The organism is Rathayibacter sp. AY1F3 (genome assembly GCF_002931975.1).
Taxonomy (GTDB): domain Bacteria; phylum Actinomycetota; class Actinomycetes; order Actinomycetales; family Microbacteriaceae; genus Rathayibacter.
On sequence record NZ_PSVF01000008.1, the window covers coordinates 57,169 to 111,472 of the forward strand.

Sequence of the window (54,304 nt, forward strand, 5' to 3'; positions counted from 1 at the left end):
TCGAAGTGGTTGTAGGCGGTCCTGAGCTCGTACTGAAGCTGGTCACCCAGGTTGTGGTGGTCGTTGGTCGCCAGCTCGCCGTAGTAGATCGCTGCCACGCGGTTGCTCGCCTGGAGGAACACGTCGTCCTGCGCGTAGCGGCTGAACGTCCGGCCGATCGGGGTACCTAAGTCGAGCGCTTCGAAGCAGTTGAGCAGGAGGTTGTAGACGAAGCATCTGGTGGTCGCTGCCGCTCCCTGCGGCCCGTGGAAGATGTAGAGGCGGTTGCGGTACAGCTCCAACTGGATGGTGCTCTTGTTTGGGATCGCCAGGTAGTCCTCCAGGAACGACTCCGCCAGGTTGCGGCTCTCGGTCCCGTTGAACATGTGCACGCCCTCCTCGTCAGCGTGGAAGATGTAGTTCGCGTCGAAGACCACCGACTCCTGCGAGAAGGTCCCACGTTGGTCGGGCGCCTCGTCGAGGTTGAACGTGTCGTTGTCGGACCCGTTGAGCTGGAACTTGTTGCGCTTCGCGAACAGGTAGAGCACGCCGTTCAGCTTGGCGAAGGCGGTCAGGCCGTCGTAGCTCTTCGGAGCGGGAACATAGATGAAGTCAGTGCTGGTGTAGCGGTCGTACTCCGCGAAGTTGGAGTAGAAGATCCTCGTACGGTCCTCGACGTCGTTGAAGAAGAGCAGTCCCTTGTGCTCGATGATGAGGTCTGGCGTGTAGGGCGCAGCAGTGATCTGCGTCCACTCGTTGAAGTCGTACTTCCAAGGCTTCTCGAGGCCATTCACCCAGTACGTTGCGTCCTGGACCATCTGGGTCCGGACGTGGGTCGCAGGCTGGCTGAAACCCGACCTCACGACCGCCGTAGAGCCCGTTGTGTCGTTGACGGAGTAGACCGAGCCGCCGGCCGAGAACAGGGTGACCTTCTGGCCGTTCGATCGGTAGGCACGCGGGAGCCCCTTCACTCCCCCAGCGGGCGATGAGTGCACCGCGACGTTGGCGGCGACGGAAGTGGTCGACCAGGCTTCACCGGCGGTCGCGCTCGACAGTGCCGTTGCAGCTGAGCCGGTGGTGCTGACCTCGTACTCCCCTACGTTCGCTGACTGACCGCGGATGGTCACCCAGAAGACGGTCGAGTTACTGATGTCGGGAGCAGCCGCGAAGCGGACCGTTCGGTAGGACCACGAGCTGGACACGTCGGCAGCTCGGATCGAGCTACGGGCGAGCACAGCCCCTGGGACTCCCCCTGCGTCGGCACACAGCTCGACGAGGACGGTGCCTCGGCTGGTTGCCGTCGAGCGGATGCGAACGTCAGCGCGGGTGATGCGCTCGGTCTTGGTGCTTGTGAGCTTCTGAGACAGCGCCTGCGAGCCGCTGACCGTCAGGACGGATGCTGAAGCAGTCGACGAGACGTACGCGTTCAGCGCCTCTCCTACGGGCACCGAGTAGTGATCCAGACCACGGCGGGTCTGGTAGCGACCGATCTTGACGAAGCGGGCGTCGTAGGCAGCGGCCAACTCGGTGACCTTCATGTCGTCGTTGTCCTTGTACGTGTTCACGCCGTCCTTGAAGCTGATCGCCCTCGTCTGCCCCTTCGCGGATGAGAGCGGTGGGATCGCAGTGCGGTAGCCGAAGCGCGATTTAACCACGTCGTCCTCGTAGCGATGCCTTGCCGACACGTAGCTGACGGAGCCCGTACCGCTGAAGCATGTCCTCCGCGAGGTCCTCGACCCTGCGGTCGTGCAGAGCAGCCACGTCGAAGTTCTCCCGGTAGCGCTCAACGCCGGCCAGCCCGCCCTCGACGAGGAGGTTGCCGAACTCCTCGGGGATGAGGGGCGCGCTGTCGTCACTGAGACGAGGAGCGGCGACGCGGTAGCGCAGCCAGATCGTGTAGTCAGTGTCGAGTGGTCGGTCCCAGTACAGCTCGCCGCCGTAGTCGGTGTAGGTCGAGGGGCGGCCGACTGGGTTCGTGTCAGGGACTGGGTTTCGCTCGAAGAACTCGGTTGGCTCGATGAACTCAGGGTGACTCAGGCTGGCAGCTTGGTCAGCACGGCTCAGGACGAGCTGCAGGATCTCCTGGTGGCCGCTGTCGTACGCGAAGGTGGTTGAGTCGGCGTAGAGCGTCTCGACAAGCCGGGCCTCGGTGAACGGGAAGCGGTGGCGGTTCAGCACCTCGTCCTGCGTGTCCTGGAGATACCCACGCACGAGGTCACGACTGAACGACGAGTCTTTCGCTCGAGCGATTACTTTGTCGATGAGTGAGGACACGTTGTAGTCGGTCATGTTGTACCCGCGACTCGTCCTAGTTGCACCTAGAATAACAAATTGCCGTGCGACTGCCTAGGTGTCGTGTACGATGCGCTCATGCCTGAGACGTCAGAACCGGTCCGGAGATGGCTCCCTCCAATTGTGGTAAGCGTCGTCGTCGGAGCCGTTGTTGGCCTCGGCGTGAATCTCGTGCAGACCGGTATCGAGAACGACAACGTCCGACAGAACGAGGTCGACAACTTCCTGCGCGCCGAGCGGATTCGAGCGTACTCCGACTTCGGCAAGGCGTTAGAGGCGCAATCAACTCTCGTAAACGACGTCCTCTTTGACGTATATGGCGACGATGAGTACTTGCCCGGTGAGGCCGTGAGAGACCAGCTACGCATCGAAGACGGAACCAAAGGTGTCGCGTCCGCAATAGCGTCCGTTCAAATTCTTGGATCGAACCGTGCCGTCATCGCCGCTGAAGACGCTCTAAAAGCGCAGAAAGAAGCGTTCTACTCGATGAACGCGGCGCTGCTTGACGCCATCGGCCCAGAGCCGAGTATCAAGATTGGTGAAGACAGCTGGGTCGTCGGCTATGCCGCGGCTCTCGGATGTCGAACTGGTCGTTCAACGGCCGAGTTCACCCGACTAGTGCGGCTGGACCTGGGTGCAGAGCCAGCCCCGTCTTCGACAGATACGGTTCAGTGCACAGAGATTAGCTACTACGCAAAAGACATTGGGCAAGTGGTTCCTTAAATAAAAGAGCGACCTGCTACGGTCGCTCTCTTTGAGGAGTGGTGTGTCCTACTTCTTCGTGGATGCTTTCTTCGCAGTAGGGTCTGTCTCACCCGTTCCGTGCGTTGCTCCGATCAGTTCCGCCTCAGGCGTGTCCTGGTACTTCAGCTCGGCCGCGTTGATCGCGTCCTCCTTCGCACGGTGCGCGTCAAAGCGCTCGTCGTCGTTCAGACGTCGAAGCGTCAGCTCTTCAGCTTCTTTCTTGATCTGATCAAGGTAAGAGTTCTCTTTAGCCATGGTTGATCCTCTCAGCTACTAAGCCGCAACGCGGTGAGTAGCGATCGCGTTAATTTTGGTAGTGAGTACGAATGCGTCGTAAACGATGCGTCCTTCAAGCAACCAGCCGTTGTAGCCGGGTGCGTTCTTGTGAGTGATGTAGTCCGTGAGGACCATCGGGCTCACCATCGCGTCGGGGTGGGTGATGATGAGGTCCGTGTTCGTCGGCATGTAAGTGCCTGGAACGACCACAACGTCCACGCCGTCAACCTGGCCCAGAGAGCCGGTCTTGCGGTCTTTGTAGGCGTCGTCGCTCGCGAGAACGAAGTTGCCTTGCTTCAAAAAGTTGTAGTACGTAGCAGTCATGAACGCGACACGTCCGGTCGTTGGCACGATGTCATCAGTGATGTCAGCGTTCAGCGTCAGGAAGTTGTTGTACGCGTTCGCAGCAGTCGTCGCACCAGGGGTGACGAGCGTGCTCTTGCCGTTCGCTACGGCAGCGGCGCTCAGCGCAGCGAGGCGGTACGTATCGATCTCAGGCACGACCACTTCGCGGATCTGGCGCGCGAGCCACTGGCCGCTGGCCATCACACCTTGAGACTCGTCGTTGTTGCGGCGGTCGATGACGGTGCTGAATGCACGGTCACGGGCGAGTGTGAGCGCTTGCTTGGTAGTTCCAGCGTCGGTTGGTGTTCCGTATCGGTTCGCGCCTGTGCGGGCGTAGTTGCCGAGAGCGGTTGTGTCGACTGAGTAGATATTGACGGTTGTGACGCCGTCAAAGTCATAGTCTTGGTTTACAGCGCGTTCGGTCAGGTTGGTCTGACTAAACCGTTCAGCCACCTTCGGGCTGTATTTAATTGCGAGGTTTTGAGCCATTCATGTAGGTCCTGCTTAGGGTTTTTCGAATCCAGCGAGGAACGGGTCTCCTTTCGGTGGGGTTGCGGCCGTGGCTGCGCTGCCAGTAGGTGAAGTCGCTCGCTGCTTGTTCGCAAGCGTTTCGAGTGCCTCTTGACCACCTTGTCGCTTGATCGCGCCCGTATCGACGGGCTTCGCCGGTACTGCTAACGCGCGGAACTGATCGAGTGTCAGCCGGCCCTCGTTGAGGAGCGCTGCTGTCTCGGGGTTCGCTTCGGCGTACTTGCCCATGGCGGTGTCCTCTTCAGCGGTGACATTGGCTTCGACCTTCCATTGGTTGATCGTTGCCGCGTTCTGGAGCTGAATGGCTATCGCGTAGGCTTTCTGTGCCTCGGTAGCGTCGGGATCGACTGCTGCGGTGGTGTTGACTTGCTTGGCAAGCTCTGAGGCTTGCTGGGTAGACGAGTGCATCTTCTTCTCGATCTCGCGCCAGGACTTGGCGATTGCCTCTTGTCCCTCGGGAGTGCTCGGGTCGATGCCCTTCTTCTCTAGCCACGCCTTGTAGTCGAAGTCATCAGCGGGAGCCTCGGGCTCTTCGGCTGGTGTCTCTGGCTCGGGCGCTTCCGGCTCGTCGGTGTCATTTGGTGTTGGTTCTACGGGCGTCGTATCCGCCGCTGCTGGCTGCTCAACAGGTTGTGCCTCTGGGGCGCCTGGTTCCTGAGGAGTAGCAAGGGTTATGGGTTCATCCATGTAACCGTCTCCATGCTTACTTCACCCCTCTCTATTGGTGGAGAGGTGCTGCGGGAGCACGAGCTAAGTAACCAGGACGAATTGCTTACTTTGTATTGGGCTCGTACTGCCCCAGCACACCTACACGATCGGCTCGGGTGTCTCCCTCCCCCGCACGGCAGCCTTCAGCCGCTCCAGGAGCGTTGGGTCGGCCAGCACGTTGCGGCTGGTCGTGAAGTAGTCGATCTCGGACTGCACGGTCGCCGCCTTCGTGGCCGCGTGCGCGCGGTACGAGTCATTCAGCTCCGTGTTCATGGCGATCTCGATGTGCCGCTTGCGTGACGCCTCCAGGCGAGCCAGGTAGTGCTGGCCAAAGCGGGAGCTAGCGAACGCCGTTGCGTCCGTTGCCAGGTCAAGACCGCTGTACTCAGACACCGGGGACTCCTACGGGCGCAGGAGCGCCGCCGAGGGCAGCGGGATCAGTGGGTAGGCCGGCCAGCGCTGGGTCCGGCGCGATGATGGCTTCGATGTCTTCCTTGTCCATTTTGAACATCTTCGGGTAGAAGCGCTTCTTCGCCTCGACGAGGTTGTTCGTCGGGTCCTCGATGACGGCCTGGTAGGTCTCGCGAGCCTCCTTGCGGCTCTCGGCCTGCTTGGACTCAGCGTCCACTTCGAGCGTAATCCGTGGCTTCCAGTCGCCTGCGATGTCGGCGGGGTCGAACACGGCGACGCCCTCCATGAGGTCGGGGTCGATGGCGGTCACGTCGAAGCCGTACTCGATGAGCACGTCAGCGCCGGTCTTCTTCGCCTCGGGTGCAGAGACGACCAGGGGCTCGGTGACGTACAGCTGGATCATCTTGAGGAGGATCCAGTACTTCCAGTACAGCGCGTCGCCGGTGAAGATGCGCGCCTTGCTCTCGATGCGTGCGCCGGTCTGCTGGAGCGCGGAGCCGACCTCGAACTTGGTGCGGTCCTTCTCGCTGAGCGTGCCGTTCGCAGCCTCCGAGATGGCTGTGGCCTCACGGATGCCGTTCTTGATGTCCACGCGGTTGTTGAACGAGTTCGGCGGGATGACGCCGGCAGGGATGTTGGCGAGCGAGCCAGGCTTGAACGGGTAGACCGTGCCTGGGTCGTCGTTGATCAGGTCGATGAAGTCGATGTAGTCCGGGTCCAGCTCACGCTGCATGGCGAGCTGCTTGATGATGGCGTCGCCCTCCATGTTGGTCATGTCGTTGAGGCGCTCCACCTCCTTGGCGATGGCGTTCAGCTCGCTGGAGGCGTAGAACAGGCTCTTCTTCCGGTAGTTCCGGTAGAAGTAGAACGGCACGATGCCCTTCGCCTCGGACTTCGCTCGAGCCTGCGCCTTGGCCAGTGCCTCAGGGTCATCGGCGGACGCGGCGTCGAGGTAGCGCTTGAGGAGCATCTGCTCGTGGCGCGCCTTGTACGGGTTCACGACGTCCTCGATGACGTCTCGGCGGTTCTTGATGGTGACCACGCGGTCCACGTCCCAGATCTCCAAGATCTCGTCCTGGTCGTCCTTGGCTGAGCTCAGCGTCGAGCCAGCGAACATCTCCTTGAGCTGCGCGTCGGACGGCTCGTCGTTCGCGGTCGTCGCGGTGGCCTCGACCGTCTTCTTGAAGCGCGGGACCAACTCGCCGTACGTCTTGCTCTTGGGATCGGTGTCAACGACCTCGTAGTCGTCCAGCGCTCCCTTGCGCACGAAGTAGCGGCGGCCGGCATAGTAGCCGTGCTGCTGGAGTTGCGCCGGGTTCTTCACCGTCGGGTCGACGATGGCGTCGCGCATTGCGAACGTCTCCTCGTGCGGGTGATCGATGTCCCAGATGAGCATGTTGGCGTCCATGCCGACCTTCAGCACCTCGCGGTAGCTGTCCTCCTGGTTGAGGTCCCACTGGTCGTCCTCGGCGTACTCGTCGATGAGCGCGTTGAGCGGCGCGATGTCCGTCTTGCGCATCGGATCGCCGGACGTGTAGTCGATGCGAATCTCAGCGTTGTTGAGCGCGCTGGTCATCGTCTCGATGGTGCTGAACGGGATTGGCACGAAGGTGTCGGTGGTCCCCACGTAGGAGGCGTGAACGCGCTCCTGGTCGTAGAGCTTGTTGTCCCGGTCCCACTTGTCATGCCAGTTGGCCTTCTGGTAGTCGTAGGAGTCTTTGTACCGCTTCAGATTCTTCTGAAGTACGGAGTCGCTAGAAGTGGTGTCGCTGCTATTGGTTTTGCGTTTCGCCATGTAGTGCCTTTATGCCCTTCAATATGAAGCAGCGCACGTCTTTTGTCCATAGCGATTTCACCAACCTCGGGGCCGTTGCTTGGCGCGAGCCACCCAGTCGGCGGTCTTGATGCGCGCTTCGCCGGCCGTGGGCTTCAGCGTCTCGTTGCCGTAGCGCGTGGCGTCCAGGAAGTGGTTCCAGAGGTCGATTGGCGTGTTGAAGATGCGCCCCTCCTTGTCCGTCATCCACATGTAGTTCCGGTACTCCTTGATACCGTTGGTCGAGCGCTTCGTGATGCTCACCCGCTGGTCTTGGAGCTTCTGGATGCCTTGGAGCACACTCCCCTGGCCTTTGTTGGCCGCGAGGACGTTGACGCCGTAGCTCTTCAGCTCGTCGATCGACTTCGGCTCGCTGCTGTCCGCCACGACGAGCGTGCGCGGCTGCGGCAGGTTCAGGAGGATGTCGGCGATCTGCTTGTTGCTGAGGCCCTTCTGGTACGTCTGCTCGTCGAGGATGATCCCGCCGTTGTAGCTGTAGATGTCCACGAGGGCCGTCGGGTCGTTGCTGTACCCGAAGTCCAGGCCGCGTCGCTCGAGGCGCGCTTCGTGTGGTACCTCATCGACGATCTGCCAGTCAGTGAAGACCTTGCCTTCCACCTCACCGAGTTGGCCAAGGCCGTACACTTGCCACCACGCCTTGTTGTTGCGGCGTGCTTCGATGCTCCCCACGATCTGCGGGTCGAGCGCTTCGTTGTCGACGTAGGTCAGCGTGATGAAGTCGTGCTCACGGTTCGGAGCCACCTCGTCGTACCACCAGAACTCGTTCGTCGGGTTCCAGTCGAGCCAGACCTCGCTCTTGGTTCGCACCTCAAGCTGGTCGAAGGCACCGTGGCTGACGTTGTTGGCCTCGTTGACGTAGAGCCGGTCACGACGAGGGCCGCGGACCTTGCTGGGCTGGTCGGCGCTGAAGAACTCGATCTTCGAGCCCGTCTCGTACGTGTAGATCGAGTCGGTCGCGTTCCAGCTCGGGTCCTGCCAGTAGCCGTGCGCCTCCATGATGTTGCGGAAGTCGCGCATCGCCCCACGCTTCAGGTGCGGGTAGGACTCGCTGACGATGGACGTCAGGGTCGGGGTGCTGTCGGACTGCGCCTTGTCGATGAGGATCGTCAGGATCGAGATTGTCTTGCCCGCGGACGTACCGCCGGCCACGCCCTTGATGCGCTGCCTCAAAGCGAGGAGCTTACGAGTCGCGGTGGTCGCTTGGTACATCACCGCCCTCGGGTATCAAAACGTTCTCTAAGCGCTTGATTACCGCGTGTTCCGATTGATCCAAGCCGCCCTCAGTCGCGTATCGCGACTCCGCATAGTACATTGTCTCTGCAAGAAGCAAATGAAGTACCTCGTGAAGCGCAGCCAGATGCAACTCGCGCGAGTTGAGATCACGAATGTCGTCCCATCGCTTCGAGAGGCTTATGGTCGCAATGCGGTCCCCGATCGACCAGGCGCACGATGCGTAGCGGTCCGAGTCATTGAGGTGCCTTATGTATATGCGCCAATCGTTGAGCGCAAGCTTGGACTGCCATTCGAAAACGTACTTCGAGAAGAGCGTCAGGTCAGCTTCAGTAGTCCTAAGCATCACCATCCTCGTGCTGCGTCAAACCGCCTAGGATCGGCGTCGGTAGCTCCCTGCCCTTCGTCGTGAGGTCCGTCTCGCGTTTCTCCACGTAGCCGTGGTTCGCGAGGACCAGCTTGACGATGGTGCTGTTCCACTCGCCCTTGAGGCCCTTGTTGAGCGCCTGGTAGTGCTGAAACGTCTTGATTCGAGCTAACGTCTCCGAGAATCGGCGACCAAGCGCACTGTCGACATCGCGCCACAGGTAGAGGCTGGACTCAGCGACGTCGAGGAAGATCGCGAGGCCGACGTTGCTCGGCAACTCGAAGCGAGCCATCTCACCGATATACTTCCCAGCGCGTTCTACCAGTTCTTTTGTGAGCTTCGTAGGTCTTGCCATATACTATTGGTTATACCATAGTCCCATTGATCGCGACAGAGGGATCTGAGAGCGCGGGGTAATCGCGTATTGCCTGTTTGCCTGATATGAAGCGATTAGCTACAACCTCGCGGTACCAAGATGCGCCCGCAGCATCTTGCATTACCACTAAGTACTCGCCAATCTCAACATCCCTCGGATACGTGAAGGTCGCAACCACGCGAGCCCCAGGAGGTACGGTTGGTTGCCATGTACCGGAACTACCAAATGCGTTGCGTCCAGACGGCGACGGCACGAAGCTGAATAGCTGTAAGTGCACGTTCCCTGCAACGTCTTCTGCTCCAATCACAAAAGCGAATGGAATTGGTGCCGTCCCAGTGTTCACGAGGCTTATGAAAACCGAACGAGTGTCTTCGTCATGCAACGGAGGTCGTATCTCTCGGCGCGTGACGAAGTTGTCTGCGTACTTGTAACGCTTGTCACGCTTTTCTCGCTGGTAAAGAAACAGGGCGAAAAGCACCGCCGCTAGCGTCCCCAGTCCGCTAACCCAGTCAGCAACGCTACCCCAATTCATCAGCCTTCAATCTCCTTCTTCTTCGCCCTCGCTGCCGACCTTGCTGCGATGATTTTGCGCATTCGCCGCTCAGAAAACCACGTCCTCAGAGAGCGAAAACGCTTACCACTGATTTGCCGCTGCGCAAACTGACCTTCGGACAAATAATAATTCCCCCTAATGAGTCGATGCCAGTGAGCACCGTTTGAATCCCAGAAGGAAAGTACTGGATCGTACGTCTCAGGGTCAATGAGAAATTCGATCGACGTCGTCTTACTGACGCCTGGCTTCACCACGTTCTCCATAAGTTGTAGATCGAGTTCACTGACGGTTTCCGTCTGGTAGTTGTTGTGAATATCGAAAAAAGACACGTAAGCCATATAAATGGCCGTATCGCCGGTGTTGTGAACGCGCACCTCGAAGTACACTTCGCCGGTTTCATCATCGCCCACGAGTGCTGTCGCCGCGAAGAACTTGTTCGCAAGTAACCGCTTCTTGCCTCGAATGTCCGAGCGCCACAAGAAGATGCCCCCGCCGAAGGTGAGTGCGGTGGCGATCGAGCCGACCCATTCCGCCCAAGATCCAGGTTCCATGCCCGGAGCCTAGCGGTGACCTCCGACCACGTAGTTCAACAGCTCCTTAGCGTGACACCGCCGGCATCCCCGCACGACGAAGTAGGCAGAGCCGGTGAAGCGATCGTTCTCGACCGTCACGGTCTGCTTGAACGTCTCCCACGTGTGGACGCAGGTCTGCGGACCGACTCGGGCTGCCCGGCGTGCCTCCGTCGCCAGCTTGATGCGAGCGTGGAGCCCAGCCCGCAGGTCATCGAGGCGTCCAGGGTCTACCACCACGTCGTCTCTTTGAGGACAGTGCCGTAGTTGTTGGTGCAGTGACCGGTGCAGGCCCAGTACGCAGCAGCAGCCGCCCACGAACCGTAGCGTCCGCTCATGTAGTTGGTGAACCACTCGTCCTGGCACGCGTAGTCGGACAGCGAGCACGGCAGCTTGCTGCACGGCAGGGCCTGGCCGAGACCACACGCTCCGGACGACGCGTTGATGGCGTCAGTCCGGGTGCCACTCTCATGGTGGTAAATGAACGCCTTCGCCTCGGCCTCCGTATCGACGGCCGGCGTCGGCTCTTCAACGGGCGCTGTGGCCTGCGGAGAGACTGCCAGTGGCTCGAGGAGCGCTTCTGGCGCGTCTTGGGCCGTCTCGCTCTGCGGCGCGGTAGAGACGGCTTCTATCGCGCTTGGTCTTTTGACACGACCTGCATGTCACTGACGACGTTCTGGCGAGCCTGGCTGTGGATCTCGATCCCGGCGAAGTAGCCGAAGATGGTTCCGGCTGTCGCGAAGGCCAGCGCCGTGACAGCGACGGTCAGGATGAACGTTGACAGGCTGAGCCGGGTCGGCGCTTTCGTGAAGATTACGTGAGGTGCTTTGGTGGGTGTTGTACTCATATTCAGTTTTCCTTGTTTAATTATGATTACTTGACTGTGACGAACGTGATCTTGGTCGGCGTACGATAGTCAGTTATTGCTACTAGGTCAGTCATGTTTGTGTTCCTGTTTATTTGACTGCCTTTAGTTAAGCACGAACGTTATGAATAGTCAATACTATTCTTGCAGCGTCCAGATGCCACAGCCCTGTGAACTGAAGGAGAAGTCGCTTGCGTTGACGTAGGCCTCGACTCGTAGGCCGGAGGTCACAAAGTTGTTGGCAATGATATTTCCAGCCGCGTCCAACGTCTCCCAGTAGCAATTCGTCACCTCGCCTTCGAAGACGTAAGTGCCCGGCACCACATCGGTACCAACACGGAAGGTGCCGTTCCCCACGCGCTTCCGCTCAGCCCTGAGGCGAACGTCTTCAGAGTTGGTAGCCACCTTGTCCGCGATGATGGCCTGCACCTGCTCCGCCGCCGGGTTGGTCGGACAAACCATCAGAGCCGCCTGAATTTCCTTGACCTGGCCCTCGGAGTAGGGAAATGTAGGGCTAGTCGCAGAGCCCATCGTCGGAAGCGCGCACCTCTCGTAGAGGTAGACAATTGCTTCGATTTCCGTATAGCCGGAGACCGCGAAGATCTCCTTCTGCTCAGCGGAGTAGGTATTTCCAGCCGGCCAGGCATCACACGTCTCGAACTCCCTGCCTGACGCCCAGACCGCCTCCATAGTCGGGAACTCGGACGTCTTGTCGTCCGCATCGTCGCAGGCGAACCGGTAAGTCTTACCGTCCGGAGTAGGGGTCGGTGTCGGTGTCGGCGTGGGGGTAGGACTCGCAGTCCGCGTGGGACTGGGTGTTGCAGAGGCAGTCTCCGCGACAGACTCCCCGGTCGATGCGCAGCCGGACAACAGCAGTAAGGCCGCCACACCAACAGTGGAGACTAGTACCCGGAACTGACGCGTTGCTTCCATGGATCGAAGCCTAGTCGTGGCGGGTCTGACCCGCCGTACTGTGTTCGTCCACACCCACGCGTCGAGCTCCGAGCCTACCGACACGCTCCACTCCACGTGCAGCGCAGACCTGCCTGCTGGCCTCGACGTGCAACGTGACGCGCGCCAGCGTACGTCGTGGGTCCAGCCCATTAGCCCGCCTTGCCCTACGGTTGGAACGTGCGTCTAGTTACAGTTCTGGCCTTCCTCATCTTTGGCATGGCTCTCTTGATGGCCGCGACCTCCGGAGACGAGTACCCGCCGAATCGAGTCACTGCAGCCATGGTGTGGGTGACCGGAGGCTTTGCGGCTGCCATGGTGATGGGACTCTTTGCACGTCGAAGAAAATGGAGCCCGGACGGAGTACTCTTCAAGAGCACGACGGGTGGCGTCTTCCTTTTATCAATTGTCGTAGCGTCAGTCGTGTACTGGGTGCCGACATGGGCGGACCAAGCGGCTTCGGGCACCGGTATCGTCGCCATTACGCCTCCCAATAAATCTTATGGCAACGGAGAGGCATGGCGGACACTTGGTGTTGCGCGATTTGAATCCTACCCAAATCGAACAACAGGTGCGACGGTGTCGATGACGAAAAGCGGCAACGCCCGACAGGAATTTGAACTGACTGCTGATTTGCCGGACGGCTCCTCAGTCGAGTGCAGTGGAGTTCTTAAAGGTGTGCCTTCAGAAACCTTCGGTGACGTTCTATTCTTCTGCGACAGACATATTGAGCCAGCAGCCCTTCAGCGGTTGAGTAACGGACAGATTAGAAGGGACTAAGAGCATAGAACCCTTCTCCCCTACTACTGAGGAGAGCACCCGCTGAACCAATCACAACCTACTCGTACGTCACGGCCAATGCTCGCGAGGCTTCCCTCGGCTTGACAGTTGGGTTCTGATCCAACCGTGACTTCTTGGTAGTTCGAGCAACCCGTAAGAGAAGCGATTTGACGTTTAGTCACGGCTCGCTACACCTGGGGATGCTCGCTCTTGCTGCCTTGGCTTGTACTTGCACTCCACGAAGGGACAGGGGTTACGGCTAGCGGTGCAGTTATTTGGACGGGGTCTGCGCCTCCGGTGTCATGAAAGTATTTGCCAAAAAGATAGGATGATATATACTAGAAACAGCATTGAAGGTCACCCGCTCTACCCGAGCGGGTTTTCTTTTCTCTATTCTATTTGACGGTTCAGCGGCTTCAGCATTGAAGGTCGTTGAACTGGTCACTATTATGGGCGACTTGCAGCTAAAAGTCAATGATGCCGTCGCGGATCTCGGCCGGCAGTCCATGTGACTAGCGAAGTGCAAGCAATTCTTGAAGGCTAGTTGTGTTGCCAACAACTTTCAGCTCGTAACCCCACATTAGGAGGTCGCGTAGCTCTATTAGGTCGCCGTCTCCGTCGGCATCCAACTTGGTCGCGACCATGAAGACCTCTTCGATCGGCCAGTACTCGACACAACCAACGATTGGCTCTTGATTCCCTAGAGATAGTTGCACCACGTCTCGTTCCCACACGTCGGTGCCCTGCACGTCGTAGACGCCAGTCGGGCGAGTCATTCTTGGTTGTGTTGTAACGTTGCTTGCAGTTTGCATTAGTATATTCCCCGTTTATTTCTACTCTAATTATGCTCCTACCTCGAGCAATAGTCAATACTTTTTAATCTGTACTAGCCGAATATCAGCGGCGCGAACTCATGTGTCGTCGACACCATGAACAGCTTTGACTCTTCCGCCCCGTACTGCTTGATCCAGTACCTCAGCTTGGCCGCCCGCTCGTCGTCTGGTGCTATGAACAGTACGAACGGCACGAACGTCTCAGCGGCCTCCAGAGCGGCCAGGTAGCCCGCGAGCTTGTCGTTGATCTGCGTCTGGCGCTCCGTGCCCATGTCAATTTCGACCCAAAACGCCAGGTTACGGCGCTTCGCGATGTCGGCGATGTCTATGAACAGGTCTGGTCGGACGATGACGTTGCCGACCTTCCGATGGCTGTCGGGTTCCGTCTCGAAGTTGTCGATCCGGAGCCGGCCCTTCTGCTCGTACTCCAGGAGGGCGGTGTAGGCGTCCGCGATCGCCATGGAGTGCAGCTTGACCGCTCTGAAGGGCCAGTAGGCGCCCTCTCGCCCACACAACGCCCAACCTTGCCGCCCGAGCTGGTAGACGTACTGCCCGCTTCCCGCCCCCGTACCGCCGATCATCCTCCGCTCCAGGCGGGCCAGGAACTTCGTCTCCACGAGCCGGTTGAGTGCTCGATACATCGGGGTGTCAGACGCTCCAGTGAAGTGCATTGTTCGGATGTGTCCTGCCGCGAGCTGCCCGAAGCGCGCAACTGACAGGACTATTTGGCGGTCGCGGTCGAGGAGAATCATGGAAGTGACTATGAGACACACCAGTACGCGTGTCAACGAGGCGCGGATCCCTGCCAGCTCGCCGATACTCCGTGGGCCGAAGCGCACGTCTCCCCCACAGCCACTTTCACACCTCGGTTAGCGACGCAAAAGCGACTCCACGGGCCTGTGGATAAGCCCATACCATTCCGTGCGACAAAAGTATTGACTATTCGCAGCATAAGCGCATAATGAGTTGCAGGAAGAAGGCGGGACACTAAGTCGGTCCGACAGTCGATCATCCGAGCTCATCAATAGCAAAGCAAGGGGGACATCATTAGGAAGCGATCACATGGAAGAAGGCACCTGGAAAATCGACCGCGCTAGCTACGGCAGCGGGGCAACGAAAGTCAAAGCAACAGATCAGTGGGATCCACTCATGCGAGCGGCACTCAAGGAGCTGGGCCGGCGAGAGACAGAACGAACCGGACAAAAGATTTCGGTCGTCACACTACTCGCGAACCTCAGCGTCCGGAACGGCTCGTTCGCGATTGAGAAGAGAAAGGAGCTGCGACAGATACTAATACAATTGAAGAAGGAGAACACTCATGGCAGAAGGGACCGAACCAGCAACACCTGATATCGCCAAGATGAACCTGTACCAGAAGATCGCTCGGATCACTGGCGACATCGGAGTCATCAAGAAGGGCGGACGCAACTCGGAGCAGAACTACGCGTTCATTGAGTACGCGGCCGTGGCAGGAGAGCTACGAACGCTCTTCGCAAAGTACGGCGTGGTCATCGTGCCACGCATGCAGCGCCCTGACCGTCAGCACCGCGCAGACATTACCAGCAAGAACGGCAAGGCGGGCTACTACGTCCTCATCGAGTTCCACTTCACTATTGTCAACGCGGACGCGCCGGACGACCGTTTCACGGTCTCTTGGTCCGGCGAAGCGGCTGACTTCGGGGACAAGGCGACGAACAAGGCGGCAACGTCAGCGCTCAAGTACTACCTGATGCGCCAGTTCAACATCAGCGAGAAGGGCGAAGACGCCGACGCTGACAGCCCCGAGATCAGCACGGTCGCTCCAGTGGTGACGCGCACAGCATCTCCGAACAAGCCGGCCAGCGAGAAGCAAATCGGTCTCATCGAGACGTTGGCGAAGCGCAAGGGCAAGGACCAGGAGTGGGTAGTCAACACCCTCGAGCGGGTCAGGAGCAGCGCGGACGCCTCGACGGTGATCGACAAGCTCGGTGAGCTAGAGGACGCGCAGTAATGCAGGTCTTCGAGTACTTCAGCGACCGTGAGCAGGAGATGCGTGCTGAGGGAGAGATCCTGGAGCATGAGGCACAGACGGTGGGCACCTGCCGTGCATGCCTCAACCACAGCACCAGGCTCGACACTGACGGCCTCTGCGCCGCGTGCGAGGACCAGCCAGCACGAGCCAAGTTGCTCGCCCTGCTGGCACCAAGACAACTAATGGGCACAGCCCAAGGAACCACAAAGTGAGTAAAAGGCTAACCAAGATCAAGTTAGACTCGATCGCACGAGACATCAAGGACGGGCGCAGGAGCGTCGCTGAGATGGCAGAGTTCCATCACGTGTCAGGCCAGACGATCCGCGCAGTAAAGCGCACAAGGACGTGGCCGGCGTTCGTCCTGGCGAAGCAGCAGCGCATGTCCTACATCGCCAACGCGAAAGACCAGAAGTTCCACGACGCGCAGAAGGCTGGTCTCAACCCCGTTAGGCGTGCGGCCGCTCCAAAGCTGACGCCTAACGAACAGCGCCTTCAAGACGGGCTAGACCAGCTCGGTTGTTTCATCACCCGCGAGGAGTTCGATCTGAGGATCAATGAGGTGTACGCGCGCCTCGACTGGCACATCGCCAATCTCGTCAGCGAGAAGAAGAGGCGCACCTGGCCATGGGGCCGCCGCTGATGGCAGGGACCGTCGAGGGCGGGAGGAAGGCCGCTGCGAAGAACCTTGCCAACGATCCGAACTTCTACAGGAAGATCGGTCGCATTGGAGGTCGCAACGGCACTACCGGCGGCTTCGCGGCCAACCCCGAGCTGGCGAGCGTGGCAGGGAAGATCGGCGGAGGAAAGTCTCGACGCCGGAAGATCGCCGCTACCTAGACGTCGCTCGCCACCGAGCAGTGCCGGCACACGAAGACCAGGACGTCGAGGGACCGGTCCGCGTTCAGCGCACGGATGAAGCCAGGCTCCAGCCGGCGCCGCTCACACACAGAGCAGTAGTGCCGATCGAGTCCCTGCGACTCCATGTAGGCGAGCACGCGGTCACGGAGCGAGTCCGGACGCTGGATCGCCTGACGCGTCGGTCGTCGACCCAGACGGGACGCGACCAGACGCTGCACTTGACGCTCCGAGATCGAGAGACCCAGCTCCTCCTTGATGAAGCGAGCTGACATGCCCTTCTGGGCGTAGTAGATGATCTCCTCGATGTCGTAGCGGTCGTGCATAGATAGAACCATTTAAACACAAGGATAAGAAGATGCTATACCCAATTGACACTAAAGTGCTCGCCAGATGGTGGGTCATCACGAACGCAAAGCGTATCCCCCGGGAGTTGCAACCGTTGAGTCCACTGTCCAAGGATGCCTTGGATGGTTTCACGATGGGAGTCTGGCTCGTGGTCAATCAGCAACTCATGCCGGACGACAGTGGAAAAGTCAAGTCACCGCACGTGGCAACCGAGTTGACGAACTACGATGCCGACCCGCTGAAGTATTTGAAGACTTACGCGTTGTCGGAATAGCGTCGAGTCGTGAAAGGTATCTTCTGCGACGTTCCCACCAGGGGTCGCAGAAGCGACAGTAGTCAGAGCACGGAATCGCACTTTGTCAATTAGTTGAAAAGTTGGACAGCAGCCCCCGTTCGTGGCCTCGTATGCATCCCACACCACGACTGGCCGCGACTGTCAAAACTGACGGCGTCGACGACTTTTCCACACGTCGCGGCTCGGACCGAGCGGCGGTACACAGTACGTGTCGTACACCCGCCGTTCGCATCGAGTCGCGATCAAGACGTTTCGCCTCGCAAGTAGTAGCCGTCGAGAGTCTCCTCCCGCCGTGCCCACGCTTCAAGGAAGTGAACCAGCACTGGTGCCACATATGAAAGATGCGGTTCGTCGAGTAACTTATCGATGTCCCTCTGGAACTTTTCCGCGAATTCCTTCGCGCCGGGCTCTCTCTGTAGACGAAACAGAGCGCCAGTGGTCATGGCCCGCAGTCGAAAAATCTCCTTTTGACTTGCGACTACTCGTCCAAAGCCTCCTACCTCAGCAGCCGAGGCGATGAGGTCGTAGGCGCGAATCACCAAGTCTCTCCGCGCCTCATCCGCAACATCTGTAGCGCGAGAGCGCTCGCTGGCAGCTGCTTCCTCCGTGCGCTTGCTGAAGTCTCGCCGCTGAATCCAGAGCGCCAGAAGCACGGACAGGACGATGCTCACGAACGAAGCGATGAGTTCGAGCCAGCTTGTTCGATCGAGCACGTCTTGCCACCACGCCGGCACGGTCCAGAAGTCTTCCCACCAGTTCACGGTCAAACACTAGGGCTGACCACCCACAGCAACTGACACCGAAGGAGGTGACATGAATCAGATCCAACCAACCACAGCCGGAGCCGCCCGATGATGGCGCTGCTCCACCGCATCCTGCACGCCATCGGACGTTGCCCACGACAGCGCGCTGGCTACCGATGCTCGGGAGCACCCCGACGCTGCGGGTGGAACCAGTGACCGAGCGGCGGCCGGCTCAGCCGTCTATCGACGTCCCCAGCAACGCGGACCTGCTGGAGTCCATCCTCACTGTCGAGGGATCGTTCGGGGACAGCTACAACCGCTTCCACGCCTACTCGCTCCGCAACGTCGGGTTCCTCGCGATGCAGGGTTGCCCGCCGGAGCCCGTAGCGACGTTCAAGCGCTGGCAGGAGCTGGGCTACCACGTGAAGAAGGGCGAGCGGGCTTACTCGATCCTCCGGCCAATCACCGTGAAGGTGAAGGGCGGCGAGGGTCCGGAGCCAGCAGCAGAAGCGGAGCACGACCAGCCGAAGATGATGCGCCGCTTCAAGGTGGTGCGTGCGCTCTTCCACTACGCACAGGTGGCCGGCGAAGGCGAGCTACCTCCGTACGTTCCACCAACGTGGGACGAAGCACGAGCCCTCGAGACGCTGGACATCACCGAGGAGCCGTTCCGCCTCTTCAACGGCAACGTCATGGGGTACGCCTACGACCGCACGATCGCGGTCTCCCCCGTTGCTCCATACCCGTTCAAGACCAAGATGCACGAACTCGGCCACGTGGTAGCCGGTCACACCGAAGACGCCTGGGATGACGAGGACGACCGCGAGGCGATGCACCAGGGCATCAATGAGTTCCAAGCGGAGTCCACCGCCTACCTGGCGCTACATCAGCTCGGTGCGGAGGGTCAGATGAACGCGAGTGAGAGCCGCGCTTACGTGCAGCACTGGCTGCGAGGTGGTGAGCCGAGTGAAGTCGACGTCCGCCAGGTCTTCAGCGCGACAGACCGAATCATTCGGGCCGGACAAATTAGCATTGACCCAACTGACTAGAAATGCGAATATCAAAGCAGCCCTAGAAGGCTTGAAGCGGTCAGCGTCAAAACTGTGGCAGACGTATCAATCCGCTCGCACCTTTCACAACCGGATCAACGACAGAAATGCACGCGGGAAGCGTGAAGGAAGAACGCTAGGCCAACGTTTAGGCCGATGAGAGCGGTGACCGAGAGGTCCCGCATGGGGATTTTCCTCTCCAATAGCTCTCCCAACTGCGACGTTCGAATCGTCGCCCTGCGATGCAGTCGTTGATCCATCCGGCTCGTTCACCGTCGCCGCCCATGTTGAGGGGCGGGGACCGGACGCTCCGGATGGACGTGCGATTTAAGTTCCCCTTGTCGTACGTTCCAGTCTCGGTCGACGGGTACCTACCGATCCGTCGACCTCCTAGTCCCGCGCATACCTCGCAGGTGCGCGGAACTAGGAGGACACAACCATCGAACGAACCACTCCCCCACACTCCAGAGACCCTGCCCTGTTCGGTCTGGAGACGCTCTACTCCTTGCAGCCGGCCGAGACCCGCGTCGAACACGTCACCCTCATCCAGGAGCATCACGCTGAACTCGTAGAGCGCGTGGGCTGGGTAAACCTCCTGCGTGAGGACCGGAGCGTTGGTCTAGATGAGGCCGAGGCCAGTTCAGCGTTTTGGGCCTGGGCGGAGGAGAACGAAGACACGACCGACCAAGTGCTCGACGAGCTGGTCCGGTCGCTCGGGCGCCAGGCGCAAGCTGCACTCGCTCAGCTGTCCCTAGCCCACCTGACGGATCGCACGTTGATCCTGCGGAGTCGCAGGCTCGGTGATGGGGGGCTCCATGCGTAGGGCGATGCTTCCCAACTCGGAGTCGGTGGTCCAGCAGCGTGTCTGCCTCTACCTGAAAACTCACTACCCAGACGCCATCTTCCGCTCTGACTTCGCCTCAGGCCTGAAGCTGTCGATCGGACAGGCGACGCTCCACAAGAGTCTCCAGTCCAGCCGCGCGTGGCCCGACCTGGTCATCTACGAACCCAGGCGCAGCTACCAGGGGCTGTGCATCGAGCTGAAGCGCGAAGGAGTGGCGGTCTTCAAGAAGGACGGGTCGCTGCGCGCAGACGAGCATCTGCACGAGCAGTCCGCGATGCTGGCCGCCCTCCGTCACCGCGGGTACATCGCTGACTTCGCCATCGGTTACGACGCGGCCGTGCGCATGATCGAGGACTACTTCGCCTGATCGCTGGTGTGACTGCGTGACCGACCGGTCGCGCTGAACATCCACGATCAGGGAGGCGTCATGACGACCGCGCTCGTTCTACCGGCAACCGAAGACCCGTACCTTTGCGACCTCACCAGCGCAGAGCAGATCCACTCACTCGTCAACGGCTGGTTCGAGATCCTCGACCTCGTCGAGCCCGGAGCGACGCTCTGGATCAACGACGAAGCCGCGCTTACGAACAAGCCCTTCAACCAGCACGCGATGTGGCTGCTCCTGGCCCACGGGCCAAGCGTCACCACGAGCCCGTTCCTCCGTGGCTCGATCGTCCTCACTGGACCGATGCGCACCAACGAGGACGGGCTGAGCGACGTGGACGAGTACTTCGTCGACCTCGTCATCCGCGGCTCCCGGTTCACCGCCGAGGTGTGGCTGAAGGACGCGACCGATTGGAAGGACATGAACATGCCGTTCGAGACCTGGAAGTCGGCCTACCAAGCCGTGCTGAGCTTGAAGGAGCGCTGGCCTGACGTCGAGCGCACCAGAGTCCGTCCGCTCCCTTGAACGTGAAGACCCCGCAGCCAGCGGGGTTCCTTCATTCCTGATTACCGACGAAAAGTGTTCCAGACTTGCATCTACTGAATAGCAGGGTATGTTTCGACCCACTTAGGGAGACATAAACCTTAAGCCTTTTCCGTGCTATAATGGATTGTACGAAAAAGACCCGCTAACCAACTCCCTCAAGAGGTGGCGCGGGCCTTTTTGGTGCCGACGGGGTTGCAGTCCGTCGTTTCCATTTCAAATCGAAGCCAGCCTCAGGAGGTTGACATGGGTAAGCATACCCGAGCCAGACGAAGAACACCAGCCCGTCGTACGAAGGAGCCCTCTCTACCGAGGACCATCGTCGGCAAGGTGGTGCATTGGGTCGGACCAACCGCATTGCGGGAAGTCTGGACCTGGATCCGCGACAATTGGGATCAAATCCTTGAGTGGATTAGTAACTTCAACTAAGTAAGAGGCCCCCCTCCCTCGCGAACCATCAAGGTTCAAGCGAAGGAGGGGGGCGTTGAGGGGGCTGCTACTGACCGGGCTTGTAGCCCTTCCGGCGACCCTTGAGGCCATCGGCGTTCTCCAGCACAGCGCTGAGGTTCGGCGCGAGCTTGTTGAACTCGGCCAGGGTAACGACCATCTCGGTCGTCCGCCCGTTGCGGATCTCCAGCGACACCAGGTTGGCGGCGGGCTTGAGGTCCTTGACCTCGATCGGGAGAGCGTCGAACTGCTTCGGCTCGTCGAGATCGGGGTGGCTGCGGACGACGATCGTTACGATCTCGTCCTCGGAGGCTTCGGCACCGGTGAGGTCCGAAACCCTGATCTGGCGGAACCCCATCGGGATCACACTCCTTATGTCAAGACGGGTACCGGGTGTACTCGTCATGCCACTACTAAGAAGCATTTGTGTCGGCGCGTAAATGGTAGAAATCACAACAGACTTAACGACCCCCGTTTGAGACAATAGAAGTGCCCATGCAAGACCAGTTCGACCTCACTGCCTACGTCACTGCTTCCACTCGCGAGAGTGGCGTGCCGTTGGTTGTCGAGGATCAAGTGGTCATCACCTCGACGGCGACGATGGTCGCAGCGCGCCGGGCTGAGCACCTCCCCGTCGCCGCCTAACGGCGCGGAACCTCCGGTCGCTCCCCGACCCCTCGTAGACCCGTTTTCGGGCGTCTCAGGGCCGTCTGTCGCGTGGTGTGCTTGGCTACTTGTTACGTCGTCGAGGAACAGCACTCCCCGGGTGGCGCGGGCGACCGCGCCGGGCCGGATGCGGCCGCTGCCCCCGCCGACGATCGCTGCGGACGAGGCGGAGTGGTGCGGACTCTCGAACGGCGGTCTGCGCACCAGCGCGCCACCGGTCGGCGCTCCGACCAGCGAGCGCATGCAGGTGGCCTCCAGCGCTGCGTCGTCATCGAGGTCGGGGAGGATGCCTGGAAGGCGCGAGGCGAGCATCGTCTTCCCGGCGCCGGGAGGCCCGAGCAGGAACACGTGGTGCCCGCCCGCCGCCGCGACGACCATCGCCTCGGCCGCCTCCTCGTTCCCCACCACGTCGGAGAGGTCGAGTCGGGCCTCCGGCTCGGACACCGTCGCAGGCGGCGGCGCGGCCTCGGGGAGCACCGGCACCTCCCACTCCGCTCCGTGCCAGACGGCGGCCGCCGCCAGCGAGGAGACCGCGATCACCTCGACGCCGTCGACCAGCTCCGCCTCGAGCCGGTCCTCGACGGGGACCATCACGCGGCGCCTGCCCTCGCGGGCGGCCGCGAGCACCGCGGGCAGCACGCCCGGGACGGAGCGCAGCCGGCCGTCCAGGCCGAGCTCCCCGATATGGACGACCGCGGCGACCGACTCCGCATCGACCTCGCGGAGCGATGCGAGCGCGGCCAGCCCGATGGCGAGGTCGAAGGCGGAGCCGTGCTTGGGCATCGCGGCCGGCGAGAGGTTCACGGTGATCTTGTACTCGGCGATGGTGCTGCCGGAGTTGATCGCCGCCGAGCGCACCCGCTCCTTCGCCTGCGCGAGCGCGGCGTCGGGCAGGCCGATGATCACCATGCCCGGGGTGCCGTCGGCCGAGTGGGCCTCCACCCCGACCACGGCTCCCGCGAAGCCGACGAGACCGACCGCGGAGGTCCTCCCCAGGCCCATCAGGCCACCGCCCGCAGGTGCCGGATCTGCGACGGGACTCCCCCGGGAGCGACGATGCCGACCGCGTCGATCCGCAGATGCCGGGAGCGCTCGTGGTGCTCGTCGGCCCAGGCGTAGGCGAGTCGCCGCAGGCGCTGCGCCTTGGCCCGCGTGATGGCCTCGACTGGCAGTCCGAAGCGCGTCGACGAGCGCGTCTTCACCTCCACCACGACCAGTGCCGACCCGTCGCGGGCCACGATGTCGAGCTCGCCCTCGCGGACCCGCCAGTTGCGGTCGAGGATCTCGAATCCGTTGTCTCTCAGGTGCGCCGCCGCGATCTCCTCGCCGCGCCGCCCCAGTTCGTCCTTGTCCATGCGTCCTCCTGCCGGAAGCGTGCCGGAGCAAGAACGAGCGCTGTACGGCCGGGAGGGGATCCGGGGAGAAGAGGGCCGAGGTGGCGGGTGGGGAGGGACGTCGGCCGTGGTCTCGATACGCCGCCGGGTGCGGCTACGCGACCAGCTGATGTATCCGCGCCGCCTGAAGACGAGACCTGCGGAGCCGCGGATCCGAGAGAGCTCCGCAGCGGGGTGGGGCTCCGGTCACCGGGTCTCGATGCGCCGCCGGAGGCGGCTACGCGACCAGCAAGGGGTCCGGAGGCTGCGGCGACAGAGGGCTACTCGTCGAGCGCGAGCTCCTTGGGGAGCTCGAACTCCTTGCGGGAGAGCTCCTCGACGTTGACGTCCTTGAAGGTCAGCACGCGCACCGACTTCACGAAGCGGTCGGAGCGGTAGACGTCCCAGACCCACACGTCGCGCATGGTCAGCTCGAAGTAGAAGTCGTGCTCGGTGTCGCGGCGGACCAGGTCGACCTCGTTCGCCAGGTAGAACCGGCGCTCGGTCTCGACGACGTACGAGAACTGCGAGACGACGTCGCGGTACTCCCGGTACAGTGCCAGCTCGACCTCGCGGTCGTAGTCCTCGAATTCGTCCTCATCCATCGTTGGACAATCCTACGCCGAGCCGACGGGCACGAACGCCGGGAGCGGCTCCTCGACGCTCTCCCGCGACTTCGACAGCCAGGTCACCCGGTGCAGCGGGGACGGGCCGACCCGCTCGATCCCCGCCCAGTGCGCGGCGCTGCCGTAGCCCTTGTTGCTGTCCCAGGCGTAGTCGGCGAAGTCGTCGTGGTGGCGCACCATCTGACCGTCCCGGCCCACCTTCGCGAGCACGGAGGCGGCGGAGACGGCGGCGCAGTCGCGGTCGGCCTTCACGCGGGTGACGATCGTCAGCTCGGCCGCCCACTCGCCCAGCGCGGGCGTCAGCCAGTCGTGGGCGCCGTCGAGGAGGACGACGGCGGTGGCGAGGTCGACGCCCTGGTCGGCGAGGCGCTCGATGCCCCTCGACGCAGCGCGGCCGAGGCCCGCGATGATCCCGGTCTCGTCGATCTCGTCCGCCGAGGACTCGCCGATCGCCCAGGCCGAGACCCACTTCGCGACTCCGGGCAGGAGCGCCTCGCGGCGGGCGGGAGCGAGCATCTTGGAGTCGCGGAGCCCCTCGGGGAAGCGTCCGCAACGGCTGCCGATCGACACGACGCCGACCGACACCGGACCGGCGATCGCGCCGCGGCCGACCTCGTCGCAGCCGATGACCGTCTCGTAGCCCTGCCGGAAGAGGCGCCGCTCCTGCGTCAGCGTCGGCTCGGCGACGACCACCTAGCCCTGCCCGCTCTGCGCGTCGTCCGAGCCCTCCTCGGAGGCCTCGGTGTCGACTCCGCGGAACACCGACGGGTAGTCGTCGAGCCACGCCCACTGCTGCACGGGCCAGGTCACGAGGATCGCGCGGCCCACGACGTTGTCGATCGGCACGAAGCCGCCGCCCGGCTTGTCGGTGTTGTAGCGGGAGTCGGCGGAGTTGTAGCGGTTGTCGCCCATCACCCAGAGCGAGCCCTCGGGCACGACGACGTCGAAGGGGGTGGCCGAGACGGCCTGCACCCCGTCGGGCAGCTTCACGTAGGGCTCGTCGATCGGGTTGCCGTTGATCTCGACCTGGCCGAGCGGCGTGCAGCAGGTCACGTGATCGCCCGGCAGGCCGATGACGCGCTTGATGAGGTGGTCATTGCTGTCGGGAGCGGTGAGGCCGACGAGCGCGAGGGCGGAGTCGACCGCGGCCTGGAACGGCGGCACGGAGGGCTCGGAGCTCGGCGAGAGCCATCCGCCGGGATCGCGGAAGACGACGACGTCGCCGCGCGAGATCTTCACCACTCCGGGTACGAGCTCGTTCACGAGGATCCGGTCGTTCTCGACGAGCGTCTGCTCCATGGAGGAGGAGGGGATGTAGAACGAGCGGATCAGGAAGGTCTTCACGAGGAAGGAGACGAGCACCGCGACCACGAAGATGATCAGCACGTCGCGGAGGAAGAGCAGGACACCCCGGCGCTTGCGCGGGCGCTTCTCGGACGGATCCGCCGAGTGGCGGGCGTGGTCCTCGCCTCCGGGGAGGCGGACCGGGGCCGTGCTGTCTGTCATCGCTCGCCGTCGCCCCTACTGTGCATCACCGGGTGGACTCCCCGGACGGATCGCCCCCGAGAAAGGGAGGAACCCCGGTCCATCATAGGTGGACCGGGGTTCCCGAGAAGTCGTGCGGAAGCCGCTCAGGCGTCGCGCTTCTCCTTGATCTTCGCCTTCTTGCCGCGCAGGTTGCGCAGGTAGTAGAGCTTCGCGCGACGGACGTCACCGCGGGTGACGACCTCGATGTGGTCGATGACCGGCGAGTGCACGGGGAACGTGCGCTCGACGCCGACCTGGAAGCTCACCTTGCGGACGGTGAAGGTCTCGCGGACGCCCTCGTTGGAGCGGCCGATGACGACGCCCTGGAAGACCTGGATGCGCGAGCGGGAGCCCTCGACGATGTTGACGTGGACCTTGACGGTGTCGCCGGCGCGGAAGTCCGGGACATCGCTGCGGAGGGACGCCGCATCGACGGAATCGAGGATGTGCATGCTGTATCGCTCTCCGTGCCCGCCACAGGTCGAACACCGTTTCGTTGATGGAAGTCGGTCGTGCCCACGTCGTCGCGGCTCCCCTGTGGCAGAGCCTGCGCGAGGCACAAGCGATCATTCTGCCATGCCGCGTCGATCCGAGTCAAAGCAGGCTCGTCTGGAGGGCAGGGTCACCCGGAGGGCAGAGCCGCGCAGAGGGCGGGTCCGTCGAGAGGGCCGAGCTGTGGAGCAGGGCGGGGCCTCCCAGGAGACAGCGCCTCTCGGGACGCCCGACCCCTCAGAGGACGATGGTCTGCCCGTCCTGCGGGCGCTCCGGGTCGAAGCCCTCTCCGGAGACGGGGCGGTGAGCGCCCTCGGCCTGCACGGACGCCGCCTCCGAGAAGGCGAGGAGAGTGGCCCTCGCGTCGGCGAGGAACCGCCACCCCGAGTGCCAGAAGGCCGCCACTCCGAGGACCACCGAGAGCAGGCCCAGCGCCCAGGCGCCGGGCGGGAAGAAGCCGAAGGCGATCAGGGAGAGGTGCCAGGCACCGACCACGGCCACGTCGCCCCACGCGGGAGTGCGCGTGGGCCGAACGGTCACCCGGAATGCGACGATCGCGGCCACAGCCGCCAGCGCGACCGCCAGAATGGGGAGGGCGATCACCAGGCCGAGCACGGTCCAGCCGCTCGATCCTCCGAAGACTCCGTAGCCGAGGAGGATCCACAAGGGCAGCACGATCGCCGCCGGGAACTGCCAGGAACCGAATGCCCGTCGCGTGCGCATGCACCGACCGTACCCACCACCGCTGAGCGACGGCTCAGCGGACCCCGAGAGGATCAGGATGATCGAGCTACGCACCCCCGCCGAGATCGAGGAGATGCGTCCCGCCGGCCGCTTCGTCGGCGAGGTACTGAAGGCCACCTCCGCCGCTGCCGCGGTCGGCGTGAACCTGCTCGAGCTCGACCGGCTCGCCCACGACATGATCCGCACGGCCGGCGCCGAGTCCTGCTACATCGACTACCACCCCTCCTTCGGCGCGAGTCCCTTCGGCAAGGTCATCTGCACCTCCGTCAACGACGCGGTGCTGCACGGCCGGCCCTTCGACTACCGGCTGAGGGACGGCGACCTGCTCACCCTCGACTTCGCCGCCTCCGTGAACGGCTGGGTCGCCGACTCGGCCATCAGCGTCGTGGTCGGGACGCCGCGCGAGGAGGACCTCGCCCTCATCGACACCACCACCCGCGCGCTCGAGGCCGGCATCGCCGCCGCGCAGCCCGGGAAGAAGATCGGCGACATCTCCGCGGCCATCGCGGCCGTCGCACACGCCGAGGGCCTGTCCATCAACACCGACTTCGGCGGCCACGGCGTCGGCCGCACGATGCACGGCGATCCGCACATCCCCAACGACGGACGCGCCGGCCGCGGCTACCCGCTCCGCCCGGGCCTCGTCGTCGCGATCGAGCCGTGGTTCCTGCAGACGACCGACGAGATCTACACGGACAAGGACGGCTGGACCCTCCGCAGCCGTGACGGCTCTCGCGGCGCCCACATGGAGCACACGATCGCCATCACCGAGACGGGGAACATCGTCCTGTCCGCGCGGGACTGATCAAATGGTGGACAGTACTGCTATCCGATAGCGATACTGTCCACGTGCGAATCTCGGAGCTCGGCCGCAGCAGCGGCGTCAGCCTGCCCACGATCAAGTACTACATCCGGGAGGGGCTGCTGCCGCCGGGCGACGCCGCCGGCCCCCAGCGGGCGGAGTACGGGGACGCCCATGTCGCCCGCCTGACGCTGCTCCGGGCGCTCATCGAGAGCGGCGGCGTCGGCATCGCCGGCGCGAAGCGGATCACGGCCGCGCTCGACGCAGGCGTCGGTCCGACAGCGGCCTTCGAGGTGGCGCAGGACGTGGTCTCCGTGAGCGCCGACTCGACCGCGTCCGCCACCGAGGCGTCGACGCGGCGGATCGCCGAGGCCGCGGGCTCCGACCACTGCGGCCACCCTGCCGTCGCGACGGCGGCACGGGCGCTCGACGCGCTCGAGCTCTCCACCGGACCGATGAGTGCCGGCTGGCTCGAGGCCTACGCCCGCGCCGCCGCCCTCGTCGCCTCCGCCGACCTCGACGAACTGCAGGCCCGCGACAGCGTGAGCGAGCAGGCCGCCGTCGCCGCCGTCGGCACCGCGCTCGGAGACGTGGTTCTGCAGTCGCTCCGGCGCGTCGCCCAGGCGCGCGAGACGCAGAGCCGCTTCGGCTCGACGGAGGTGCCCCGATGAGTGCGGCGACCGAGACGCCCGCGCGCACGGCCTCCGCCGCTCCGCACCGGCCGCTTCTGGTGCTCGCTGCCGCGATGGCGGTCGGCGCCCTCCTCTGCGCGATCGCGCTGGTCGTCGATCCCCGCGAGCTCGGCGGGCAGCCACTCTGGGGCAAGCCGCTGAAGTTCTGCCTCTCGATCGCGCTGTACGCCGTGACGCTCGCCTGGCTGATCGGGCTCGTGCCCCGCCGGCGCCGCCTCGCCCGAGCGCTGGGCACGGTCACGGCGGTCGGTCTGGCGGTCGAGATGGTCGTGATCGAAGGCGCCGCCCTGGTCGGCGAGCGCAGCCACTTCGACGTCTCCACTCCCCTGCACGCCGCGCTCTGGGCCTTGATGGCCGTCTCGATCGTGGTGGTCTGGCTGGCGACTCTGGTCCTCGCCGCCCTCCTGGCGCGGGTGCCGCTCGGCGACCCGGCGCTGACGCTCGCCGTGCGCGCCGGACTTGTGATCGGGCTCGTCGGGATGGCCCTCGCGTTCCTGATGACGGGGCCCTCGCCCGGCCAGATCAGCGACTACCAGGGCGTCGTCGGTGCGCACGCCGTCGAAGTCGCGGACGGCGGACCCGGCCTCCCCCTCCTGGGCTGGAGCACCACGGGGGGCGATCTGCGCATCCCGCATTTCGTCGGGATGCACGCTCTGCAGGGGCTCCCGCTGCTCGCGCTGCTGCTCGGACGGCTGGCACCCCGGATCCCCGTGCTGCGCCCCGCATCCACCCGGCTGCGGCTCGTCGCCCTGGCCTCGGCGGGCTGGGCGGCCGCGGTGGCCCTCACCTGCTGGCAGGCGCTGCGCGGACAGGCGCTGACCGCACCGGACGCGCTGACCCTCGCCGTCGCTACTGTGGCCGTGATCGCCCTCGCCGGAGGGACGATCCTCACCCTCGCACGAACGGAGGCCCGCGCATGAGCCGGCTGCACCGCGGCTGGACGCCGCTCGGGATCGTCTACCTCGTCCTCGCCCTCGCCGGGCTGATCGGGACCTGGACCTGGAACGTGAGGGCGATGCAGGAGGGCGCGGACGTCCTCGCCGGCCTCGCCGCGGGCGGGCCGTGGGTGTCGTCGTTCTCGACCGACCTGCTGGTCGTCGCGATCACGGCCGTCGCCTTCATGGTGGTGGAGGGCCGCCGGATCGGGATGCGCCGCGTGTGGATCCTGGTGCTGCTCGCGCCGCTGGTCGCCCTCGCGTTCGCGTTCCCCCTCTTCCTCGCCCTCCGCGACCGGCACCTGGCCCTCGCGGCCCGGTGACCGTGCGGCGCGGGGCTAGGGAAGCAGTTCGGGGCGGACGCGGCGCGTGCGCTCGACGCTCTGCTCGTGGCGCCAGGCGGCGATCGCCCCGTGGTTGCCGCTGAGGAGCACCGGAGGGACGTCGAGGCCCCGCCAGGAGGCCGGCTTGGTGTAGCTCGGGTACTCGAGCAGCCCGTCGGAGTGGCTCTCCTCGACCAGGCTCGCCGGGTTGCCGACGACGCCCGGGACCAGGCGTCCGACGGCCTCGATCATCGCCATCACGGCGACCTCTCCTCCGTTGAGGACGTAGTCGCCGAGGCTGATCAGCCGGACCCGCGCGCGCTCGGCGGTGTGGTCCACGACGCGCTGGTCGATGCCCTCGTAGCGGCCGCAGCCGAAGACGAGGGTGGACTCCTCCGCGAGCTCGCGGGCGGTCGCCTGGGTGAACAGCTCGCCCGCGGGCGACGGGAAGATCACGACGGGGTCGTCCGCGCCGTCGAGGATCGTGTCGAGCGCCTCGCCCCACGGCTCCGGTCGCATCACCATGCCGGCGCCGCCGCCGTAGGGCGTGTCGTCGACGGTGCGGTGACGGTCGTGGGTGAAGTCGCGCAGGTCGTGCACGCCGAGCTCGATCAGCCCGCTCTGCCGCGCACGGCCGAGCAGGCTGATGTCGAGCACGCCGAAGAACTCCGGGAAGATCGTGACGATGTCGATCCTCACGACCGGGGCTCCTCCTCGGAGGCGGGGTCGGAGGCGGCCGGGGGCTCGTCGTCGGCGGGCTCCTCGAGAGCGGCGTCCGCGTCATCGGAGGCGGCCGGCGCGTCGGCGTCCGCAGGCGCGCTCAGCGCCGGGTCCGCGAGGTCGACACCGCTGAGGTCGACCGTGGCGGGCTCCTCCTCGGGAGCCTCCTCGAACAGGCCGATCGGAGGCGTGACCGTGACGATCCCGGCCGCGGCGTCGACGGAGGGGACGATCGCGTTCACGAACGGCACCATCACCTCGCCGGAGGGGGTGCCGACGATGAGCAGGTCCTGCGCGGGGAAGTGGTCGACGCGGCGGACGGTGCCGACCTCGACGCCGTCGCGGACGACCTTCATGCCGACCAGCTGGTAGTCGTACCAGGAGTCGTCCTCGCCCGGCTGGGTCTGCACCTCCTCGTCGATCCAGAGGATCGCCTTCAGGAGGGTCTCAGCGGCGTTGCGGTCGTCGACGCCTCGGAAGAACGCGACGGGGTGGCTGTTGTACCAGCGCAGCTCGACGAGCTCGAGCTTCTTGCCGTGCCACTCGGAGGTGCGCGGGACCTGCAGCGTGAACGTGGATCCGGGGGTGAAGCGCTTGTCGGGCTCGTCCGTGTAGAGCTCGAGCTTGATGGCGCCCTTGAGCCCGTGTGCCTTGGTGAGTCGGGCGACGCGGAGCTGCGTCGTGCCCGGTCCGGTGACCGACACCTCTACTTGTCGGTGTCGACGACGTCGACGCGCACGCGGCGCCCGTCGGCGAGCGCGGCGACGAGAGTGCGGACGGCCTTGGCGGTGCGACCGGAGCGTCCGATCACGCGGCCGAGGTCCTCGGGGTGCACGCGCACCTCGAGGACCTCTCCGCGCGGGGAGCTCGTGGCCACGACACTGACCTCATCGGGGTTCTCGACGATCCCCTTGACGAGGTGTTCGACGGCGGGAGCGAGCACTGACTACGCCTCGGTGGAGGTCTCGTCGGCGGTGTCCTCGACCGGGGCGGCCTTGGCCGGAGCCTCGGACTTCGGCTTGAGGACGGGCTTCTTCTTCGCGTCGACGACGAACGGAGCCTTGGGCTCCTTCACCTGGACGGTGCTGACGGCGTCGGCGTCGCCCTTGAAGCGGCCCCAGTCGCCGGTCAGCTTGAGGATCGCGGCGACCTGCTCGGTCGGCTGCGCGCCGACTCCGAGCCAGTACTGCGCGCGCTCCGAGTCGACCTGGATGAACGAGGGCTGCTCGGTCGGGTGGTACTTGCCGATCTCCTCGATCACGCGGCCGTCGCGCTTGGTGCGCGAGTCGGCGACGACGATGCGGTAGTAGGGCGCCCGGATCTTGCCGAGGCGCTTCAGACGAATCTTGACAGCCACAATTCTCCTGTGTGGTCGTTGACCGGTGTCCGGTCGATGATGGATGAACTGAGCCGTGAGCGTGGGGGCACACCCGGCGGAAGCTCGAGGGGGTTTCGTCGGCGGTGAGTAGAGGGTCGACCGCCTCGGACCCGACGGATCATTCTGCCAGAAAAACCGCCCCGGTGCGGGCCCGGCACGCCGCCGACCAGCGGCACCCTCGCGGGAGCGGGCCGCGCGGGACCCGGAAGGCCTCCGCCGGGGCTCGGCGTCCGCCCCGGCCGCAGGTGGCAGGATGGCGAGGCGCGTCCCGATCGGCGGACGCCCGGATCCGATGAGGACCACGCCATGGAGATCAGCTTCGCCGCATCAGACCGCTCCACGCTCGGGATCGAGTGGGAGGTCGCGATCGTCGACCGGCAGACGGGCGATCTCGCCAACGTCGCCGATGTGGTGCTGGAGGCGCTCCGCAGCGACGACGGCGCCCCGCACCCGCACATCACCGGCGAGCTCCTGCGCAACACGGTCGAGCTGGTCTCCGGCGTGCACACCTCCGTCCGCGACGCGGTCGCCGATCTGCAGGACCAGCTGCGGCAGGTGCGCGAGATCACCGACCCCATGGGACTCGACCTCGTGTGCTCGGGCACGCACCCGTTCGCGCAGTGGTTCGACCAGGCCATCACGGACAAGGAGCGGTACCACCGCCTCATCGACCGGACCCAGTGGTGGGGCCGGAACATGATGATCTGGGGCATCCACGTGCACGTCGGCATCGAGCACCGCGACAAGGTGCTGCCGATCCTCAACTCCCTGCTCGACTACTACCCGCACCTGCAGGCGCTCTCGGCGTCGAGCCCGTTCTGGGGCGGAGTCGACACGGGCTACGCCTCGAACCGCGCGCTGATGTTCCAGCAGCTGCCGACGGCGGGCCTGCCTCCGCAGTTCGGTGCCTGGGCGAACTACGAGGAGTACGTCGACGACATGATGCGCACCGGCGTCATCGACGACCACACGGAAGTCCGCTGGGACATCCGCCCCTCGCCGCAGTGGGGCACCCTCGAGATGCGCGCGTGCGACGGCCTCTCCTCCGCGGAGGAGATCGGAGCGGTCGCCGCGCTGATCCAGTGCCTCGTCGAGCACCTCTCGTCGCGGCTGGACGCAGGCGAGGACCTGCCGACGATGCAGCCCTGGTACGTGCGCGAGAACAAGTGGCGCGCGGCCCGCTACGGACTCGACGCCGAGATCATCCTCGACGCCGCCGGAGCGGAGCGGCTGGTCACCGACGACATCCGGGACCTGCTCGTCACCCTCGCACCGGTCGCCGAGCGTCTCGACTGCGTGACGGAGCTCGGCGACGTCGAGCTGATCCTGGTCGCGGGAGCGAGCTACCAGCGCCAGCTGCGGACGGCCGCGGCGAACGACGGCGACCTGAAGGCGGTGGTCCGGGCGCTCGCGGGCGAGCTGCGCGACGGGCTCCGGGATCCCCGCTCATGACGCGTCCCGCCCTCCTCGCCGCAGCCGCGATCGGCGCACTGGCCCTCGGCCTCGCCGGCTGCTCGTCCTCGACGACGACCGGCCCGGCGACCGCGTCCCCCGCCGGCACCGCCACTCCCCTCCCGACCGTCACCGCCGATCCGCTGCCGCTCTCGATCGGCGGCTCTCTGCCCGCCGGCTCCCGGGTGACGATCGTCGGCGACAGCATCGTGCGCGGTCTGACGGTCGATCCGGAGCAGGCCTGGCCCGCACTCGTCGGCGACGACCTCGGCTGGGAGGTCACGAACCTGGGCTGCGACGGCGGCGGCTTCATCGAACCGGGCGACTGCGGCGTCGCGATCGGCGACCGCGCGGAGGAGATCGCCGACACCCGGCCCGACGCGATCGTGCTGATCGCCAGCAGCAACGACCTGGGCTGGGATCCGGAGGACGTGGACGCCGCGATCGGGCCGGCGGTGGACGCGATCGTGTCCGCCTCGCCCTCGGCCCGGCTCATCGCGCTGGACTCGGTCTGGGGCCCCGACCCGCGCCCCTCCGATCTCGACGAGTACGACGCGGCGCTGGTCGAGGCCGTGACGGCCGCCGGCGGCGGTGCGCTGGAGTACCCGGACCCTCTCCGCGAGGACGGGCTGCTCGGCGAGGACGGCGTGCATCCCACCGTCGAGGGCCAGCGCGCCCTGGCCGACGCCTTCGAGGTGGCGGCCGAGAAGTCCGGCCTCGCCCGGGCGGTGCCGACGGGACAGAAGGCGACGGACGCGCCGGCGGCCTGACTCCGACGCGGGGCGCCGCCGTGACGGCGCCCCGCCGGGTCAGCGCGCGGTGCTGTTCCGGCCGTCGCGCCAGCCGAGCAGGTCGCGCACGGGCGCGAGGTCGATGTCCGGACCGGTGATGCCGAGCGTGAACAGGCGGGCGCCCAGGTCGTACTGCTGGTCGAGCACGTCGAATGAGGCGTCGCCGACACCGCCGCGCACGCTCGCGCCGGTCGAGATCTCGATCGCGGCCGGGTCGCGGTCGACGCGGCCGCACCACTCCGAGAGCACGCCGAGCTTGCGCTCGAGCGTCGGGACGTCCGAGAAGCTGTGCCAGATGTCGGCGTGCTCGGCGACGATCCGCAGCGTCTTCTTCTCGCCGCCGCCGCCGATCATCACCGGGATGTCGCGGGTGGGCGCCGGGTTGAGCATCGACCACCGGCTGCGGATGCGCGGCATCGCCTCGGAGAGCTCGTCGAGGCGGGAGCCGGCGGTGCCGAACTCGTAGCCGTACTCCTCGTAGTCGCGCTCGAACCAGCCCGAGCCGATGCCGAAGATCAGACGACCCTCGGCGCCCTTGGCGCTGATGTGGTCGACCGTGCGCGCCATGTCGGCGAGGAGGTCGGGGTTCCGGTAGCTGTTGCAGGTGACCAGCGGGCCGAACTCGATGCGGCTGGTCTGCTCGGCCCAGGCCGCGAGCATGCTCCAGCCCTCGAAGTGCAGGCCGTTCGGCTCTCCCGAGAGCGGGAAGAAGTGGTCCCAGTTGAAGGCGATGTCGACGCCGAGGTCCTCGAGCTCCGCGAGCGTGTCGCGGATGACCTCGTAGGGGACGTGCTGCGGTGCGATCTGGACGCCGATGCGGACGGGGCGCGCGTGTGCGGTTGTCATGCCCTCACGCTAGCGAGCGGTGCGCCTCACGGGGATCCCCGCTGCGGCCCCCGGAGGGACGGCGCGCTACTCCCCCGCCGGGTCCGGCGACGCCGAGGGCGCCTCGTCGCTCGTGGAGCGGGCGAGCTTGACGACGGTGGCCCCCTCGTCGTCGAACAGGCGGAGCCGTCCGCCGTCGATCGAGGCCATCGCCGCCTCCGAGAAGATCATCGGCAGCGCGACGCCGTCGCAGGCGATCAGCGTGCTCGGCCCGGCCGAGACGGTGAGGGCGCCCTCCTGGTCGATCGACCACTCGCCCTGCGCGCCGTTGCAGCCGTCGGAGCCCGTCCAGGTCCCGTCCTCCGCGATCAGGAGGAACGGAACGTCGGGCGCGTCGTAGGAGACGCCCGTCACCCAGCGGCCGACCAGGTCCTCCGGGGAGGGCGCCGTCATCGCGTCGACCCCGGAGCCCTCGGCGCAGCCGGTGAGCCCGAGCACGGCCGCGAGGACGAGGATCCCGCCCGCGCGTCCGGCCGCGACCCGCCTCATCGCCCGAGGAGCTTCTGCAGCTGCTCGAGCTCCTCCGGCGTGGGCTGGGCGCCCTTGCCGGCGCCGCCGCCCAGGCCGAAGCCGGAGCCGCCCGCATCGCCCGGGCGGGGCCCGGAGGTGATCGCCGCGTTCTCGGCCGCGCGCTTGGCGGGGTTGCCGGACTTGCTGCTCTTCTTCTTCTGCGGCTTCGGGCGGCCCTGGTAGCCGGCGCCGGGCACGGGGCCCATCCCGGGGACCGAGGGCATGCCGCCCTTGGCGACCGTCTTCATCATCTTGGCGGCCTGCTCGAAGCGCTGGACGAGCTGGTTGACGTCCGTGACCGTCATGCCGGAGCCGCGGGCGATGCGCAGGCGCCGCGAGCCGTTGAGCAGCTTCGGGTTGACCCGCTCCGCCTTCGTCATCGACTGGATGATCGCCTCGGTGCGCACGATCTCGCGCTCGTCGAACTGGTCGAGCTGCTCTCGCATGCCCTTCGCACCGGGCAGCATGCCGATCATCTTCTTGATCGAGCCCATGTTGCGCAGCTGCTGCATCTGGCCGAGGAAGTCGTCGAGGGTGAACGTGTCCCCCATGATCTTCTCGGCGATCTTGCGCGCCTCGTCCTCGTCGAACGCGGACTGGGCCTGCTCGATGAGGGTCAGTACGTCGCCGAGGTCGAGGATGCGGCTCGCCATGCGGTCGGGGTGGAACTGCTCGAAGTCGTCGAGCGACTCGCCCGTGGAGGCGAAGAGGATCGGGCGGCCGGTGAGCGAGGCGACCGAGAGCGCCGCGCCGCCGCGGGCGTCGCCGTCGAGCTTGGAGAGGACGACGCCGGTGAAGTCGACGCCCTCCTGGAAGGCCTTCGCGGTCGCGACCGCGTCCTGGCCGATCATCGCGTCGATGACGAACAGCACCTCGTCGGGGTTCGTGACGCGGCGGATGTCGGCGGCCTGCTTCATCATGTCGGCGTCGACGCCGAGGCGTCCGGCCGTGTCGATGATGACCGTGTCGTACTGCTTGTCGGTCGCGAAGCGGATCGCGTTCTGGGCGACCTTGACCGGGTTGCCGACGCCGTTGCCCGGCTCGGGCGCGTAGACCGCGACTCCGGCCTGCTCGCCGACGACCTGCAGCTGCTGCACCGCGTTGGGGCGCTGGAGGTCGGCCGCGACGAGCAGCGGGGTGTGGCCGTCCTTGCCGAGGTACTTGCCGAGCTTGCCCGCGAGCGTCGTCTTGCCCGCGCCCTGGAGGCCGGCGAGCATGATGACGGTCGGCGGGCGCTTGGCGAACTCGAGGCGGCGCGACTGCCCGCCGAGGATCGCGACGAGCTCCTCGTTGACGATCTGGACGACCTGCTGGGCCGGGTTGAGCGCCTTGTTGACCTCGTCGCCGAGGGCGCGCTCGCGGACCTTGCCGGTGAACTCCTTCACGACCTCCAGCGCGACGTCGGCGTCGAGCAGCGCGCGCCGGATCTCGCGGACGGTGCCGTCGACGTCCGACGCGGAGAGCTTGCCCTTCGTGCGGAGGTTCTTGAAGGTCTCGACGAGTCGATCGGAGAGGGTGCCGAAAGTAGCCATGATGCCCGGAATTCTACCGGAGGCCCGGAGGGTCGGCGGGCGGGGCCGCCGATCGGCCCGCGATCGGCGCGATCACGGTGGTGCGGATTAACTGGTCCGAGTCCAAGAACAGGGCTAGGGTGGCCCGGTGATCGAGACACTCGTGGCGGGCGATTCCGCGGACCCCCTGGACTACACCGACGGCTGGGAGCTGCAGCGCCGCCTGCACGCCGAGGTGGTGGCGGGCTCGAGGCCGGACATCCTCGTGCTCTGCGAGCACTCCTCCGTCTACACCGCAGGCAAGCGCACCGAGGCGCACGAGCGCCCGGACGACGGCTCGCCCGTGGTCGACGTCGACCGCGGAGGGCGGATCACCTGGCACGGCCCGGGGCAGCTCGTCGGCTACCCGATCGTGCGGCTCGGCGAGCCCGTCGACGTGGTCGCCTACGTCCGCTCGCTGGAGGGCGTGCTGATCGCCGCTCTCGACGACCTGGGCGTGCAGGGGCGGCGCGTCGACGGGCGCTCGGGAGTGTGGATCCCGAGGGACGGCGGCGCCGACAAGATCGCCGCGATCGGCATCCGCGTCGCCTCGGGCGTGACGATGCACGGATTCGCCCTCAACGTCTCGAACAGCCTCGAGCCCTACGCCCGCATCGTCGCCTGCGGCATCGCCGACGCCGGAGTGACCACGCTCGAGCGCGAGCGCGGCGAGGCTCCGCCCATGGAGGCGGTGCGGGCGCGGGTGGCGGCGCGCTTCTCGGAGGCGGCCCCCGCCTTCTCCGCCCGCATCGAGGAGGTCGCCGCGTGAGCGCCGAGGCCGGCGGCCGCAAGCTCCTGCGGCTGGAGATCCGCAACGCCGAGACGCCGATCGAGCGCAAGCCCGAGTGGATCCGCACGAAGGCCTCGATGGGCCCGGAGTACCGGCAGCTGCAGTCGCTGGTGAAGAGCGAGGAGCTGCACACCGTCTGCCAGGAGGCGGGCTGCCCCAACATCTTCGAGTGCTGGGAGGACCGCGAGGCGACCTTCCTCATCGGGGGCGCCCAGTGCACCCGCCGCTGCGACTTCTGCCAGATCGACACCGGGAAGCCCGCGGACTACGACGCGGACGAGCCCCGGCGCGTCGGCGAGTCCGTGGCGCGGATGAACCTCCGCTACGCGACCGTCACCGGAGTCGCCCGCGACGACCTGCCGGACGAGGGCTCCTGGCTCTACGCCGAGACCATCCGCCAGATCCACGCCCAGGCTCCGGGCACGGGGGTCGAGATCCTGGTCCCGGACTTCACGGGCCGCGCCGAGCACCTGCAGAGGGTGTTCGACGCGGAGCCGGAGGTGTTCGCCCACAACGTCGAGACGGTCCCGCGGATCTTCAAGCGCATCCGGCCGGCCTTCCGCTACGAGCGCTCGCTCGACGTGCTCACCCAGGGCCGGGAGGCGGGGCTGATCACGAAGTCGAACCTCATCCTCGGCATGGGCGAGGAGCGGGAGGAGATCTCGCAGGCGCTGCAGGACCTCCACGACGCCGGCACCGACATCGTGACCATCACGCAGTACCTCCGCCCGACGCCGCGGCATCTGCCGGTGGACCGCTGGGTGCACCCGGAGGAGTTCGTGGCGATCAAGGAGGAGGCCGAGGACATCGGCTTCCTCGGCGTCCTCGCGGGGCCCCTGGTCCGCTCCTCCTACCGGGCCGGCCGGCTCTGGGCGCGCTCGATGGAGTCGAAGGGGCTGCCGGTCCCGGAGCACCTGCGCCACCTCGCAGACGCGGCACTGGGCTTCTCGCAGGCCGTGTAGCCCGCCACCGGGACGGCGCCGGCGCGTCGTCCCGGGCGGGGCCGCTCAGCTGACGAGCTGCTGGGCGAAGACGTGGGGGGTGAAGCCGGTGAGGTCGCCGATGCCCTCGCCCTGGCCGACGAGCTTGATCGGGATGCCGGTGCGCTCCTGGACCGCGAGGACGAAGCCGCCCTTCGCGGAGCCGTCGAGCTTGGTGATGACCAGGCCGGTGACGCCCGCGTGCTCGATGAACGCCTCGGCCTGGCTCAGCCCGTTCTGACCGGTCGTCGCGTCGAGCACGAGCAGGATCTCGGAGATCGGGGCCTGCTTCTCGATGACGCGCTTGATCTTCGTGAGCTCGTCCATCAGCCCGCCCTTGGTGTGCAGGCGGCCGGCCGTGTCGATGATGACCATCTCGACGCCGGTGTCCTTCGCGAACTGCACGGTCTGGAAGGCGACGGACGCCGGATCCTGGCGCTCCTGCTGAGGGCGGACGATCTGGGCGTCGGCGCGCTGCGCCCAGGTGGCGAGCTGGTCGACCGCCGCCGCGCGGAAGGTGTCGGCCGCGCCGACCACGACGCTCCGGCCGTAGTTGCGGAGGAACTTGGCGAACTTGCCGATGGTCGTGGTCTTGCCGACGCCGTTCACGCCGACCACGAGGATCACGGCGGGGCGCTCGCTGAGCTTGAGTGTGGTGTCGTACTTCGACAGGCGCTCCTCGAGGGACTCGCGGAGCATCCGCTGCAGGTCGCGCGGGTCGGTGGTGGAGTAGCGGGCGACCTTGGCGCGGAGGTCGTCGACGATCTCCTCGGTGATGTCGGGGCCGAAGTCGGCGGTGATCAGCGCCGTCTCGAGGTCGTCCCAGGTCTGGTCGTCGATCGTGCGCTTCTCGAACAGGCCGCGCAGTGCGCGGCCGAGCGACCAGGAGGTGCGTTCTGCCATGGGTCCAGGCTACCGGCGGGCGCGCCTCCGAGCGGTCGGGGAGGCGGGTTCAGGCCGGGGGCGCGGCGACGCGCTGGCCGACGACGGCCGAGACGCCGTCCTGCCGCATCGAGACGCCGTAGAGGGCGTCCGCGATCTCCATGGTGCGCTTCTGGTGGGTGATGACGATCAGCTGGCTCGAGGTGCGCAGGTCCTCGAAGATGCTGAGCAGTCGGCCGAGATTCGCGTCGTCGAGAGCGGCCTCCACCTCGTCCATGATGTAGAAGGGGCTCGGCCGCGACTTGAAGATGGCGACCATGAACGCCACGGCCGCGAGCGAGCGCTCCCCTCCGGAGAGGAGCGACAGCCGCTCGATCTTCTTGCCGGCTGGCCGCACCGCGACCTCGATGCCGGTGGTGAGCAGGTTCTCCGGGTCGGTCAGGCGGATGCTGCCGGTGCCGCCGGGGAAGAGGACGGGGAACACGTCCGCGAACGCCGCCTGCGTGTCGTCGAAGGCGGAGGCAAACACCGTCTGCATCGTCTCGTCGAGCTCCTCGATGATGGTGAGCAGGTCCCGCCGGGTCCCGGTGAGGTCGGCCAGCTGCTCGGTCAGGAACGCGTGCCGCTGCTCCAGCGCGGCGAACTCCTCCAGCGCGAGCGGATTGACGCGGCCCAGCTGCCCCAGCTGCTTCTCGGCCTTCTCGAGGCGGCGGCGCTGCTCCTCGCGGACGTAGGGCCGCGGCTCCTGCTCCTCGTCCGTCTCGTCGGGGACGCCGACTCCGGGACCGTACTCCTCCACCAGCACGTCCTCGGTGAGCCCGAGCTCGGACGCGGCGCGCTCGAGCAGACCGGTGAGCTGCAGCCTCTTCTCGTAGATCTGCAGCTCGAGGCCGTGGACGCTCTCGGTGACGGACTGGAGCCGGTCGCGCACGCTCCCCTCCTCGCGGCGGAGCCCCTGCAGCTCGGCGTTCTGCTGCGAGCGCGCCGCCTCGGCCGCGACGAGCTCGGCCCGGGCCTGCTGGACGGAGCGGTCGACGGAGGCGAGGACGGCGGGGAGCGCGGCGGTCACCTCGGCCGCGGCGTCGCGCTGGCGACGGCGGATCACGGCGCGGCGTGCGGCCTCGTCGGCGGCGGCGCGGTCGGCGGCCAGCTGGCGGGCCAGCGCCTCTCCGCGGGACTGCTCCGCCCGCACCCGCTCCTTGGCGGTCTCGACGCCGAGCCGCGCCTCGATCTCGCGCTCGCGTGCGGTGTCGACGTCGCGCTGCAGACCGTCGCGGGCGCTCGCGTCGAGCACCGGCCGAGGCCGGGCGCGCGCGGCGTCGAGCGCCGACCTCGCCTCCTGGGCCGCGCGCTCGGCGTCGCCGACCCGGTCCGAGGCGACGGCCAGCGCCCTCGAGCCCCGGCCGTGCTCGGCGGTGGCCGCCTCGAGCTGGGCGCGCACGCCGCCGAGCCGCTCGGTGTGGGCGGCACGGGCGGCGTCGTGCTCGCGGAGGGCCGAGAGCGCGCTCGCGGCCTGCTCCTTCGCGCCGCGGAGCGCACCGGTCTGCTCGGCGAGCTCGAAGCGGAGCCGGTCGATCCCGCCCTGGACCTCCTCCAGCCGGGCGGCGGCCGAGTCGCGCTCGGAGACGAGCTCGATCCGGCTGCGCTGCCCGCCGGAGCCGGCGCTCTGCACGGCGTCGGAGACGGTCGCGCCGTCGCGGGTGACCAGGACGGTGCCCGGATCGATGCGCTCCCTCAGGCGCCGCGCCGCGGCGAGGTCCTCGACCACGAGGAAACGCTCGAGGAGCGAGAGGACCCCGGCCGGCGCCGTGACGAGGTCGCCCGCGCGTTCCGCCCCCTCGGGAACGGTGAGAGCGACGTGCGGCCGGGCGGCGTCGGCGACCAGCAGCTCGACGCGTCCGAGGTCGCGCTCCAGCGCGGCGTCCAGAGCCGCGTCGGCCCGGGCGGTCGACTCGACCAGCACGGCGTCGGCGACCGCGCCGAGGGCGGCGGCGATCGCGGCCTCGGAGCCCGGCCGCACCTGGATCCGCTCGGCGACCCGGCCGCGCACCCCCTCGATCCGGGCGGCGATCAGCTCGGCCGAGCCGTCCGAGACGTCGAGCGCCAGCGACAGGGCACCCGTGCGGGCGGCCAGCGCCTCGCGCTCGCGCTCCAGGGCGTGCAGCTCCTCGCGCAGCCGCTCGATCCCGCCCTCGGCGGCCGAGACCGCGGACTGGGCGAGCTCGTAGCCCTCGTCGAGTCCGCCGTCGGGGCCGCGGCCCGCGTCGTCCAGCTCGGCCTCCAGAGCGTCGAGCGCCCGCCGCGCCGCCTCCTTCCGCCGGTCGGCCGCGTCGAGGGTGTTCTGCGCGCGCAGGACCTCGCCCCGGACGGACGCGAGACGGGAGGCGGCGGTGTCGGCCTGCCCCGAGAGGGTGGAGAGCTCGAGGTCGTAGCGCGAGACGAGGGCCGCCTGCGCGGCGATCTCCTCGTCGACCGCGTCGAGGGCGGAGCGGGCGGCGACGGTCGTGCGCTGCGCCTGTACCCACGCCGTCTCCGCGTCGAGGACGGCCTGCCGCAGGCGCTCCAGCTCGACCCGCGCCTCCTCCACCTGCGCCGGCGTCACGCGCGGCTGGATCTGCGGCTGCTCGGACTCGAGCTCGAGCATCGCGAGCCGCTGCCCGGCGAGGGCCGAGAGGTTGCGCAGCCGCTCCAGCACCGACTCCAGCTCGAACGAGGTGCGCCGGGCGTCGTCGACCGCGTCGCCGACCGCCTCCGCCTCGATCCGCGCTCGCCGGAGCGTCGCCTGCTCGAGCCGCTGCTGCAGGACCACCCGCTCGCTGTGCCGCTCGCTCTCGGTGCGGGCGAAGCCGTCCAGGGCGGTCCTGAGCGCGACCACGTCGTCCGCGAGCAGGCGCGCCCGGGCGTCGCGCACCACGGCGGCGATCGTCTGCGCCTGCCGTGCGACCTCGGCCTGGCGCCCGAGGGGCTTGAGCTGGCGCCGGATCTCGCCCGCGAGGTCGGAGAGGCGGGTCAGGTTCGCCTGCATCGCCTCGAGCTTGCGGAGCGTCTTCTCCTTGCGGCGGCGGTGCTTGAGGATCCCGGCGGCCTCCTCGATGAACCCGCGCCGCTCCTCGGGGGTCGCGTGCAGCACGGCGTCGAGCTGTCCCTGCCCCACGATGACGTGCATCTCGCGCCCGAGACCGGAGTCGCTCAACAGCTCCTGCACGTCGAGCAGCCGGCAGCCGCGTCCATTGATCGCGTACTCGCTGCCGCCGTTGCGGAAGAGGGTCCGGGTGATCGTCACCTCGGTGTACTCGATCGGCAGGGCGCCGTCCGAGTTGTCGATGGTGAGCGCGACCTCGGCGCGGCCGAGGGGTCCGCGGGTGGAGGTGCCCGCGAAGATGACGTCCTCCATCTTGCCGCCGCGGAGCGTCTTCGCCCCCTGCTCACCCATCACCCAGGCGAGCGCGTCGACGACGTTGCTCTTGCCCGAGCCGTTGGGGCCGACGACGCAGGTGACCCCCGGCTCGAAGGCGAACGTGGTCGGCTGAGCGAAGGACTTGAAGCCCTTGAGGGTCAGGCTCTTCAGGTACACCCGGCCGCCTCGCTCCCGTCCACAACGCCTCCACGGTAGCCGACGGCCGCGGCCGGGCCGGGAGGCGGAGCCCCGACCGGCCGACGGACCGCCGCGATCCCGCACCGGAACAGGCGCAGGAGGCCGCCGCGGGCGCCGGGACGTGCACACTGGGGTGGTGAACCGCACCTCCGACCCGGCGCTCCGGATCCGTGAGCTCGCGATCCCCGAGGCCGTGGGCGCCGACGGCTGGAGCGACTTCCTCGCCCTGACCGCGATCGGCGATGCGGTGGGGACCGCCCCGGACTGCCGGGCCGTCTACACCTGGAACGCCGAGGAGAACCGACCGATGCTCGCCGTGAACGAGGCCGTCGGCTTCACCCCCGTCGCCCACGAGGGCCAGTGGAGGAAGGAGCTCTCATGACCCCGCTCGTCGAGCCCGGACCGCCGCTGACCGCCGCCGAGCGCGAGCGGTTCGCCCGGCAGATCCGCCTGGCGCCCCTCGGGGAGCTCGGACAGCGGCGCCTCCGGAACGCGCGCGTGCTGATCCTCGGCGCGGGCGGCATCGGCTCGCCGGTGATCACGGCGCTCGCCGCGGCCGGGGTCGGGCGGCTCGGCATCGTGGACGGCGACGTCGTCGAGCTCTCGAACCTGGCGCGGCAGACGGCGCACGACGACTCCTCGGTGGGCCGGTCGAAGGCGGAGTCGGCGGCGGCGACCGCGCGGCGGCTCTCCCCCGGCATCGACGCCCGGGCCTTCCCGGTGTCGCTGACCTCGGCCAACGTCGACGCCCTGGTGGCGGGCTGGGACGTCGTGGTCGACGGCTTCGACACCTTCGGCGCGCGCTACCTCGCCTCGGACGCGACGACGCGCGCCGGGATCCCGCACGTGTGGGGGTCGGCGCTCGGCTTCGACGGGCAGCTCTCGACCTTCTGGGCCGGCGCTCCGGGCGGAGGGGTGACCCTGCGCGCGCTGCACCCCGAGGCCGAGGACGCGGGTGACAGCTGCTCGACGGTGGGCGTGCTGGGCGCGCTCTGCGCGCTGATCGGCTCGGCCATGGCGGCCGAGGTCGTGAAGCTCGTGACCGGGGCGGGCGAGCCGCTGTTCGGTCGCGTCCTCGTGCACGACGCTCTCGACTCCTCCTGGGCCGAGCTTCCTCTCGAGCGGCGGGTGCCGCCGGTCCCGGAGCGGCGGGCCGCGGCGGGCTCGATCACGGCGGCCGAGCTGCGGGAGCGGCTGGCCGGGCCGACGCCCCCGAGCGTCGTCGACCTCCGCGAGGACGACGAGGACCGGTCCGTCGCGGTGCCCGGTGCCGTGCGGATGCCGATGTCGCGCTTCGACCCCGCCGCTCTGCCGGCCGGTCCGCTCGTGCTGCACTGCGCCTCCGGGGTCCGGTCGCGTCTCGCGGCGGAGCGCGCGGCGGCGGCGGGCGTGGCGTCCGACTCGCTCGACGGCGGGATGGCGTCGTGGCGGGAGCGGTGACCCGCCCCGCGGCCGCGTGCGCCGCGGAACGGGAGGGGTGAGGCGCACCCAGCGCCCTGCCGATCGGCGACCCGGGATGTTCGGTGCTCGCAGCGGAGAGGATCCGTCCTTCTCCGCGGATCAGGGCGGAGCAGTGTCCGAAGCTGATCGGCGGTGGCGTGCTCGCGGCCACCGTTCCGAGGAGAGCACCCATGCCGACGCCTTCACCGCACTCCGCGCGGCAGGCGGCGCTGCTCGATCCTCCCGACCCGCTCGACCCCGGCGCGGAGGCGTGATGCCCGAGGTCTGGAGTCCCGCCGAGAGGCGGCTGCGTCGGCTCGGCTGGATTCCGCGGCGCCCCCTGCCGCGAGGTGCCGTCTGCGACGCGATCGTCTCGCCGCGCCTCAGCCTCAGCCGCGCCTGGCTGCAGACCGGGGAGTTCGAGGTCCTCCCCCATCCCGGAAGGCTCCGCGTGCTCTTCAGCCTCGACGGGACCGGCCGCCTCTCCGCCCGGGGCCGCGACCACCGGCTCCCGGCCGGCAGCGCTCTCGTGACCCGCGCCTCGACGGTGCAGTACGCGGCGGCGCTCAGTCCGTGGGCGCGCTTCGAGTGGCAGCTGCGCCCCTCGGTGCTCCGCGCGAGCGAGTTCGCCTCGCTCACGGACCGGGTCCTCGCCCTCCCCGAGGCCTACTGGCGCGCACTCACCGGTGCGGCGAACACCGTCCTCAGTTTCGGCGTCGAGCCCTCGGACGCGGCCTTCGAGCACTTCGAGATCGCGAGCGAGCACCTCCTGGCCTCGGCCTTCTCGGCGCTGCTGCCCTCCTCTGACCGAGAGGACCGGTCCCCCGCCGCCGTGTATGCGAACGGCACGCGCCTGATCGAGCGGCACTACCGCGACCGCTCCTTCACGGTGGAGACGCTCGCGGAGAGTCTCGGCGTGTCGGTCAGCCACCTGCACCGGGCGTTCTCGGCCGCCGGCACCACCCCTCGTCAGCGGATCGAGCGTGCGCGGGCCTTCGAGGCGCAGCGCCTCCTCGACGAGCTCGGCCCGCGGGCGGCGACGGACCTGGAGCGCGTGGCGCGGTCGGCCGGCTTCAGCTCGCGGATCCACATGCAGCGGACCCTCCGCCGGATAGACGACGCGGGCTGACGTGCGCCGCCGCGTCCCCCGCGCCGGACGGGCTCCCGGCGAGGAGGCGCCCTGAGCGGCTCCCCCGGCCCGGCGGCGCGACGGAACGTCCACGGTCGGGCATGGAATCTCGTCGCGGCCCGTTCCGCGTCGACCGGAGGCCGGACGTTCGGCAGGATCGGCGCGTCCACCACCCCTCGCAGGAAAGAAAGAAAAGGAACACCATGACGGACACCAACTCCCTGGACCCGACGGCAGCGCACTCGCGCTCCCTCCCCCCGCGGATCGACTCGACCCGCGGGGGGCCCGCCCGGCGGACGATCATGTCGGGTGCGGCCTGGTCCGTCCCCGTCGTCGCCGCGGCGGTCGCGACCCCCGCGGCCGCCGCGTCCACCGGCCTCACCCTCGCCTTCGACGCCCCGGCGTACTCCTTCCCCGCCTGCACCACGAGAACGGTCTCCGTCCTCGCCACGACCAACGGTGCTCCCGCTGCCGGCGACACGGTCACCATCACTCTCCCCGCCGGCCTGACCAGCGGCGGCGCGCAGACCGTCAGGGCGACGACCGGCGCGGACGGACGCGTGAGCATCCCGGTCACGGCCGGGAACGTGGCGCAGAACGGCATCACCCTCTCCGCCGTCTCCGGCGCCGCGGGCGCGACGGCGACCGCGAGCACCACCGCGACCACGGGGACCGCCGTCCGGTACGTCACCGACGGCGGAGGGACGACGCCGGAGTCGAACGGCAACGTGCCCTCGGGAGCCAAGACCGTCGGACCCCGGTACTACCTGACGGAGTCGGGCGAGCTCTATCACGGCGGGGGGCGGATCGCGCGCGGCGTCACCAGCGTCCAGGGCTTCCGCGACGAGCAGAACCGCGACGTCGCCGACTTCGTGGTCGACGGCGTCTTCTACCGCTTCGTCACCGGAGACGCCGCGCCGAAGGCCATCGGGAGCGGCGTGCCGGCCGGATCGACGGTCCATGCGCCCGCCTTCTACGTCACACCGAACGGCGAGCTGCGGCGCGCCGGCGGAGCCCTCGTGACCACCGGAGTGACGAGCGCGGACTCCTTCCGCGACCAGAGCAACAACGACGTCATCGACGTGATCGTCGGCTCGGAGCTCGTCCGCTACATCAACTCCACGAAGAACCAGGTCTACGCCAGGAACGTTCCGGCAGGATCGACGGCCTTGGCGCCCTCGTACCACCTGACGCCGGACGGGCGCCTCTTCAACAGCAGCATCCTGGTCGCCACCGGGGTGACCAGTGCCGACGCCTACCGCGATCGACAGAACCGTGACGTCGTGGACGTGATCCAGAACGGCGCTCTCGTCCGGTACGGCGCGTTCGCGGACAGGACGCAGCCGCAGATCCGCGTCGCCTCCGGTGTGCCCTCCGACGCCACCATCTACGCGCCGGACGCCTACGTGACCCGGGACGGCCGGGCCTTCGTCAGCGGCGTGCTGGTCGCCACCGGAGTCTCCTCGGCGTTCGGATTCCGCGACGTGCAGAATCGCAACGTGCTCGACACGATGACCAACGTCCTGTGCCCGTGACGCACGGGATCGGCCGCTGATCCGGTCCTGCCCCGCCGCACGCGGGTCCGAGGGAGGCGTCCCGCGGGTCCCTGTGCGGCGGGACAGGACCAGTCCGTCCTCGGGATGCAGCGTCCTCCAGAAGCGCGGACGCACCTGCTGCGGACCGCGCGGAGCGGACGCACCGGTCCGGTCGAGGACGGCTCGTCACGGAGGGCTCTTCGGGGTCAGCCGCCGGCGAACGGCGGCAGGACGTCGACCGCGGCATCGGGACGCAGCGGCGTGGCCCTGTCCGCGGTCGACACGCCGTCGACCAGGTAGGTGCACCGTGCGAGCACGTCGGCGGCCGAGGGCGCGGAGGCGACGAGTCGCTCCTCGAGAGCGCCCAGGTCGGGCACCTCGTCGAGCTCGTCGGAACCACGGCCGAGGGCGGCCTTGGCCGCCGCGAAGTAGCGGACCCGCATGCTCATCCGCCGATCGCGCTCATCGTGCGCTCGGGCTGCACGAAGCCCGCCCGGTTCATCTCGTGTCCCGCGGGCTTGGCCCACATCGCCCCGCGCCAGAGCTGGGCGACCTCGTGGTCGTCCGCGCCCGCGCGCATCGGGCCGAGCAGGTCCGTCTCCTCGTTCGAGAAGAGGCAGCTGCGGACACCGCCCTCGGCGGTGAGCCGGGTGCGGCGGCAGTCGTCGCAGAAGTTCTCGGTGACGGACGCGATGATCCCCACCTGGCCGAGCACCTCGGACCCCCCGGCCTCGCGGACGTCGAAGAGCTCGGCGGGGGCGCCGTCACGGGGGGCCGCGTGCGGGCTGAGCGAGAAGCGCTCCGAGAGCAGCGCCCGGATGTCCGCGGCGGTGATCATGGTCGCGCGGTCCCAGCCGTGGTCGGCGTCGAGCGCCATCTGCTCGATGAAGCGGAGCTGGTGGCCTCCCGCGAGGGCCCAGGCGAGCAGCTCCGGGGCCTCGTGGTCGTTGATCCCGGGCAGGAGCACCGCGTTGATCTTGGTCTGGTCCAGGCCGGCGGGACCGAGCGCGTCGATGCCCGCGAGCACGCGGTCGAGGAACGGGCGACGGGTGACCTTCGCGAAGGTCTCGGCGCAGATCGAGTCGAGCGAGACGTTGACGCGGTTCAGGCCGGCGTCGGCGAGCGCCGCCGCCCGACCCGACAGGCCGATCGCGTTCGTGGTGAGCGAGATCTCGGGGCGCGGGTCGAGGGAGGCGACGTCGCGGATGATGTCGACGAGGTCCTTGCGCAGGAGCGGCTCGCCGCCGGTGAAGCGGATCTGGCGGACGCCGAACTGCTCCACGGCGATGCGCGCGAGGCGGAGGATCTCCTCACGGCTCAGCAGGGACGCGGGCGGCTGGAACGGCAGGCCCTCCGCCGGCATGCAGTAGGTGCAGCGCAGATTGCACTTGTCCGTCAGCGAGATCCGCAGATCGTCCGCGACGCGCCCGTAGGTGTCCAGGAGGAGCGGGGTGGCGGGGCGGTCGGCCGGGAGGACCGCGCTGCGCTGTCGGGGCCGGAAGCCCGGGATCCCCAGTGCTGTGCTCATCCGCTCACACTACGCCGCGGAACCGGGCGCGACCCGGCAAGATGGACTCGGTCCTGCCGCCGGTCGGGCTCCGCCGCTCGCGAGAGGACACGATGACCTCGATCGACCTGCACGCCGCCCGGGTGCGGGCGCTGCTCGCGCCGCTGGCCACGCGGGGTGCCCGCGAGACCCTGAGCCTGGATCCGGCCGCGGTCGCCGCCGATCCGGGCGCGTACGACCGGCGGGTCCTCGCCCGCTCCGTCGACTCCCCGCTCGACCTGCCGCGCTTCGACAACTCGCAGATGGACGGCTTCGCGGTGCGGGCGGCCGACCTCGACGCGGCGGCGCCGGAGCATCCCGTCGCCCTGCCCGTCTCGGCGCCGATCCCCGCGGGCGACCGGGCGCCGCGGCACGAGCCCGGCACGGCGACACCGATCATGACCGGCTCGCCGCTGCCGGAGGGGGCCGACGCCGTCGTCCCGGTCGAGCGCGTCGATCCTCCGCGCTTCCCCGCGGCGGGCAGCGTCGCCTTCGCGCATCCGGTGGTGCCGGCGACCTTCGTCCGAGCCAGGGGCAGCGACGCCCGCCGCGGCGAGCTCGCCCTCCCGGCCGGCACGGTCCTCCGCGCGGCCCACTACGGACTCCTCGCCTCCCTCGGGCTGACCGAGGCGGAGGTGCTGCCGCGACTCCGGGTGCTCGTCGTCCCCACCGGCAACGAGATCCGTCCCGCAGGCGCCGTCCTCGAGGAGGCGCAGATCCACGACGCGAACGGCGCCCTGCTGGCCGAGGCCGTCCGCGAGGCGGGCGCGCTGCCCGTCGTCGCCGCCTGCACGAGCGATCGGGCCGAGGACCTCCTGGCGCTGCTCGAGGAGCACGCGGGCGCGGCCGACCTGGTGATCACGGTCGGCGGTGTCAGCGCGGGCGCCTACGAGGTCGTCCGCGACGCGCTCGGCCCGGCGGGCTCGGAGTTCGGCCACGTCGAGATGCAGCCGGGCGGCCCGCAGGGCCTCGGTCTCGTGCGCGTGGCCGAGGGGCTGCACCTGCCGGTGGTCTCGCTTCCCGGGAACCCGGTGAGCGCCCTGGTCTCGTTCGAGGTGTTCCTCCGGCCCGTGCTGCGCTCGCTCGCGCGACGGACGCCCGCCGAGCGGCCGCGGCTCCGTGCGCGCCTCGGCACGGCGCTCGACTCGCCTGCGCACCTGCACCAGATCCGCCGCGGAGTCCTCGACGACGAGGGCTTCGTGCACCCGGTGGGCGGGCCCGGCTCGCACCTGCTGGCGTCCTACGCCCGCTCCACCGTGCTCATCCACGTCCCCGTCGGGACGGACCACGCAGCGACCGGCGACACGGTCGAGATCTGGAGGATCGATGACTGAGAGCGATCGGCTCACCCATGTGCGCGGCGACGGAGCCGTGCACATGGTCGATGTGAGCGCGAAGGAGGTCACGGCGCGCACCGCCGTCGCCGAAGGCTACGTCGAGACCTCACCCGAGGTGGTGCGGCTCCTCGAGCAGGGCGAGCTGCCCAAGGGCGAAGCGCTCGGCGTCGCGCGGATCGCCGGGATCCTCGGCGCGAAGGCGACCTCGACCCTCATCCCGCTCTGCCACCCGCTGGCGCTGGACGGCGTCGACGTGGACCTCGAGCCGCAGGACGGCCGCGTCCGGATCGAGGCGCGCGTGCGCACGACCGGGCGCACCGGCGTCGAGATGGAGGCGCTGACCGCGGTCAGCGTGGCCGCCCTCACGGTTTACGACATGATCAAGGCGGTCGATCGCGGTGCCGCGATCACCGGCATCCGTGTGCTCGCGAAGGCGGGCGGGAGGAGCGGCTCGTGGACGAGCGGAGGAACCCCGTGACGCGGCGGGCGGTGGCGGTCGTCGCCTCCACCCGTGCCGCCTCCGGCGTGTACGAGGACCGGACGGGACCGGCGCTGGAGGCCTGGTTCACCACCCGCGGCTGGGAGTCCCGGGTGGTCGTTGTGGCCGACGGCGACGCGGTGGGCGAGGCGATCGCCGACGCGATCGCCAGCGGAGTCGACGTGGTCGTGACAACCGGCGGGACGGGCGTCGCCCCGAGCGACGTCACCCCGGAGCAGACCGCCCCCCTCCTGGAGCGGCCCCTGCCTGGCCTCGCCGAGGCGGTGCGCGCCAAGGGCGCCGCCCACGTCCCGACCGCCGTGCTCAGCCGCGGGCTCGCCGGCGTCAGCGGCCGCACCGTCGTGGTGAACCTCCCCGGCTCCCCCGGCGGCGTCCGCGACGGGATCGACGTGCTCGACCCGGTGATCGGGCACCTGCTCGACCAGCTCGGAGGCGGCGACCATGCCCGCTGAGCCGGTCGCCCTCGCCCGGCTGGCGGCCGAGGCCATCACCGTCGACGAGTGCGAGCAGGCGGTCGACTCCCCGACGCACGGCGCCGTCGTGACCTTCGCGGGCGTCGTCCGCGACCACGACGAGGGCCGCGGCGTGCTCCGGCTGTCCTACGAGGCGCACCCGGACGCCCCCGCCGCACTCCTCGCCTCCGCCCGCCGCATCGCCGAGCGCTGGCCCGACGTCCGCATCGCCGCCGTGCACCGGATCGGCGACCTCGTGGTCGGCGACCTCGCCCTCGCCTGCGCCGTGGCCTCGGCCCACCGCGCGGCGGCCTTCGAAGCCTGCGCGGCACTGGTCGACGACATCAAGGCGTCGGTGCCGATCTGGAAGGAGCAGTCCTTCGTCGACGGCAGCTCGGAGTGGGTCGCGAGCCTCGGCTGATCTTCCTTCGAGCCCGTCCCCGCCGGGCTCGGCGCGGTCGGCCGGAGAGGGTGGTCACGTTTCGCAGAGCGGGGAGCGATCGCCTAGATCGATCCGCTGGCACGCAGATCGATCGTTCGGCTCGAGGGTGTTTCATACCGAGCCCGTCCCCGCCGGGCTCGGCGCGGTCGCGGTGCTCGTCCCCGAGCCCGTCCCTGCCGGGCTCGGCGCAGTCGGCTTTCCAGGGCGGCTGCGATTCGCAGAGCGGGGAGCGACCGCCTAGATCGATCCGCTCACACGCGGACCGATCGTTCGGCTTGAGGGGAGAGCGAGGGGGTGGCGGGTCGACATCGGGAGGTCGCCCACTGATCCGCAAGGACGGGGCCCGAGGTGTGGCGCATCGGATGGCGGATCCGCCGGGGGGACGGAGGCGCGGCATGGACCTGAACACGATCCAGCGCGTCCGGGTGGTGCGCGAGCGCTCCGAGCTGGCGGGCCGCGGGCCGCGCTCAGCGGTCATCGGAGGCGGCTCCTGGGTGTTCTCCCTCCCCCACGACCACCTCGACGAGCTCCTCGACCTGCAGGGATTCGCGTGGGAGCCGATCGTGCGCACGGACGCCGGGCTCTCGATCGCGGCGACCTGCACGCTCAGCGAGCTCGCCGCGATGCCCGACGCGGGCGACACCGCCCATCCGCTCTTCTTCCAGTGCTGCACGGCACTGCTGGGCTCCTTCAAGATCTGGAACGTCGCCACTGTCGGCGGCAACATCGCCAACGCCCTGCCCGCAGGACCGATGATCAGCCTCGCCGCCGCGCTCGACGCCACCGCCCTCGTCTGGCGGGCCGACGGCTCGGACGTCGCCGTGCCGGTCGCCGAGCTCGTGACCGGCAACATGACCACTTCCCTGGCCCAGGACGACGTCATCCGCTCGATCGAGATCCCTCTCTCCTCCCTCCGGGCGCGCACCGCGTTCCGCAAGACGGCGCTCTCCCCTCTCGGACGCTCCGGCGCCGTCGTCATCGGCCGCCTCGACACCGACGGCGCGTTCGTGCTCACGATCACCGCGGCGACCGTCCGGCCGGAGCGGCTCCGCTTCGCCGCCGTTCCCTCCTCGGCCGAGCTCGCCGCGGCCGTCGACGGCGTCGCGACCTGGTTCACCGACCCGCACGGAGCCGCCGACTGGCGCCACGCCGTCGTTCGCGTGCTCGCCGAGGAGATCCGCACCGAGCTGACCGGAGGCGCCCGATGAGGTTCACCGTCAACGGGGAGCCGGTCGACGCCTCCCCCCGCCCCGGCCAGGTGCTGCGCACCCTCCTCCGCGACCACGAGCACTTCGAGGTGAAGAAGGGGTGCGACGCCGGTGACTGCGGCGCCTGCTCCGTCCTCGTCGACGGGACGCCGTTCCACTCCTGCCTCTACCCCGCCCACCGCGTCGAGGGGCGCGAGGTGACGACAGCGGCCGGCCTCGGCACGCCCGAGGAGCCGAGCGCGGTGCAGGAGGCGTTCGTCGAGGCCGGCGCGTTCCAGTGCGGCTTCTGCACGGCCGGCATGGTGGTCACGGCCACGGCGCTCGACGGAGTCCGCGCCGAGGACGTGCCGCGGCTGATGAAGGGCAACCTCTGCCGGTGCACGGGCTACCGCCCCATCCGCGAGGCCGTGACGGGCGCCTGCGCGTCCGGGCACGGCGCGCACGCGGCCGAGCCGTCCGGAGCGGATCGCACGGAGGCCCCGGTCCGCGGACGGCACGCGGCCCCGCCGTCGGGTCTCACCCCCGTCCGCCGCACCGGTCGCCCGTCGGCCGAGGAGTCCCGGGTCGGCCGCTCGCTCGGCGCGCCCGCCGGCCGGCGGATCGTCCAGGGCCGCGAGCCGTTCACCCTCGACGTCGCCGTCCCCGGCCTACTGCACCTGAAGGTCGTCCAGAGCCCGCACGCCCACGCGCGCATCCGCTCGATCGATACGACCGCCGCCCGCGCGATGCGGGGCGTCGTCGCGGTCCTCACCGCCGAGGACGTCCCCGACGTCCTCTACTCCACCGCCCGCCACGAGTCCCGGCTCGACGACCCGGACGATACTCGCATGCTCGACACCGTCGTCCGGTTCCGCGGGCAGCGCGTGGCCGTGGTGGTCGCGGAGTCGGTGGCCGAGGCGGAGGCGGCCTGCCGCGCCGTCGAGGTCGACTACGAGGTACTGCCCGCCGTCTTCGACCCGGAGGAGGCGCGCTCGGCCGGCGCGCCGCTCCTGCACGCCGACAAGGATCCGATCGCCTCGCGCATCGCCCGGCCTGAGGCGAACGTCGTCGCGGAGCTCCACGGAGAGTACGGGGACGTGGCCGCCGGACTCGCGGAGGCCGACGTGGTCGTCGAGGGCCGGTACTCGACCTCCCGGGTCGCGCACACGGCGCTCGAGACCCACGGCACCATCGGCTGGCTCGAGGGCGGAGAGCTGGTGCTGCGGACCTCGACGCAGGTGCCCTTCCTCGTGCGCGACGAGATCGCGCGCCTGTTCGACCGCGATCCGTCGACCGTCCGCGTCTTCACGGCACGGGTGGGCGGCGGCTTCGGCGGCAAGCAGGAGATCCTGACGGAGGACGTCGTCGCCCTCGCCGTGCTCGCCACCGGCCGGCCCGTGCAGTTCGAGTTCACCCGGAGCGACGAGTTCACGATGGCCCCCTGCCGACACCCGATGCGGGTCGGCGTCACGCTCGGCGCCCGGCGCGACGGACGGCTGACCGCCCTCGCCGTGGACGTGCTCTCGGACACCGGCGCCTACGGCAATCACGGACCCGGCGTGATGTTCCACGGCACCTCGGAGTCGGTCGCCGTCTACAGCGCGCCCAGCAAGCGCGTCGACGCGCAGGCCGTCTACACGAACAACCTCCCCTCGGGGGCGTTCCGCGGCTACGGCCTCGGGCAGGTGATCTTCGGCATCGAGTCGGCGATGGACGATCTCGCCCGCGAGCTCGGGATCGACCCGTTCGAGCTGCGGCGGATCAACGCGGTGCGCCCGGGCGAGCCGCTGGTGGTCACGCACGTCGAGGGCGACGACATCGGCTTCGCCTCCTACGGCCTCGACCAGTGCCTCGACCTCA

62 protein-coding genes (2 of these 62 running past the window's edge) are annotated in these 54,304 nt (G+C 67.7%); 28 read left to right on the top strand and 34 right to left on the bottom strand.

What is annotated here, in order from left to right:
• Both C5C39_RS06855 and C5C39_RS06860 read right to left on the bottom strand, forming a co-directional pair.
• A protein-coding gene (locus C5C39_RS06855; protein WP_146083887.1) for a hypothetical protein crosses the window boundary here: on the bottom strand, positions 1-1,181 show its 5' portion. Its footprint begins 331 nt before the window's first position; 1,181 of the gene's 1,512 nt are visible here — the first part of the coding sequence; it begins with the start codon at positions 1,179-1,181; the stop codon falls past the left edge of the window.
• A 445-nt stretch (positions 1,182-1,626) separates the two neighbouring features.
• Positions 1,627-2,268 carry a hypothetical protein gene (locus C5C39_RS06860; protein ID WP_104352976.1) on the bottom strand — a complete coding sequence of 214 codons (642 nt, stop codon included), beginning with the start codon at positions 2,266-2,268 and terminating at the stop codon, positions 1,627-1,629.
• Positions 2,269-2,349: 81 nt separating this feature from the next.
• Here C5C39_RS06860 and C5C39_RS17200 point away from each other — a divergent pair, with 81 nt between their 5' ends.
• Positions 2,350-2,994, top strand: a complete 645-nt coding sequence (locus C5C39_RS17200) for a hypothetical protein (protein ID WP_146083888.1) — start codon at positions 2,350-2,352, stop codon at positions 2,992-2,994.
• Positions 2,995-3,042: 48 nt separating this feature from the next.
• On the opposite strand, the gene C5C39_RS06865 is transcribed toward C5C39_RS17200, so the two are convergent.
• The 10 genes from C5C39_RS06865 to C5C39_RS17460 form a co-directional block, all read right to left on the bottom strand.
• A complete protein-coding gene (locus tag C5C39_RS06865; RefSeq protein WP_104352977.1) occupies positions 3,043-3,270 on the bottom strand; it encodes a hypothetical protein in 228 nt (75 codons plus the stop codon).
• A gap of 18 nt (positions 3,271-3,288) precedes the next feature.
• Positions 3,289-4,125 carry a N4-gp56 family major capsid protein gene (locus C5C39_RS06870; protein ID WP_146083889.1) on the bottom strand — a complete coding sequence of 279 codons (837 nt, stop codon included), beginning with the start codon at positions 4,123-4,125 and terminating at the stop codon, positions 3,289-3,291.
• Positions 4,126-4,140: 15 nt separating this feature from the next.
• Positions 4,141-4,854 (bottom strand): hypothetical protein, encoded by a 714-nt coding sequence (locus C5C39_RS17205; protein WP_146083890.1) that lies wholly within the window; start codon positions 4,852-4,854, stop codon positions 4,141-4,143.
• A gap of 120 nt (positions 4,855-4,974) precedes the next feature.
• Positions 4,975-5,268, bottom strand: coding sequence for a hypothetical protein (locus C5C39_RS06875; protein WP_104352979.1), 294 nt, complete (start codon positions 5,266-5,268; stop codon positions 4,975-4,977).
• Positions 5,261-7,081 carry a hypothetical protein gene (locus tag C5C39_RS06880; RefSeq protein WP_146083891.1) on the bottom strand — a complete coding sequence of 607 codons (1,821 nt, stop codon included), beginning with the start codon at positions 7,079-7,081 and terminating at the stop codon, positions 5,261-5,263. Before C5C39_RS06880 ends, C5C39_RS06875 begins: the two co-directional genes overlap by 8 nt.
• 57 nt (positions 7,082-7,138) lie before the next feature.
• A complete protein-coding gene (locus C5C39_RS06885; protein ID WP_181136339.1) occupies positions 7,139-8,290 on the bottom strand; it encodes a PBSX family phage terminase large subunit in 1,152 nt (383 codons plus the stop codon).
• Between the two features lie 398 nt (positions 8,291-8,688).
• Positions 8,689-9,072 (bottom strand): terminase small subunit, encoded by a 384-nt coding sequence (locus C5C39_RS06895; protein WP_104352983.1) that lies wholly within the window; start codon positions 9,070-9,072, stop codon positions 8,689-8,691.
• 552 nt (positions 9,073-9,624) lie between these two features.
• A complete protein-coding gene (locus C5C39_RS17210) occupies positions 9,625-10,197 on the bottom strand; it encodes a hypothetical protein (RefSeq protein ID WP_146083892.1) in 573 nt (190 codons plus the stop codon).
• 646 nt (positions 10,198-10,843) lie between these two features.
• Complete coding sequence (locus C5C39_RS06900; RefSeq protein WP_104352984.1) at positions 10,844-11,062, bottom strand: hypothetical protein; 219 nt, start codon at positions 11,060-11,062, stop codon at positions 10,844-10,846.
• A gap of 156 nt (positions 11,063-11,218) precedes the next feature.
• Positions 11,219-12,013 carry a hypothetical protein gene (locus tag C5C39_RS17460; RefSeq protein WP_104352985.1) on the bottom strand — a complete coding sequence of 265 codons (795 nt, stop codon included), beginning with the start codon at positions 12,011-12,013 and terminating at the stop codon, positions 11,219-11,221.
• Positions 12,014-12,313: 300 nt separating this feature from the next.
• Between C5C39_RS17460 and C5C39_RS17225 the strand changes: the two genes are divergently transcribed.
• Positions 12,314-12,811, top strand: coding sequence for a hypothetical protein (locus C5C39_RS17225; RefSeq protein ID WP_146083893.1), 498 nt, complete (start codon positions 12,314-12,316; stop codon positions 12,809-12,811).
• 350 nt (positions 12,812-13,161) lie between these two features.
• Positions 13,162-13,323 (top strand): hypothetical protein, encoded by a 162-nt coding sequence (locus C5C39_RS17465; protein ID WP_181136340.1) that lies wholly within the window; start codon positions 13,162-13,164, stop codon positions 13,321-13,323.
• Between the two features lie 374 nt (positions 13,324-13,697).
• Here C5C39_RS17465 and C5C39_RS06910 read toward each other — a convergent pair whose 3' ends face one another.
• Positions 13,698-14,396, bottom strand: a complete 699-nt coding sequence (locus C5C39_RS06910) for a replication-relaxation family protein (RefSeq protein WP_146083894.1) — start codon at positions 14,394-14,396, stop codon at positions 13,698-13,700.
• A gap of 310 nt (positions 14,397-14,706) precedes the next feature.
• On the opposite strand from C5C39_RS06910, the gene C5C39_RS17230 reads away from it, so the two are divergent.
• The 4 genes from C5C39_RS17230 (at position 14,707) to C5C39_RS06930 (ending at position 16,492) form a co-directional block, all read left to right on the top strand.
• The gene (locus C5C39_RS17230; RefSeq protein WP_146083895.1) at positions 14,707-14,994 is read left to right on the top strand and encodes a hypothetical protein; all 288 of its coding nucleotides are present in this window, start codon (positions 14,707-14,709) and stop codon (positions 14,992-14,994) included.
• A complete protein-coding gene (locus C5C39_RS06915) occupies positions 14,963-15,634 on the top strand; it encodes an ERF family protein (protein WP_104352987.1) in 672 nt (223 codons plus the stop codon). The genes C5C39_RS17230 and C5C39_RS06915 overlap by 32 nt, the downstream gene beginning before the upstream one ends.
• Positions 15,635-15,941: 307 nt before the next feature.
• Positions 15,942-16,295, top strand: coding sequence for a hypothetical protein (locus C5C39_RS06925; RefSeq protein WP_146083896.1), 354 nt, complete (start codon positions 15,942-15,944; stop codon positions 16,293-16,295).
• The gene (locus C5C39_RS06930; RefSeq protein ID WP_104353022.1) at positions 16,295-16,492 is read left to right on the top strand and encodes a general stress protein; all 198 of its coding nucleotides are present in this window, start codon (positions 16,295-16,297) and stop codon (positions 16,490-16,492) included. Before C5C39_RS06925 ends, C5C39_RS06930 begins: the two co-directional genes overlap by 1 nt.
• Here C5C39_RS06930 and C5C39_RS06935 read toward each other — a convergent pair.
• Positions 16,489-16,836, bottom strand: coding sequence for a hypothetical protein (locus C5C39_RS06935; RefSeq protein ID WP_104352990.1), 348 nt, complete (start codon positions 16,834-16,836; stop codon positions 16,489-16,491). The two genes, C5C39_RS06930 and C5C39_RS06935, sit on opposite strands and share 4 nt — an antisense overlap.
• A gap of 559 nt (positions 16,837-17,395) precedes the next feature.
• Positions 17,396-17,914 (bottom strand): hypothetical protein, encoded by a 519-nt coding sequence (locus tag C5C39_RS17235; RefSeq protein WP_146083897.1) that lies wholly within the window; start codon positions 17,912-17,914, stop codon positions 17,396-17,398.
• 185 nt (positions 17,915-18,099) lie between these two features.
• Between C5C39_RS17235 and C5C39_RS06945 the strand changes: the two genes are divergently transcribed.
• The 3 genes from C5C39_RS06945 (at position 18,100) to C5C39_RS06960 (ending at position 20,699) form a co-directional block, all read left to right on the top strand.
• The gene (locus tag C5C39_RS06945; RefSeq protein ID WP_181136341.1) at positions 18,100-18,945 is read left to right on the top strand and encodes an ArdC-like ssDNA-binding domain-containing protein; all 846 of its coding nucleotides are present in this window, start codon (positions 18,100-18,102) and stop codon (positions 18,943-18,945) included.
• Positions 18,946-19,772: 827 nt separating this feature from the next.
• Positions 19,773-20,156, top strand: a complete 384-nt coding sequence (locus C5C39_RS06955; RefSeq protein WP_146083899.1) for a hypothetical protein — start codon at positions 19,773-19,775, stop codon at positions 20,154-20,156.
• A 60-nt stretch (positions 20,157-20,216) separates the two neighbouring features.
• The gene (locus C5C39_RS06960; protein ID WP_104352995.1) at positions 20,217-20,699 is read left to right on the top strand and encodes a DUF3846 domain-containing protein; all 483 of its coding nucleotides are present in this window, start codon (positions 20,217-20,219) and stop codon (positions 20,697-20,699) included.
• Between the two features lie 514 nt (positions 20,700-21,213).
• On the opposite strand, the gene C5C39_RS06965 is transcribed toward C5C39_RS06960, so the two are convergent.
• The 8 genes from C5C39_RS06965 to C5C39_RS07000 form a co-directional block, all read right to left on the bottom strand.
• Positions 21,214-21,522, bottom strand: coding sequence for a hypothetical protein (locus C5C39_RS06965; protein ID WP_104352996.1), 309 nt, complete (start codon positions 21,520-21,522; stop codon positions 21,214-21,216).
• Between the two features lie 92 nt (positions 21,523-21,614).
• Positions 21,615-22,832 carry an ATP-binding protein gene (locus C5C39_RS06970; RefSeq protein ID WP_104352997.1) on the bottom strand — a complete coding sequence of 406 codons (1,218 nt, stop codon included), beginning with the start codon at positions 22,830-22,832 and terminating at the stop codon, positions 21,615-21,617.
• Positions 22,832-23,185, bottom strand: a complete 354-nt coding sequence (locus tag C5C39_RS06975) for a YraN family protein (RefSeq protein ID WP_104223901.1) — start codon at positions 23,183-23,185, stop codon at positions 22,832-22,834. Before C5C39_RS06975 ends, C5C39_RS06970 begins: the two co-directional genes overlap by 1 nt.
• A 299-nt stretch (positions 23,186-23,484) precedes the next feature.
• Positions 23,485-23,808 carry a DUF2469 domain-containing protein gene (locus tag C5C39_RS06980; protein ID WP_055792576.1) on the bottom strand — a complete coding sequence of 108 codons (324 nt, stop codon included), beginning with the start codon at positions 23,806-23,808 and terminating at the stop codon, positions 23,485-23,487.
• A gap of 12 nt (positions 23,809-23,820) precedes the next feature.
• Complete coding sequence (locus C5C39_RS06985) at positions 23,821-24,522, bottom strand: ribonuclease HII (protein WP_104250529.1); 702 nt, start codon at positions 24,520-24,522, stop codon at positions 23,821-23,823.
• Positions 24,523-25,335: a signal peptidase I gene (lepB, locus tag C5C39_RS06990; protein WP_104226871.1), complete on the bottom strand. Its 813-nt coding sequence runs from the start codon at positions 25,333-25,335 to the stop codon at positions 24,523-24,525.
• A gap of 125 nt (positions 25,336-25,460) precedes the next feature.
• Entirely contained in the window at positions 25,461-25,808 is a 348-nt protein-coding gene (gene rplS / locus C5C39_RS06995; RefSeq protein ID WP_104223904.1) for a 50S ribosomal protein L19, read from the bottom strand.
• 277 nt (positions 25,809-26,085) lie between these two features.
• The gene (locus C5C39_RS07000) at positions 26,086-26,571 is read right to left on the bottom strand and encodes a hypothetical protein (protein ID WP_104352998.1); all 486 of its coding nucleotides are present in this window, start codon (positions 26,569-26,571) and stop codon (positions 26,086-26,088) included.
• A 58-nt stretch (positions 26,572-26,629) separates the two neighbouring features.
• On the opposite strand from C5C39_RS07000, the gene map reads away from it, so the two are divergent.
• The 4 genes from map to C5C39_RS07020 are packed head-to-tail and all read left to right on the top strand — an operon-like array spanning position 26,630 to position 29,344.
• A complete protein-coding gene (gene map, locus C5C39_RS07005; protein ID WP_104352999.1) occupies positions 26,630-27,397 on the top strand; it encodes a type I methionyl aminopeptidase in 768 nt (255 codons plus the stop codon).
• Positions 27,398-27,441: 44 nt separating this feature from the next.
• A complete protein-coding gene (locus C5C39_RS07010) occupies positions 27,442-28,065 on the top strand; it encodes a MerR family transcriptional regulator (protein WP_181136342.1) in 624 nt (207 codons plus the stop codon).
• Positions 28,062-29,006 (top strand): hypothetical protein, encoded by a 945-nt coding sequence (locus tag C5C39_RS07015; protein ID WP_104353001.1) that lies wholly within the window; start codon positions 28,062-28,064, stop codon positions 29,004-29,006. Before C5C39_RS07010 ends, C5C39_RS07015 begins: the two co-directional genes overlap by 4 nt.
• Positions 29,003-29,344: a DUF2834 domain-containing protein gene (locus C5C39_RS07020; RefSeq protein ID WP_104353002.1), complete on the top strand. Its 342-nt coding sequence runs from the start codon at positions 29,003-29,005 to the stop codon at positions 29,342-29,344. The genes C5C39_RS07015 and C5C39_RS07020 overlap by 4 nt, the downstream gene beginning before the upstream one ends.
• A 15-nt stretch (positions 29,345-29,359) precedes the next feature.
• On the opposite strand, the gene trmD is transcribed toward C5C39_RS07020, so the two are convergent.
• The 4 genes from trmD to rpsP are packed head-to-tail and all read right to left on the bottom strand — an operon-like array spanning position 29,360 to position 31,421.
• Positions 29,360-30,043 (bottom strand): tRNA (guanosine(37)-N1)-methyltransferase TrmD, encoded by a 684-nt coding sequence (trmD, locus tag C5C39_RS07025; RefSeq protein ID WP_104226875.1) that lies wholly within the window; start codon positions 30,041-30,043, stop codon positions 29,360-29,362.
• Complete coding sequence (gene rimM, locus C5C39_RS07030; RefSeq protein ID WP_104353003.1) at positions 30,040-30,768, bottom strand: ribosome maturation factor RimM; 729 nt, start codon at positions 30,766-30,768, stop codon at positions 30,040-30,042. The genes trmD and rimM overlap by 4 nt, the downstream gene beginning before the upstream one ends.
• Positions 30,769-30,770: 2 nt before the next feature.
• Positions 30,771-31,007 (bottom strand): RNA-binding protein, encoded by a 237-nt coding sequence (locus C5C39_RS07035; RefSeq protein ID WP_068210678.1) that lies wholly within the window; start codon positions 31,005-31,007, stop codon positions 30,771-30,773.
• Positions 31,008-31,010: 3 nt separating this feature from the next.
• On the bottom strand, positions 31,011-31,421 hold the full coding sequence (gene rpsP / locus C5C39_RS07040) for a 30S ribosomal protein S16 (RefSeq protein WP_104223912.1): 411 nt from the start codon (positions 31,419-31,421) through the stop codon (positions 31,011-31,013).
• Positions 31,422-31,748: 327 nt separating this feature from the next.
• Between rpsP and C5C39_RS07045 the strand changes: the two genes are divergently transcribed.
• Positions 31,749-32,894 (top strand): glutamate--cysteine ligase, encoded by a 1,146-nt coding sequence (locus C5C39_RS07045; RefSeq protein ID WP_104353004.1) that lies wholly within the window; start codon positions 31,749-31,751, stop codon positions 32,892-32,894.
• Complete coding sequence (locus C5C39_RS07050; protein WP_104238537.1) at positions 32,891-33,664, top strand: SGNH/GDSL hydrolase family protein; 774 nt, start codon at positions 32,891-32,893, stop codon at positions 33,662-33,664. Before C5C39_RS07045 ends, C5C39_RS07050 begins: the two co-directional genes overlap by 4 nt.
• Positions 33,665-33,703: 39 nt before the next feature.
• Here the strand turns inward: C5C39_RS07050 and C5C39_RS07055 are convergent, their stop codons facing one another.
• The 3 genes from C5C39_RS07055 to ffh form a co-directional block, all read right to left on the bottom strand.
• Positions 33,704-34,531 carry an LLM class F420-dependent oxidoreductase gene (locus C5C39_RS07055; RefSeq protein ID WP_104337057.1) on the bottom strand — a complete coding sequence of 276 codons (828 nt, stop codon included), beginning with the start codon at positions 34,529-34,531 and terminating at the stop codon, positions 33,704-33,706.
• Positions 34,532-34,597: 66 nt separating this feature from the next.
• Positions 34,598-35,059, bottom strand: a complete 462-nt coding sequence (locus C5C39_RS07060) for an META domain-containing protein (protein ID WP_104260572.1) — start codon at positions 35,057-35,059, stop codon at positions 34,598-34,600.
• Positions 35,056-36,612, bottom strand: a complete 1,557-nt coding sequence (gene ffh, locus C5C39_RS07065; RefSeq protein WP_104226882.1) for a signal recognition particle protein — start codon at positions 36,610-36,612, stop codon at positions 35,056-35,058. Before ffh ends, C5C39_RS07060 begins: the two co-directional genes overlap by 4 nt.
• 127 nt (positions 36,613-36,739) lie before the next feature.
• Between ffh and lipB the strand changes: the two genes are divergently transcribed.
• Both lipB and lipA read left to right on the top strand, forming a co-directional pair.
• Positions 36,740-37,399 (top strand): lipoyl(octanoyl) transferase LipB, encoded by a 660-nt coding sequence (gene lipB, locus C5C39_RS07070; RefSeq protein WP_104353005.1) that lies wholly within the window; start codon positions 36,740-36,742, stop codon positions 37,397-37,399.
• The gene (gene lipA / locus C5C39_RS07075) at positions 37,396-38,382 is read left to right on the top strand and encodes a lipoyl synthase (protein ID WP_104292199.1); all 987 of its coding nucleotides are present in this window, start codon (positions 37,396-37,398) and stop codon (positions 38,380-38,382) included. Before lipB ends, lipA begins: the two co-directional genes overlap by 4 nt.
• A gap of 45 nt (positions 38,383-38,427) precedes the next feature.
• Here the strand turns inward: lipA and ftsY are convergent, their stop codons facing one another.
• Positions 38,428-39,303, bottom strand: a complete 876-nt coding sequence (ftsY, locus tag C5C39_RS07080) for a signal recognition particle-docking protein FtsY (RefSeq protein WP_104223920.1) — start codon at positions 39,301-39,303, stop codon at positions 38,428-38,430.
• A gap of 49 nt (positions 39,304-39,352) precedes the next feature.
• Positions 39,353-42,856 (bottom strand): chromosome segregation protein SMC, encoded by a 3,504-nt coding sequence (gene smc / locus C5C39_RS07085; RefSeq protein WP_104353006.1) that lies wholly within the window; start codon positions 42,854-42,856, stop codon positions 39,353-39,355.
• A gap of 157 nt (positions 42,857-43,013) precedes the next feature.
• Between smc and C5C39_RS17940 the strand changes: the two genes are divergently transcribed.
• From C5C39_RS17940 to C5C39_RS07105, 4 genes are all read left to right on the top strand, one after another.
• Positions 43,014-43,259, top strand: coding sequence for a hypothetical protein (locus C5C39_RS17940; protein ID WP_181028756.1), 246 nt, complete (start codon positions 43,014-43,016; stop codon positions 43,257-43,259).
• Positions 43,256-44,317, top strand: a complete 1,062-nt coding sequence (locus C5C39_RS07095; protein ID WP_104353007.1) for a ThiF family adenylyltransferase — start codon at positions 43,256-43,258, stop codon at positions 44,315-44,317. The genes C5C39_RS17940 and C5C39_RS07095 overlap by 4 nt, the downstream gene beginning before the upstream one ends.
• A 274-nt stretch (positions 44,318-44,591) precedes the next feature.
• A complete protein-coding gene (locus C5C39_RS07100; protein ID WP_104353008.1) occupies positions 44,592-45,446 on the top strand; it encodes an AraC family transcriptional regulator in 855 nt (284 codons plus the stop codon).
• A gap of 203 nt (positions 45,447-45,649) precedes the next feature.
• Positions 45,650-46,981 carry a hypothetical protein gene (locus C5C39_RS07105; RefSeq protein ID WP_104353009.1) on the top strand — a complete coding sequence of 444 codons (1,332 nt, stop codon included), beginning with the start codon at positions 45,650-45,652 and terminating at the stop codon, positions 46,979-46,981.
• Between the two features lie 206 nt (positions 46,982-47,187).
• Here C5C39_RS07105 and C5C39_RS07110 read toward each other — a convergent pair whose 3' ends face one another.
• A complete protein-coding gene (locus C5C39_RS07110) occupies positions 47,188-47,430 on the bottom strand; it encodes a MoaD/ThiS family protein (RefSeq protein WP_104223924.1) in 243 nt (80 codons plus the stop codon).
• Positions 47,427-48,509 carry a GTP 3',8-cyclase MoaA gene (moaA, locus tag C5C39_RS07115; protein ID WP_104226889.1) on the bottom strand — a complete coding sequence of 361 codons (1,083 nt, stop codon included), beginning with the start codon at positions 48,507-48,509 and terminating at the stop codon, positions 47,427-47,429. Before moaA ends, C5C39_RS07110 begins: the two co-directional genes overlap by 4 nt.
• 92 nt (positions 48,510-48,601) lie before the next feature.
• On the opposite strand from moaA, the gene glp reads away from it, so the two are divergent.
• From glp to C5C39_RS07145, 6 genes are all read left to right on the top strand, one after another.
• Positions 48,602-49,861, top strand: coding sequence for a gephyrin-like molybdotransferase Glp (glp, locus tag C5C39_RS07120; protein WP_104353023.1), 1,260 nt, complete (start codon positions 48,602-48,604; stop codon positions 49,859-49,861).
• On the top strand, positions 49,854-50,342 hold the full coding sequence (gene moaC, locus C5C39_RS07125; RefSeq protein WP_104232482.1) for a cyclic pyranopterin monophosphate synthase MoaC: 489 nt from the start codon (positions 49,854-49,856) through the stop codon (positions 50,340-50,342). The genes glp and moaC overlap by 8 nt, the downstream gene beginning before the upstream one ends.
• A complete protein-coding gene (locus C5C39_RS07130) occupies positions 50,318-50,815 on the top strand; it encodes a molybdenum cofactor biosynthesis protein B (protein ID WP_258062296.1) in 498 nt (165 codons plus the stop codon). Before moaC ends, C5C39_RS07130 begins: the two co-directional genes overlap by 25 nt.
• Entirely contained in the window at positions 50,805-51,236 is a 432-nt protein-coding gene (locus C5C39_RS07135; protein ID WP_104232481.1) for a molybdenum cofactor biosynthesis protein MoaE, read from the top strand. The genes C5C39_RS07130 and C5C39_RS07135 overlap by 11 nt, the downstream gene beginning before the upstream one ends.
• 416 nt (positions 51,237-51,652) lie before the next feature.
• Positions 51,653-52,465 carry an FAD binding domain-containing protein gene (locus C5C39_RS07140; protein ID WP_104353010.1) on the top strand — a complete coding sequence of 271 codons (813 nt, stop codon included), beginning with the start codon at positions 51,653-51,655 and terminating at the stop codon, positions 52,463-52,465.
• Positions 52,462-54,304 carry the 5' portion of a molybdopterin cofactor-binding domain-containing protein gene (locus C5C39_RS07145; RefSeq protein ID WP_104348038.1) on the top strand. The gene runs 1,016 nt beyond the window's last position, so 1,843 of the gene's 2,859 nt are visible here — the first part of the coding sequence; it begins with the start codon at positions 52,462-52,464; its stop codon lies off the right edge, out of view. Before C5C39_RS07140 ends, C5C39_RS07145 begins: the two co-directional genes overlap by 4 nt.

Bases quoted from the DNA above. Each gene is read 5' to 3' on its own strand.
- C5C39_RS06860 (WP_104352976.1), bottom strand. From the start codon at position 2,268: ATGACCGACTACAACGTGTCCTCACTCATCGACAAAGTAATCGCTCGA.
- C5C39_RS17200 (WP_146083888.1), top strand. From the start codon at position 2,350: ATGCCTGAGACGTCAGAACCGGTCCGGAGATGGCTCCCTCCAATTGTG.
- C5C39_RS06865 (WP_104352977.1), bottom strand. From the start codon at position 3,270: ATGGCTAAAGAGAACTCTTACCTTGATCAGATCAAGAAAGAAGCTGAA.
- C5C39_RS06870 (WP_146083889.1), bottom strand. From the start codon at position 4,125: ATGGCTCAAAACCTCGCAATTAAATACAGCCCGAAGGTGGCTGAACGG.
- C5C39_RS17205 (WP_146083890.1), bottom strand. From the start codon at position 4,854: ATGGATGAACCCATAACCCTTGCTACTCCTCAGGAACCAGGCGCCCCA.
- C5C39_RS06880 (WP_146083891.1), bottom strand. From the start codon at position 7,081: ATGGCGAAACGCAAAACCAATAGCAGCGACACCACTTCTAGCGACTCC.
- C5C39_RS06895 (WP_104352983.1), bottom strand. From the start codon at position 9,072: ATGGCAAGACCTACGAAGCTCACAAAAGAACTGGTAGAACGCGCTGGG.
- C5C39_RS17210 (WP_146083892.1), bottom strand. From the start codon at position 10,197: ATGGAACCTGGATCTTGGGCGGAATGGGTCGGCTCGATCGCCACCGCA.
- C5C39_RS06900 (WP_104352984.1), bottom strand. From the start codon at position 11,062: ATGAGTACAACACCCACCAAAGCACCTCACGTAATCTTCACGAAAGCG.
- C5C39_RS17460 (WP_104352985.1), bottom strand. From the start codon at position 12,013: ATGGAAGCAACGCGTCAGTTCCGGGTACTAGTCTCCACTGTTGGTGTG.
- C5C39_RS17225 (WP_146083893.1), top strand. From the start codon at position 12,314: ATGGTGTGGGTGACCGGAGGCTTTGCGGCTGCCATGGTGATGGGACTC.
- C5C39_RS06910 (WP_146083894.1), bottom strand. From the start codon at position 14,396: ATGATTCTCCTCGACCGCGACCGCCAAATAGTCCTGTCAGTTGCGCGC.
- C5C39_RS17230 (WP_146083895.1), top strand. From the start codon at position 14,707: ATGGAAGAAGGCACCTGGAAAATCGACCGCGCTAGCTACGGCAGCGGG.
- C5C39_RS06915 (WP_104352987.1), top strand. From the start codon at position 14,963: ATGGCAGAAGGGACCGAACCAGCAACACCTGATATCGCCAAGATGAAC.
- C5C39_RS06925 (WP_146083896.1), top strand. From the start codon at position 15,942: ATGGCAGAGTTCCATCACGTGTCAGGCCAGACGATCCGCGCAGTAAAG.
- C5C39_RS06930 (WP_104353022.1), top strand. From the start codon at position 16,295: ATGGCAGGGACCGTCGAGGGCGGGAGGAAGGCCGCTGCGAAGAACCTT.
- C5C39_RS06935 (WP_104352990.1), bottom strand. From the start codon at position 16,836: ATGCACGACCGCTACGACATCGAGGAGATCATCTACTACGCCCAGAAG.
- C5C39_RS06955 (WP_146083899.1), top strand. From the start codon at position 19,773: ATGCTTCCCAACTCGGAGTCGGTGGTCCAGCAGCGTGTCTGCCTCTAC.
- C5C39_RS06960 (WP_104352995.1), top strand. From the start codon at position 20,217: ATGACGACCGCGCTCGTTCTACCGGCAACCGAAGACCCGTACCTTTGC.
- C5C39_RS06965 (WP_104352996.1), bottom strand. From the start codon at position 21,522: ATGGGGTTCCGCCAGATCAGGGTTTCGGACCTCACCGGTGCCGAAGCC.
- C5C39_RS06970 (WP_104352997.1), bottom strand. From the start codon at position 22,832: ATGGGCCTGGGGAGGACCTCCGCGGTCGGTCTCGTCGGCTTCGCGGGA.
- C5C39_RS06975 (WP_104223901.1), bottom strand. From the start codon at position 23,185: ATGGACAAGGACGAACTGGGGCGGCGCGGCGAGGAGATCGCGGCGGCG.
- C5C39_RS06980 (WP_055792576.1), bottom strand. From the start codon at position 23,808: ATGGATGAGGACGAATTCGAGGACTACGACCGCGAGGTCGAGCTGGCA.
- lepB (WP_104226871.1), bottom strand. From the start codon at position 25,335: ATGACAGACAGCACGGCCCCGGTCCGCCTCCCCGGAGGCGAGGACCAC.
- rplS (WP_104223904.1), bottom strand. From the start codon at position 25,808: ATGCACATCCTCGATTCCGTCGATGCGGCGTCCCTCCGCAGCGATGTC.
- C5C39_RS07000 (WP_104352998.1), bottom strand. From the start codon at position 26,571: ATGCGCACGCGACGGGCATTCGGTTCCTGGCAGTTCCCGGCGGCGATC.
- map (WP_104352999.1), top strand. From the start codon at position 26,630: ATGATCGAGCTACGCACCCCCGCCGAGATCGAGGAGATGCGTCCCGCC.
- C5C39_RS07015 (WP_104353001.1), top strand. From the start codon at position 28,062: ATGAGTGCGGCGACCGAGACGCCCGCGCGCACGGCCTCCGCCGCTCCG.
- C5C39_RS07020 (WP_104353002.1), top strand. From the start codon at position 29,003: ATGAGCCGGCTGCACCGCGGCTGGACGCCGCTCGGGATCGTCTACCTC.
- C5C39_RS07045 (WP_104353004.1), top strand. From the start codon at position 31,749: ATGGAGATCAGCTTCGCCGCATCAGACCGCTCCACGCTCGGGATCGAG.
- C5C39_RS07050 (WP_104238537.1), top strand. From the start codon at position 32,891: ATGACGCGTCCCGCCCTCCTCGCCGCAGCCGCGATCGGCGCACTGGCC.
- C5C39_RS07055 (WP_104337057.1), bottom strand. From the start codon at position 34,531: ATGACAACCGCACACGCGCGCCCCGTCCGCATCGGCGTCCAGATCGCA.
- C5C39_RS07060 (WP_104260572.1), bottom strand. From the start codon at position 35,059: ATGAGGCGGGTCGCGGCCGGACGCGCGGGCGGGATCCTCGTCCTCGCG.
- ffh (WP_104226882.1), bottom strand. From the start codon at position 36,612: ATGGCTACTTTCGGCACCCTCTCCGATCGACTCGTCGAGACCTTCAAG.
- ftsY (WP_104223920.1), bottom strand. From the start codon at position 39,303: ATGGCAGAACGCACCTCCTGGTCGCTCGGCCGCGCACTGCGCGGCCTG.
- C5C39_RS07095 (WP_104353007.1), top strand. From the start codon at position 43,256: ATGACCCCGCTCGTCGAGCCCGGACCGCCGCTGACCGCCGCCGAGCGC.
- C5C39_RS07100 (WP_104353008.1), top strand. From the start codon at position 44,592: ATGCCCGAGGTCTGGAGTCCCGCCGAGAGGCGGCTGCGTCGGCTCGGC.
- C5C39_RS07105 (WP_104353009.1), top strand. From the start codon at position 45,650: ATGACGGACACCAACTCCCTGGACCCGACGGCAGCGCACTCGCGCTCC.
- C5C39_RS07110 (WP_104223924.1), bottom strand. From the start codon at position 47,430: ATGAGCATGCGGGTCCGCTACTTCGCGGCGGCCAAGGCCGCCCTCGGC.
- moaA (WP_104226889.1), bottom strand. From the start codon at position 48,509: ATGAGCACAGCACTGGGGATCCCGGGCTTCCGGCCCCGACAGCGCAGC.
- glp (WP_104353023.1), top strand. From the start codon at position 48,602: ATGACCTCGATCGACCTGCACGCCGCCCGGGTGCGGGCGCTGCTCGCG.
- moaC (WP_104232482.1), top strand. From the start codon at position 49,854: ATGACTGAGAGCGATCGGCTCACCCATGTGCGCGGCGACGGAGCCGTG.
- C5C39_RS07135 (WP_104232481.1), top strand. From the start codon at position 50,805: ATGCCCGCTGAGCCGGTCGCCCTCGCCCGGCTGGCGGCCGAGGCCATC.
- C5C39_RS07140 (WP_104353010.1), top strand. From the start codon at position 51,653: ATGGACCTGAACACGATCCAGCGCGTCCGGGTGGTGCGCGAGCGCTCC.